Source organism: Klebsiella sp. D5A (assembly GCF_001620885.1).
GTDB classification, from domain to species: Bacteria; Pseudomonadota; Gammaproteobacteria; order Enterobacterales; family Enterobacteriaceae; genus Klebsiella; species Klebsiella variicola.
Window position 1 is genome coordinate 1 of the sequence record NZ_LOAR01000012.1, and the last position, 57,167, is coordinate 57,167.

Annotated in this window: 52 protein-coding genes and 3 pseudogenes (1 of these 55 running past the window's edge); 18 read left to right on the forward strand and 37 right to left on the reverse strand. The window is 59.5% G+C overall.

The features are described 5' to 3' along the window. From AS136_RS17585 to tssK, 8 genes and pseudogenes are all read right to left on the reverse strand, one after another. On the reverse strand, positions 1-661 hold a 661-nt coding region (locus tag AS136_RS17585), incomplete at its 3' end, for a formylglycine-generating enzyme family protein (RefSeq protein WP_063266883.1). 21 nt (positions 662-682) lie between these two features. Next, a pseudogene (locus AS136_RS29375) lies at positions 683-760 on the reverse strand (hypothetical protein); the annotation flags it as partial. Between the two features lie 251 nt (positions 761-1,011). Continuing rightward, a pseudogene (locus tag AS136_RS17590) lies at positions 1,012-2,041 on the reverse strand (hypothetical protein). A 921-nt stretch (positions 2,042-2,962) separates the two neighbouring features. Next, complete coding sequence (locus tag AS136_RS17595; protein ID WP_063266884.1) at positions 2,963-5,449, reverse strand: DUF2345 domain-containing protein; 2,487 nt, start codon at positions 5,447-5,449, stop codon at positions 2,963-2,965. Between the two features lie 149 nt (positions 5,450-5,598). Continuing rightward, positions 5,599-5,723 (reverse strand): annotated as a pseudogene (locus AS136_RS28755) (hypothetical protein). A 181-nt stretch (positions 5,724-5,904) separates the two neighbouring features. Further along, positions 5,905-7,602: an OmpA family protein gene (locus tag AS136_RS17605; protein ID WP_063266886.1), complete on the reverse strand. Its 1,698-nt coding sequence runs from the start codon at positions 7,600-7,602 to the stop codon at positions 5,905-5,907. Between the two features lie 3 nt (positions 7,603-7,605). Then, positions 7,606-8,259 carry a type VI secretion system protein TssL, short form gene (gene tssL, locus AS136_RS17610; RefSeq protein WP_012541320.1) on the reverse strand — a complete coding sequence of 218 codons (654 nt, stop codon included), beginning with the start codon at positions 8,257-8,259 and terminating at the stop codon, positions 7,606-7,608. Continuing rightward, positions 8,256-9,596 carry a type VI secretion system baseplate subunit TssK gene (gene tssK, locus AS136_RS17615; protein WP_016161345.1) on the reverse strand — a complete coding sequence of 447 codons (1,341 nt, stop codon included), beginning with the start codon at positions 9,594-9,596 and terminating at the stop codon, positions 8,256-8,258. The genes tssL and tssK overlap by 4 nt, the downstream gene beginning before the upstream one ends. 629 nt (positions 9,597-10,225) lie before the next feature. Here tssK and AS136_RS17620 point away from each other — a divergent pair. After that, positions 10,226-10,555, forward strand: a complete 330-nt coding sequence (locus tag AS136_RS17620) for a gamma-glutamylcyclotransferase family protein (protein ID WP_012541317.1) — start codon at positions 10,226-10,228, stop codon at positions 10,553-10,555. A gap of 56 nt (positions 10,556-10,611) precedes the next feature. On the opposite strand, the gene AS136_RS17625 is transcribed toward AS136_RS17620, so the two are convergent. From AS136_RS17625 to dgoR, 6 genes are all read right to left on the reverse strand, one after another. Further along, positions 10,612-11,559 (reverse strand): 2-hydroxyacid dehydrogenase, encoded by a 948-nt coding sequence (locus AS136_RS17625; protein ID WP_008804356.1) that lies wholly within the window; start codon positions 11,557-11,559, stop codon positions 10,612-10,614. After that, positions 11,556-12,869 carry an MFS transporter gene (locus tag AS136_RS17630; RefSeq protein ID WP_012541315.1) on the reverse strand — a complete coding sequence of 438 codons (1,314 nt, stop codon included), beginning with the start codon at positions 12,867-12,869 and terminating at the stop codon, positions 11,556-11,558. Before AS136_RS17630 ends, AS136_RS17625 begins: the two co-directional genes overlap by 4 nt. 94 nt (positions 12,870-12,963) lie before the next feature. After that, positions 12,964-14,112: a galactonate dehydratase gene (dgoD, locus tag AS136_RS17635; RefSeq protein WP_023322864.1), complete on the reverse strand. Its 1,149-nt coding sequence runs from the start codon at positions 14,110-14,112 to the stop codon at positions 12,964-12,966. Further along, positions 14,109-14,726, reverse strand: a complete 618-nt coding sequence (locus tag AS136_RS17640) for a 2-dehydro-3-deoxy-6-phosphogalactonate aldolase (protein WP_012967806.1) — start codon at positions 14,724-14,726, stop codon at positions 14,109-14,111. Before AS136_RS17640 ends, dgoD begins: the two co-directional genes overlap by 4 nt. Continuing rightward, positions 14,671-15,588 (reverse strand): 2-dehydro-3-deoxygalactonokinase, encoded by a 918-nt coding sequence (locus AS136_RS17645; RefSeq protein ID WP_012541312.1) that lies wholly within the window; start codon positions 15,586-15,588, stop codon positions 14,671-14,673. The genes AS136_RS17640 and AS136_RS17645 overlap by 56 nt, the downstream gene beginning before the upstream one ends. After that, on the reverse strand, positions 15,585-16,274 hold the full coding sequence (dgoR, locus tag AS136_RS17650) for a D-galactonate utilization transcriptional regulator DgoR (RefSeq protein WP_022066201.1): 690 nt from the start codon (positions 16,272-16,274) through the stop codon (positions 15,585-15,587). The genes AS136_RS17645 and dgoR overlap by 4 nt, the downstream gene beginning before the upstream one ends. 368 nt (positions 16,275-16,642) lie before the next feature. On the opposite strand from dgoR, the gene AS136_RS17655 reads away from it, so the two are divergent. After that, the gene (locus AS136_RS17655) at positions 16,643-17,182 is read left to right on the forward strand and encodes a DUF2058 domain-containing protein (RefSeq protein WP_012967804.1); all 540 of its coding nucleotides are present in this window, start codon (positions 16,643-16,645) and stop codon (positions 17,180-17,182) included. Positions 17,183-17,207: 25 nt separating this feature from the next. On the opposite strand, the gene AS136_RS17660 is transcribed toward AS136_RS17655, so the two are convergent. Then, positions 17,208-17,906, reverse strand: a complete 699-nt coding sequence (locus AS136_RS17660) for an RluA family pseudouridine synthase (RefSeq protein WP_023322865.1) — start codon at positions 17,904-17,906, stop codon at positions 17,208-17,210. 190 nt (positions 17,907-18,096) lie between these two features. Here AS136_RS17660 and AS136_RS17665 point away from each other — a divergent pair, with 190 nt between their 5' ends. Both AS136_RS17665 and psrA read left to right on the forward strand, forming a co-directional pair. Then, the gene (locus AS136_RS17665; RefSeq protein ID WP_012541308.1) at positions 18,097-18,579 is read left to right on the forward strand and encodes a cold-shock protein; all 483 of its coding nucleotides are present in this window, start codon (positions 18,097-18,099) and stop codon (positions 18,577-18,579) included. Between the two features lie 112 nt (positions 18,580-18,691). Continuing rightward, positions 18,692-19,591 carry an L-proline-binding transcription factor PsrA gene (gene psrA / locus AS136_RS17670; protein WP_008804348.1) on the forward strand — a complete coding sequence of 300 codons (900 nt, stop codon included), beginning with the start codon at positions 18,692-18,694 and terminating at the stop codon, positions 19,589-19,591. Here the strand turns inward: psrA and AS136_RS17675 are convergent. The 3 genes from AS136_RS17675 to AS136_RS17685 all read right to left on the reverse strand — a co-directional run bounded on the left by AS136_RS17675 (position 19,566) and on the right by AS136_RS17685 (position 22,920). After that, on the reverse strand, positions 19,566-20,375 hold the full coding sequence (locus AS136_RS17675) for a substrate-binding domain-containing protein (protein WP_008804347.1): 810 nt from the start codon (positions 20,373-20,375) through the stop codon (positions 19,566-19,568). The two genes, psrA and AS136_RS17675, sit on opposite strands and share 26 nt — an antisense overlap. A gap of 11 nt (positions 20,376-20,386) precedes the next feature. Continuing rightward, positions 20,387-21,682, reverse strand: a complete 1,296-nt coding sequence (gene tcuC / locus AS136_RS17680) for an MFS transporter (RefSeq protein ID WP_032432118.1) — start codon at positions 21,680-21,682, stop codon at positions 20,387-20,389. A 305-nt stretch (positions 21,683-21,987) separates the two neighbouring features. Next, positions 21,988-22,920, reverse strand: coding sequence for a LysR family transcriptional regulator (locus AS136_RS17685; RefSeq protein ID WP_022066199.1), 933 nt, complete (start codon positions 22,918-22,920; stop codon positions 21,988-21,990). Between the two features lie 98 nt (positions 22,921-23,018). Here AS136_RS17685 and AS136_RS17690 point away from each other — a divergent pair, with 98 nt between their 5' ends. Then, a complete protein-coding gene (locus tag AS136_RS17690) occupies positions 23,019-23,495 on the forward strand; it encodes a GNAT family N-acetyltransferase (protein ID WP_008804344.1) in 477 nt (158 codons plus the stop codon). A gap of 49 nt (positions 23,496-23,544) precedes the next feature. Here AS136_RS17690 and pckA read toward each other — a convergent pair whose 3' ends face one another. After that, the gene (gene pckA / locus AS136_RS17695; RefSeq protein ID WP_012967799.1) at positions 23,545-25,188 is read right to left on the reverse strand and encodes a phosphoenolpyruvate carboxykinase (ATP); all 1,644 of its coding nucleotides are present in this window, start codon (positions 25,186-25,188) and stop codon (positions 23,545-23,547) included. A 283-nt stretch (positions 25,189-25,471) separates the two neighbouring features. Here pckA and AS136_RS17700 point away from each other — a divergent pair, with 283 nt between their 5' ends. After that, positions 25,472-26,365, forward strand: a complete 894-nt coding sequence (locus AS136_RS17700) for a LysR substrate-binding domain-containing protein (protein WP_008804342.1) — start codon at positions 25,472-25,474, stop codon at positions 26,363-26,365. A 5-nt stretch (positions 26,366-26,370) separates the two neighbouring features. On the opposite strand, the gene AS136_RS17705 is transcribed toward AS136_RS17700, so the two are convergent. From AS136_RS17705 to AS136_RS17725, 5 genes are all read right to left on the reverse strand, one after another. Continuing rightward, positions 26,371-27,090: an ABC transporter ATP-binding protein gene (locus AS136_RS17705; protein WP_008804341.1), complete on the reverse strand. Its 720-nt coding sequence runs from the start codon at positions 27,088-27,090 to the stop codon at positions 26,371-26,373. Beyond that, positions 27,087-27,962, reverse strand: a complete 876-nt coding sequence (locus AS136_RS17710; protein ID WP_008804340.1) for an ABC transporter ATP-binding protein — start codon at positions 27,960-27,962, stop codon at positions 27,087-27,089. The genes AS136_RS17705 and AS136_RS17710 overlap by 4 nt, the downstream gene beginning before the upstream one ends. Next, entirely contained in the window at positions 27,959-29,245 is a 1,287-nt protein-coding gene (livM, locus tag AS136_RS17715) for a high-affinity branched-chain amino acid ABC transporter permease LivM (RefSeq protein ID WP_023322866.1), read from the reverse strand. The genes AS136_RS17710 and livM overlap by 4 nt, the downstream gene beginning before the upstream one ends. 9 nt (positions 29,246-29,254) lie before the next feature. Beyond that, positions 29,255-30,169, reverse strand: a complete 915-nt coding sequence (locus AS136_RS17720; RefSeq protein WP_008804338.1) for an ABC transporter permease subunit — start codon at positions 30,167-30,169, stop codon at positions 29,255-29,257. 109 nt (positions 30,170-30,278) lie between these two features. Next, complete coding sequence (locus AS136_RS17725; RefSeq protein ID WP_162493310.1) at positions 30,279-31,337, reverse strand: branched-chain amino acid ABC transporter substrate-binding protein; 1,059 nt, start codon at positions 31,335-31,337, stop codon at positions 30,279-30,281. A gap of 289 nt (positions 31,338-31,626) precedes the next feature. On the opposite strand from AS136_RS17725, the gene AS136_RS28760 reads away from it, so the two are divergent. Further along, a complete protein-coding gene (locus AS136_RS28760) occupies positions 31,627-31,773 on the forward strand; it encodes a hypothetical protein (RefSeq protein ID WP_004225356.1) in 147 nt (48 codons plus the stop codon). Between the two features lie 51 nt (positions 31,774-31,824). Here the strand turns inward: AS136_RS28760 and pflB are convergent, their stop codons facing one another. The 5 genes from pflB to tdcA form a co-directional block, all read right to left on the reverse strand. Continuing rightward, entirely contained in the window at positions 31,825-34,119 is a 2,295-nt protein-coding gene (gene pflB, locus AS136_RS17730) for a formate C-acetyltransferase (protein ID WP_063266897.1), read from the reverse strand. 28 nt (positions 34,120-34,147) lie between these two features. Next, positions 34,148-35,356: a propionate kinase gene (gene tdcD / locus AS136_RS17735; protein ID WP_023322869.1), complete on the reverse strand. Its 1,209-nt coding sequence runs from the start codon at positions 35,354-35,356 to the stop codon at positions 34,148-34,150. Positions 35,357-35,383: 27 nt separating this feature from the next. Continuing rightward, positions 35,384-36,715, reverse strand: a complete 1,332-nt coding sequence (tdcC, locus tag AS136_RS17740; protein ID WP_004200322.1) for a threonine/serine transporter TdcC — start codon at positions 36,713-36,715, stop codon at positions 35,384-35,386. 25 nt (positions 36,716-36,740) lie between these two features. After that, positions 36,741-37,730 (reverse strand): bifunctional threonine ammonia-lyase/L-serine ammonia-lyase TdcB, encoded by a 990-nt coding sequence (gene tdcB, locus AS136_RS17745; protein WP_002910762.1) that lies wholly within the window; start codon positions 37,728-37,730, stop codon positions 36,741-36,743. Positions 37,731-37,823: 93 nt separating this feature from the next. Further along, complete coding sequence (gene tdcA / locus AS136_RS17750; protein ID WP_008804334.1) at positions 37,824-38,762, reverse strand: transcriptional regulator TdcA; 939 nt, start codon at positions 38,760-38,762, stop codon at positions 37,824-37,826. Positions 38,763-38,938: 176 nt separating this feature from the next. On the opposite strand from tdcA, the gene AS136_RS28765 reads away from it, so the two are divergent. The 6 genes from AS136_RS28765 to AS136_RS17775 all read left to right on the forward strand — a co-directional run bounded on the left by AS136_RS28765 (position 38,939) and on the right by AS136_RS17775 (position 44,233). Then, positions 38,939-39,082, forward strand: a complete 144-nt coding sequence (locus AS136_RS28765) for a hypothetical protein (RefSeq protein ID WP_055323237.1) — start codon at positions 38,939-38,941, stop codon at positions 39,080-39,082. Between the two features lie 437 nt (positions 39,083-39,519). Further along, the gene (locus AS136_RS17755) at positions 39,520-40,608 is read left to right on the forward strand and encodes an ATP-binding cassette domain-containing protein (RefSeq protein WP_023322870.1); all 1,089 of its coding nucleotides are present in this window, start codon (positions 39,520-39,522) and stop codon (positions 40,606-40,608) included. Further along, complete coding sequence (locus tag AS136_RS17760) at positions 40,601-41,230, forward strand: ABC transporter permease (RefSeq protein WP_023322871.1); 630 nt, start codon at positions 40,601-40,603, stop codon at positions 41,228-41,230. Before AS136_RS17755 ends, AS136_RS17760 begins: the two co-directional genes overlap by 8 nt. Then, positions 41,230-41,898 carry an ABC transporter permease gene (locus AS136_RS17765; RefSeq protein WP_004203269.1) on the forward strand — a complete coding sequence of 223 codons (669 nt, stop codon included), beginning with the start codon at positions 41,230-41,232 and terminating at the stop codon, positions 41,896-41,898. Before AS136_RS17760 ends, AS136_RS17765 begins: the two co-directional genes overlap by 1 nt. Positions 41,899-41,958: 60 nt before the next feature. Beyond that, positions 41,959-42,858, forward strand: coding sequence for an ABC transporter substrate-binding protein (locus tag AS136_RS17770; RefSeq protein ID WP_012541295.1), 900 nt, complete (start codon positions 41,959-41,961; stop codon positions 42,856-42,858). A gap of 58 nt (positions 42,859-42,916) precedes the next feature. After that, on the forward strand, positions 42,917-44,233 hold the full coding sequence (locus AS136_RS17775; RefSeq protein ID WP_224285883.1) for an NtaA/DmoA family FMN-dependent monooxygenase: 1,317 nt from the start codon (positions 42,917-42,919) through the stop codon (positions 44,231-44,233). Positions 44,234-44,280: 47 nt separating this feature from the next. Here the strand turns inward: AS136_RS17775 and AS136_RS17780 are convergent, their stop codons facing one another. The 3 genes from AS136_RS17780 to AS136_RS17790 all read right to left on the reverse strand — a co-directional run bounded on the left by AS136_RS17780 (position 44,281) and on the right by AS136_RS17790 (position 47,343). Further along, complete coding sequence (locus AS136_RS17780) at positions 44,281-45,081, reverse strand: phosphate/phosphite/phosphonate ABC transporter substrate-binding protein (protein ID WP_023322873.1); 801 nt, start codon at positions 45,079-45,081, stop codon at positions 44,281-44,283. Beyond that, entirely contained in the window at positions 45,074-46,060 is a 987-nt protein-coding gene (locus tag AS136_RS17785) for a fatty acid desaturase (protein ID WP_008804327.1), read from the reverse strand. The genes AS136_RS17780 and AS136_RS17785 overlap by 8 nt, the downstream gene beginning before the upstream one ends. A gap of 74 nt (positions 46,061-46,134) precedes the next feature. Further along, positions 46,135-47,343, reverse strand: a complete 1,209-nt coding sequence (locus AS136_RS17790) for an ROK family transcriptional regulator (RefSeq protein ID WP_008804326.1) — start codon at positions 47,341-47,343, stop codon at positions 46,135-46,137. Positions 47,344-47,557: 214 nt separating this feature from the next. Between AS136_RS17790 and AS136_RS17795 the strand changes: the two genes are divergently transcribed. From AS136_RS17795 to AS136_RS17815, 5 genes are read left to right on the forward strand one after another with little or no spacing between them, the layout of a single operon-like run. Next, positions 47,558-48,802 carry an extracellular solute-binding protein gene (locus AS136_RS17795; protein ID WP_023322874.1) on the forward strand — a complete coding sequence of 415 codons (1,245 nt, stop codon included), beginning with the start codon at positions 47,558-47,560 and terminating at the stop codon, positions 48,800-48,802. A 9-nt stretch (positions 48,803-48,811) separates the two neighbouring features. Further along, entirely contained in the window at positions 48,812-49,720 is a 909-nt protein-coding gene (locus AS136_RS17800) for a carbohydrate ABC transporter permease (protein WP_023322875.1), read from the forward strand. Next, a complete protein-coding gene (locus AS136_RS17805) occupies positions 49,710-50,549 on the forward strand; it encodes a carbohydrate ABC transporter permease (RefSeq protein WP_032738925.1) in 840 nt (279 codons plus the stop codon). The genes AS136_RS17800 and AS136_RS17805 overlap by 11 nt, the downstream gene beginning before the upstream one ends. A 2-nt stretch (positions 50,550-50,551) precedes the next feature. Next, positions 50,552-51,514, forward strand: coding sequence for a carbohydrate kinase family protein (locus AS136_RS17810; RefSeq protein ID WP_012541288.1), 963 nt, complete (start codon positions 50,552-50,554; stop codon positions 51,512-51,514). Continuing rightward, on the forward strand, positions 51,501-52,586 hold the full coding sequence (locus tag AS136_RS17815; RefSeq protein WP_008804321.1) for an ABC transporter ATP-binding protein: 1,086 nt from the start codon (positions 51,501-51,503) through the stop codon (positions 52,584-52,586). Before AS136_RS17810 ends, AS136_RS17815 begins: the two co-directional genes overlap by 14 nt. A 61-nt stretch (positions 52,587-52,647) precedes the next feature. On the opposite strand, the gene AS136_RS17820 is transcribed toward AS136_RS17815, so the two are convergent. From AS136_RS17820 to AS136_RS17840, 5 genes are all read right to left on the reverse strand, one after another. Then, positions 52,648-53,394, reverse strand: coding sequence for a proteasome-type protease (locus AS136_RS17820; RefSeq protein ID WP_008804320.1), 747 nt, complete (start codon positions 53,392-53,394; stop codon positions 52,648-52,650). 16 nt (positions 53,395-53,410) lie between these two features. Continuing rightward, positions 53,411-54,226 carry a transglutaminase family protein gene (locus AS136_RS17825; protein WP_008804319.1) on the reverse strand — a complete coding sequence of 272 codons (816 nt, stop codon included), beginning with the start codon at positions 54,224-54,226 and terminating at the stop codon, positions 53,411-53,413. Continuing rightward, on the reverse strand, positions 54,223-55,152 hold the full coding sequence (locus AS136_RS17830; protein WP_002910835.1) for an alpha-E domain-containing protein: 930 nt from the start codon (positions 55,150-55,152) through the stop codon (positions 54,223-54,225). Before AS136_RS17830 ends, AS136_RS17825 begins: the two co-directional genes overlap by 4 nt. Next, the gene (locus tag AS136_RS17835; RefSeq protein WP_004180417.1) at positions 55,146-56,585 is read right to left on the reverse strand and encodes a circularly permuted type 2 ATP-grasp protein; all 1,440 of its coding nucleotides are present in this window, start codon (positions 56,583-56,585) and stop codon (positions 55,146-55,148) included. Before AS136_RS17835 ends, AS136_RS17830 begins: the two co-directional genes overlap by 7 nt. Positions 56,586-56,767: 182 nt before the next feature. Further along, positions 56,768-57,167 carry the final stretch of an alpha/beta hydrolase gene (locus AS136_RS17840; protein ID WP_023322876.1) on the reverse strand. Its footprint extends 515 nt past the window's final position, so 400 of the gene's 915 nt are visible here — the last part of the coding sequence; its start codon lies off the right edge, out of view; the stop codon is at positions 56,768-56,770.

Sequence of the window (57,167 nt, forward strand, 5' to 3'; positions counted from 1 at the left end):
TCCATTCTGAGCCACTAAGTCCCATATCATACAGACCCAGGGGGTTTGGGGGATATTTCCCCACTGGATAAATAGGAATACCTGCTCCATCAGTATATTCACTCAGCTCATCCTGGCTGGGGATGTTTTTACCGGGCAGGAACTCACCATTATTCGTTGCAAACGGAATGTATTGCCCTCTGGATCTTGCTGCATATTCCCATTGCGCCTCTGTTGGTAAATCAAATTTTTTACCAGACTCCTTACCTAACCACTGACAATAGTCTTTTGCCTGTTGCCAGGTGATGCCAACAGAATAATCACTTTTTTGCAATGATGGGTAATCTTTTAGCAGAATATTAATGGGTGGTTTTTTTACTCCTGTTATCTGCAGATATTTATTATAATCATCATTGGTGACTTTGTATTTTGATATTGAAAAATCGCTTAATACAACCTTATGTAATACCTTGTCATCCTGGTTTATGCTGAAAGGCAGTTTTTCACCGACTAACGGTCCAAAATCGCCCATTAAAAACTCACCGCCCTGAACGGGAATCATGTTAGAGAGCGACTTACCCACAAGCTCTTTAGCCGCTTTTTCACTCCTGGCAGCATTTCCCTGATCGCACCCGACCAGTAAGCATACAGTAACTGAAATAGCTATAATGTTATTTTCCATTTCAATGCCTCAGTAATTTAATCAAGCAATCATTGTATTAGTTGGATGCTGCTCGTCAACCATGGCAAGATATTCTGACATCAGGATATCCGGAATAGGTCTAAATGGTTCATCCGGGCCAACGGAAACCGGAAGGTTATTATGCAATAAGGTGAGCTTTTCGCCATAATTGGTATAGAAAAACAATTTTCGTTCTCCAATGCCTAAAAACTTAATCACATCTTTTTCATTCAGTTCTTTACTGCCTTTCTTCTCCCCTGGCGACAACGTCAAATGCTGCATGATATTGTTATAATCTGCCTGACTTTGTACCCACTTCAATGCCATAAACACCGCTTGTTTTCGTCTCTTTAAAGGACCGAGCTTCCAGCTGTTAACGGAAAAAAAATCATTATTCTGATTTCGTGGATCAAGCCAGTCCGCCCAGTTCTGATCAATTAATGTGGCAATCACTGCCCCTTTTGTTTCCGGAGGGGTATATTTAAGCTGATCAGGATTAGACAAAATACTGTCCATCAAATTAACGCGTTTGTTTTCATCCTTAAGGTCTGCTCTAATTTGTTGCAATATTACGACCATATTCTTAAGCATGGCCTCACCCACCTGTATCCCTTGCGCCGCCATAATAATAGGAATTGCACATAAAGATCGAAAGGCATCCACTGCCATCATCTGCTCAAGCTTCTGATAATCCACATTTCTCAGCATATAAAGAAAGCTCTTCATAAAAGCCGCAAAGCTGCTGCCATCAACTTCAAAACCGACTTCCCCTTTGGCTCCCACTCCCCAACATAAAGCCGCTTTACAGTAAATACGAAAACGTCCCTGAATATAGGTGATATAAAAAACCCCACTTCCCCCAGCGCCTGCCTGCACCGTCATCCCTGCTTCCAGTTTGGCTATCGCGGCAAACTTCTTCTCTTTACTGACAATGGGTTTGTTATCATTCTCAACACCTTTAGCTACTGGCGTATCATCAGGATGCGGGTCAAACCACTCAATGGCACCACTGATATTACCTCCCGCCTGAGCACCAACAAAAACACCAATTTCACCTCCCCCCTGTGCTTCAGGTATTGTTGAGGTCTTTAAATTCACCTGCTGCTGTCCTGGTAACGGTGGGGCATTCAGGGTTGCAGGACGGCCTTTAATGCCATAGCCCTTTCCCTTTTCTCCACTCCAGTCTACTGTCACCCCTAATTCAATTGCAGCACTGGCACCAACGCTACCTGACAATACCAGTTTCATGGCAAAACGCAGTGCTCCCATATTACAGACACCATCCGGTGTCTGTGGAGTCACTTTTTTCGCCGGAAATAAAAGGCTGACACCTAACCTGTCCGGCAGGTACAGGGCCGTTTCGGCCTTCGCCTCCCCCAGTGCAAAACTGGCATGACCTTCTATTTTGCCCTCCAGTTTTTTTTCTGATGGATTATATTCCGCTGATGCACCCGCTCCATGGCTGTAGCGCATCAGTTGAGCCTGCGCGCTGATATCAACATACTGGTGATAAACAGATTCGTCGACTTTACCATCCCCCTTTGGCCAGGTCAGAGATTTGTTCATTTCCTCTGCCCAGTGACTGACAATAACATTCGTATCGTCAACAAGATCGAATTTCAGTGAAACAGGTACGTTACTTAGTTGTTTTTTTAGTTCCGCTGTATCTATTTTTCCCTGACGTATGGTTTTATTAACCTGATTACCATTCGCATCCTGAGAAACAATAGTTTTGTTTTTATATTTTATGAAACTGGCTTCACCACTTTCTTTATCAACTTCGCTGAGCTTATATGTTCGCCACTGGTGTTTTATTTTATCCGAACGCACATAAGTTTTCTTGAATCCTTTCACTGTGTTATTTTTAAGCGGAATAAGTTCCATTATACCAATGGCAGTATCTTTCATTTTATCATTAAGCAATTCCCCCTCCGGAGGATTCGCTGTTAGTGACATAAGCTCTTTCCGCAAAGCCTGATTTGCTTTGTTTAAGGCTTCATAGGCTTTAGTGATTTCACTTTCAAATTTTCTTGCTGGCACTCTGCCTGCCTGAGTGATTGCTTCAAAATTAATATCATCAAGATTTTTTTGCGCCTGTTTCTGAGTTTCAAGCAAGCCAGACAGAAAATCATGCTCCTGTTCGATAATTTTAGTATCTGAAGCCTCCAGAAAAAGCAATGTTGCGCTACCTGGGTGAAAATAACATTCTGGGCCATATTTTCCTTTTACAACCGTTCCCGTCCCTTGTACCGATGTTTTACTTTTCTCTTCTCCGGTAGCCATATGCTATTCCTTCATTCTTTAAAGTAATTCTATATGCAGGGCATCAGGCAGGGCAGTATAAACTGCAACAGTTTTACCTTCCGCATCGGTCCTGCCTTCAAATACTTTACCTTCACCGGTTGTTATCCTGTACCGGGTAAAAGGTAAAATCTCCCCGGACTCTTCATCTTTTGCAGTAAAAAACTCACTGAAACCGACGGGAAGCTCAGGTTTGTTTGCATCATAATCAGCTGCGCCCATTTTCTGCACATTGGCCGATTTCAGCAGAATATTCCCCGGGCAGCCCAGCTCGATATTGCCACCACTTAGCCTGATATACGCTCCCGCACAGTTCACCACCAGTTCCTCCGCCGCCGTGATTTCCACTCGCCCTTCCACGCTGGTCACGGTGATATCCTTTTTCGCCGTCGCCTCCAGCGCATCATCCTGCGCCTGGATTTCCATCTTTCCCTTCGCCGCAAACAGCTTCATCCCCGCCTTTCGCGCCAGCAGGCTGACGGCTTCTCCCGCCGCCACCGTAAAACGTTTCAGCGCACTGATGTCCGTATTCTGCTGTGACACAATCCCCACGCTGGCGCTACCCGAAGACAACCGTACCGCCTGCGGACTGCTGATGCTCACGCCCTGCGGCGCATTCAGCACTATCCCCGGCTGCGCCAGCTCTTTCAGCGCATCGTTCAGCGTCTGCTGGTTGCCGGTATCCGATGGCAGGGCCTGAGCCGATTCCGCTGCCGACGCCAGGCTTTTCGCAATACCCAGGGCATTTTCAAGCTGCGCAATCGCCTCCTCCATTGCCAGCATCCTGTCGCCTGCCGAAGGCTGTTTATCCACACTGATAAACACTCCCGCACCGCCCCGGATGCTCACCCATTTATCCGTACGCAGTTCCGCCCCCTCGCCCCGCAACTCCCTCTGCGCATTCACGTTATGCCCCAGGTTCAGCTGCGTCTTGCCGCCGTACTCGGTGCTGAGCTTGATATGCTCCTCGCCGCGCTTATCCTCCATTCGCAGCTTATTATTGGCCGGAGTACGAATCACATTGCGGGTGCTGTTTTTCTCCGTCACAGGGTCGACATGCCGCGAGTCGTGCAGCGCATGCGCAATATACGGCCGGTCAGGATCGCCTTCGTGGAAAGCAATCGCCACCTCCGTGCCCTGGATCAGCGGGAAGTGAAAGCCGTACACGTCGCCGCTGTAGGGTTTGGCGAGACGCACCGGCATGCTTTCCTGACCCTGCCCTTTCTCCTCTCTGTCAGCGTCAAATTTCACCCGGTACAGGCCGGACGCATCCTGCCAGGCGTAGATATCATTCGCCTTCGCGCTGGTCACCCGCGCCGTCATGGCGCCAGTCACCTTCGGGCGCGGCAGCAGCGGCGGACGCCAGCACAATGTTTCGCTGTAGGGCACCGCCAGCAGGGTCACCCGCAGCGCCTCCCGGCGGCTGGCGGTAAAACCGGTGCCGGTGATTAACAGCGGATCCTGCACGGGCGCAGGCAGGGTCGATGGGAGGCTGTCGGTAACGGTCAGCACCTGGGCCGGCGCCAGCCAGGCTGCAGTACTGCTCGCGGTAATAAGCGTCTGGTGAGCCAGAAAACGCTCATGGTCGAGGCGGGCATAGAAGTTGGCGGTCTCCGTCTGCGGGTCGATTTTATCGCCACGCTCCCAGTGGCGAAGCTTATAGTGGTATACCTCACCGTAAGTGATGCCTTCACCATTTCCCCGGGTCATATCCGCTGTTGCCGACTGGAGAACGCTCTGCGCATCGCGGGGGTTATAATCCCGGGTAGTGACGTTCGCCTCTACGACGTTGTGGGTGATGTTCAGACCCCATATCGATTCCGCACCGCTGTCGCTCATCCCGGACGGGCTGTTTACAGGGAGTGTTTTATCGAACATCAGCGCCCGCTGCGCGTCGGCGAAGTGGACCACTTCGCTCTGGGCCTCTTCCTGCAGGGTGAAGAAATAAAATATCCCCACCTCTGCCAGCAGGCGCTGGATAAACGCCAGGTCGCTCTCCTGATACTGATTAATTTGCTCACGCCGCGAATAGTGTTGCTTGAGATTAAACTCATACTCCCAGTCATGCAGGTGATGTTCCTGCAATACCTGCTCCACCACCTCCGGTACCGATTTGTTGACGAAAAAACGGTGGCTGCGAAACTGTTTATCCAGCAGGAAGAGAAACGGCTGGAGGGTTATCTGATAGGTCGACTGATCTTCAGAACGATTGACGCGCCGGAAGGTGGTAATCACACCATGGACGCGTTTGCAGTCCGCCAGCTGCTGCAGTGCGCCGCCGCCCATTGTCAGCATGGCGGGTTTGCTCAGGAGCTGTGCGGCATCGATGTTTTTCTCTGCGCTGGTAAACGTAATGGTGTAATAATAAAGTTCACTCAGCTTTTCTGCACCACTGAATTCTTCCACATCCAGCGATGCGGTACATGAAGGAATATCCAGCTGGTAACGGTTAAGGGTGGTGCCGGTAATCATTGAAAAGGTATCCATTATATTCCTGTTTTACTCCGCAGTAATGACCACCAAAAATCAATTAACAGGATGCACTGTTTAATTTTTTTAATGATAATCATCTCATTCATCATAAATATATTTATGTGCATATCGATATCTCAGATACCCCACCAGGAATTTCATAACTAAAAGGAAACCCCAGAGATATTTATATTCACTGACTGAGAAATAAAAAAAGCAGCCAGAAACCGGAACCTTCAACGTTTATCGCCGCCAGCATTTCTCTGGCACTGTCCTTAGCGCTATCCATGCTGAGCGCCTTTATCCCCTCTTTCCTGCGCTTCATCCCCGCAGAGGCCCCGCTTTGCCGACAAGATTGACTGGCTGCAGGCACGCTACCGCCCATCGCTGTTTCCTGTTTATCAGGAACCCGTAGCGCACAGGGTCAGGCAGGCAGATTGTTATTCAACGTCCGCGATCGGGTTCGCGGGTTACTTGGTTTCGTTTTTTAAGGCGTCAGCCCCGGCTCCTGACGTATTAGCCGTGCCCGGCGTCAGACAGGCGTCCTTCTGCGGGACCAGACTGATCTCCACCCGGCGATTTTGCGCCCGCCCGTCTGGCGTCTCGTTGCTGGCGACAGGACGACTTGCGCCGTAGCCCTGCACCGCAAAACAACTCTCCGGCACATCGCCGGTATCGCGCATCCAGTCGCGGACCGCCTCGGCACGCTTCAGGGAGAGTTGTTGATTGGATTTATCGTTGCCGATGCTGTCGGTATGGCCTGCCACCACTATCAGCCAGCCGGGTTTGGCCTTAATGCCCAGCAGCGAGTTCACCAGCAGCTTTGTCGAACCCGGTTTCAGCGTCGATTTGCCGGTATCGAACAGCGCCATGCTATCGAGGCGGATCGTCTGCGGCCCCTGCACAACCTGCTTAATGACCGGACGCGGCGGCGGGGGCGGCGCCCAGTCATTGATAGCGGCTTCCACGAAGGGGATCAGCCGCATCCCCTGATACAGCCCCAGCCGGTAACGCAACGGCTCTCCCCGGCGCAGCCAGTCATCCAGCTGGCGGCTGTCGGTACGCAGACGCTGCTGCGCCTGCAGCTTCGGCGTCGGCGGCGTGCCGCTGAGGCGGTGATACACCGCCAGATGATCGCCGACGCTGCGCACCAGGCGCTGGTTGTTGATAAAGGAAGCCAGCATCGCCAGCGCCAGAAAGAGGAAGCCCACGCCAGCGGCAAGACCGGCATCGCGCATCCGGCGGCTGACCCCGTGGCGGTGCGGCAGTGACGACAGCAGAAGATCCGGCAGCGGGTGAGGACCTGGCGCCGCGGCGTTGCCCGGGGAGAGCGTGGTGATCCCGGCGATTTGCTGTTGCCAGAGGTTATTTGCCGCCGCTACCACCGGTGTCAGGCAGATGCCCGCGGCACACAGGTTCAGCGGAGGAAGTTCCGCCTGCCGGGCGCGGAATGGCCGGAAAAGAGCGTTTTCGGCCAAGGTCAGAATGCTCTCCAGCCACAGCGTCTGATGCAGGCGTGAGGCAGGGCTGCCCTCCCGCTGCCACTCGGCAACCGACTGGGGCGCTTGCCCCTTCTGCTGCACCTGGAGACCAGGCCTCTCCGGCGTGACGGTAAACCAGCGGCTTTCCCCTGCCTGGCCGCCAGGCGGCGTCACCCAGAACACGCTCCACACCGGCGGCAGACCGTTTAGCCAGGTTCGGCACTGAACGATACTCCGTCGCCAGTCGCGCAGCGACTGCGCCAGTTGCTCCCCGGAGGGGTGGTGCTCCGGTACCACCGCCAGCAGCACGGAAACCTGCGATACCAGCGCCGGACGCGCCGCCGCCAGGTACTGCGTCAGCAGCGGCAACTGCTCCGCGCTGTCTCCCCGTAGATACCAGCCGTGACGGGTTTCGCAGTGCGCCGAACGCCCGGGAAACAGACCGTCGGTATCCCCGCAGACCAGAACCACCGCCCCCTGAAAATCCTCGGGCGGCAGGACGATTTCCGATCGCTGACGGCTGACTGCCCGGCGACGCTGACGCCAGAGCGCCGCGCCGCCCGCCAGCAGGATGCACAGACTGAAGATCACCTGGTTGCCGATGGACAGCGGCCAGAAGCCCAGCACCAGCCACAGGGCCAGGATGACGGTCAGTAGCGTAAGCAGACGACGGGCGTTATCACGCATCTCTTATCCCTGCCCTGCTATCTTCGCCACCATCTGTGACAGCACGGCGGAGAAGGTCAACCACAGCGCGGCCAGCGCCACAATGCCAACCGCCCAGCCGCACCAGTACATCCGCCGTCCGCTGCGCAGCCGGGAGGCACGAACCACCACCGGCGCCTCCTGGGTCAGGCTGAACGGCGGGACCCGCGCGCCAAGCGCATGCGCCACGTCCTCACGCCGTTCGTCATCCTGGGCGCGGTACTGCCCGACAAACCCCAGTTGCAAAGTACGATAGAAACAAGTCAGCACTGCCGCATCCGCCGTGGGCTCTCGCAGCAGCTGGCGGATCCGTTCCCAGAGCTCTTCCCCGGCGTTGAGAGTGCTGAAAAAACGCGCCTGCAGCGGATCCTTGCGCCACCTGCGGTAGCCATCATCCTGACTGGCGCGGTTGAGGACGCTCTCATCGAGCAGCGCGCAGTAGGCATAGAGCATCTGCTCAGCGCTGGTGTCACTGATTCCTGCCGCCGTCAGCGCCTCGCGCGCCTCGGTCACCCATCGACAGGCCTGACGATAGAGCGCCTCGCCATCGGTCACCGGCTGGCCGCAGCGTAACTGGCTGACCATCAGCCAGCCCGGGTAAAAAGTTTTGTTGATCAGATCGCTTTCAGAGGTATTCATGAGCGCAGTACCGCAAAGAGTTCAAGTTTCACGTCGCCAAGCGATTCCGGGGTATAGAAGGTGCAGTTGCCGGCCTCCAGCATCGCGCGGGCGGCATCGGTGGAGAGATCCAGAGCGAAATATTGGTTTTCCAGACGTAGCGGAATGGCCGCCGGCACGTGGCTCAGCGGTTTGATCGCGATGCCGCTGAGGGCAATGTTGACGACCTCGGCGACATCATCATGGCTACCCGCCTTACAGAGCTGCGGAAAGCGGCTCTGTAGCTGGTGAGGGGGGAGTGAAGAGCGCACCGACAGATAAAAATCCGCCCCCTCGCGCAGTCGCGCATCGTGTAGCCTGCCCCGCCAGATCTCCCGGTCGGCGCCCTGCTCCAGAGCGATGGCGATCACCCTTGAGGGCAGGCTGACTTCGAGCAGCGTATCCAGCAGGGCAAACAGCGGCGGGAATACCTGCTCCGGCGAGGCATGCCGGTAGCGGGGGATAGCTTCCAGATGATGTTCAAGGGAGAAGGTCATCAGACTGCCGGCCAGCCTGGTCAGTTCGCGATAGAGCAGCTCCGGATGGCGCGAAGGGTCCTGATGCAGCTCGCTGAGCACCGGCTCGGCGCTGTTCAGCGCGTTGAGCAGCCAGAACAGGGAAACATCCGCCACGGCAAAATCAGCCATCCGCGCATTGCTTTCACGGCGCATGGCCATCAGGCGTCTGCGTCGGGCCTGCAGGCGATGTAACAGCTCACCCAGCTCGCTGACCAGCGTCGGGCTTGCCGCCAGCGACAGCAGCGGCGGGATGAATTCCGGGTCAACGATCCACTGCCCCTGGGCATCGCGCACCAGACGCGCTACCGGGCAGGTAAGGAAGGCCGCATTTTCCTCGGTGGAGAGACGCAGCGTCAGCGCGTGCCGCAGAACGGCCAGCTCGCTGCGTTCATGGCCGGCCAGCTCCTGCACGGTCACCTGCTCGGCGCGCCAGCGGCGCGGGCGGGCGCTCTCCTGGCCGTCATCAAGATTGCCGCCGCTGGCGCTGAGCAGCGGCAGAGCAAGCACAACCTCCACGCTGTCCAGCATCACGCCCGAGACATCACGGACCGGTGGCAGAGTATCCGCCAGCTCGGTGTCAATCAGCGTTCCGTCGGCGAAACGCACGATCAGCCGGGTGGCGTTGAGCCGGGAAAGGGTGAGCGCGCTGGCGTCAAACTCCGCGCGCAATACCCCCCACGGGTGGGCGAGCGCCATGCGGGAGACCGTATCGGCGACGTGCGCATCCCAGCGAGCCTGTTGCTGAAACTGCTGCGGGACCAGAAAAGCCCCGTCGCGCCATAATGGGCGGAAAATCTTCATTGCACCTCCTGTGCCTTTCGCTTTCATCTGTTTGCAGACAGGACCAAATGCCGCGGCGGATATCCTTCATCCGCCGTACGTTCGCCTCAGCCTCTGCCTTTGCTCTGGCCTGTTCATCACTAGCGGTTTTTCTCCCGAACGTCGTTCGGCTCGATTTATTGCCTGCCGCTTCAGGGAAAGGAAATATCAACTCTGCCCGCGAGGGTTTAGAAGTCAGATGGTATTCTTTGTACAAGGGAGGTTTATCATAAAGCGAAAAAGCCAGGGGAGGTAACGCCTGGCCCTAAATAATATCTGAATTCAACCTACGGCTGCTTTTATGGCTCTTGTTTAATCCATTGAGAAGGAATATTCCATAAGCTATCGTTTTATTATTTCCCCATTGAATGTTAATTAGCGAATTAGTCTCTCCGTCAGGCTTATTTATATTGATCTTAAATATAAATAATAAAAATATCATCGCAATCGATATACCTTCATTAGCGCCGAGGCCAAAGCGTTCCCCAGCATCAGAGAGATGCCCGGAGGAGTGCCCCGCCCCACCCGGCCATTGCCAGGCGCTGAATTACGCCGTATTTTGGTTTTCCGCTCCGCTGTGGGCGGGTATCAGGGCGAACGAGAGAGAGAAAATGAAACCGCTATTTGTCTATGGGACGCTCTGTCCCGGTCGCAGCAATGCGCACATTCTGGAGGCGATCGGGGGCGAGTGGCGTCCCGGCTACGTCACCGGCACCTTTTACGCGCGCGGCTGGGGCGCAGCCGCCGATTTTCCGGGTATCGTCCTCGACGCTCACGGCCCGCGGGTCAACGGCTATCTGTTCCTGTCCGATCGGCTGGCGGCGCACTGGCCCATGCTGGACGACTTTGAGGAGGGGTACGATCGGGTGCCGGTGGAGGTGACCACCGACGATGGACAGCAGGTCAGCGCCTGGATTTATCAGCTTCAGCCCCGGGAGTAATCCCCGCCGCGAACGCGCTGTACAATACAGCAGCCCAGCGCGTTCCGGCTTTGCGGTCAGTCCGCCAGGCTTTCCGCCACTGGAGTCACCAGCGCCTTCTTCTCAGCCCAGCAGGCGACGTTATCGAGCACCAGTTGCGCCATCGCCGCGCGGGTGCTCCAGGTGGCGCTGGCCATATGCGGTGTGACGACCACATTACTGCGCTGCAGCAGCCCGGCCGGTACCGCCGGTTCATGGCTGAAGACATCCAGCCCCGCCCCGGCGATAATCCCGCTCTCCAGCGCGGCAACCAGCGCGGGCTCATCAATCACGCTGCCGCGCGAGATATTGATGAGGATCCCTTTCTCCCCCAGCGCCGCCAGCACCGGCTGGTTAATGAGCCCCTGGTTTGCCGCCGTTCCCGGCGTGCAGATAACCAGAAAATCACTCTCCGCGGCCAGGGTCAGCAGATCTTCCCGCCAGGCATAATTTAGCGCCGGGAGACGCTTGCGGTCATGATAAGCAATCTGCATGGCGAACCCCTCGCAGCGCCGGGCGATGGCCTGGCCGATGCGCCCCATGCCCACGATGCCGACCCGCGAACCGGAGACTTTTTGCGTCCACGGAAAACCGCCCGCCGCCCACTCGCCCGCTTCGATAAACTTGTGGGCGGCGACGATCTGCCGCGAGGTCGCCAGCATCAGGCCCAGCGCCAGATCCGCCACATCGTCGGTTAACACCCCCGGCGTATGGCTGACCCGCACCTGGTGCTCTGCAGCCGCCTGCACATCCACGCCATCGTAGCCGACGCCAAAGACGGCGATCAGCTCCAGCGCAGGCAGGCTGGCGATCAGCTCTCGCGTCACGGTGGCTTCGCCGTTGGTGATGAGCACGGTAAAGGTGCCGGCCAGCGCGCGAAAGTCGGCGTCAGTGAGTGCGGTCAGCTCCACGAGGTGATAGCGTCGCGCCAGTTCCGCAGTCAGGGCATCCGGGAGCGAAGCCTGTTTTAACACGTTCAGTTTCATAGCTTATCTTCTTTCAGAGTGTGGAAGGCGGAGGGTTTCTGGCCGCTCCGGGAGACGATGATGCCGATAATCCCGCCAAGGGCCAGCGCCACGGCGACGATCAGCAGTCCGGAGTGATAGCTGTTGGTCAGGTCCTTAATCTTCCCGAGCAGCGGCGGCAAGCCTAAGCCGACAAAATTGGCGATGGTGTTGATAAATGCAATGGAGGCCGCGGCCGCCACGCCCGCCAGCTTCTCGGTGGTCACCGCCCAGAACACCGGCGTTAGCGCGAAATTAAAGCCCACGGTGAGCACCAGCAGCAGATAGGCAACCAGCAGATTGCCGGCATAGATGGCGACAGCCAGCGAGAGACCGGCCAGAATCAGCGGCAGCCCCATATGCCACGCCCGCTCGCCGGTCAGATCCGAATGACGGCCATTGAGGTACATAAACAGGCAGGCGAAAATAAACGGCACCGCGGACAGCAGACTAATAACCACATCGCTCTGCTCGCTGGCCATACTTTTGAGGATCAGCGGTAAGAAAAGCGTGATGCCGATGGAGCCGAACGCCTGCAGAAACCAGACCAGACTCAGCAGGAGTACCACTTTATTTTTCAGCGCACTGAGCCAGGAGGCGTGTTGATTAACTACCGCGCCGCGGTTATCAGCGGCAATCTGCGCCGTCAGCCAGCCTTTCTCCGCCTCAGAGAGCCAGGCCGCCTTTTGCGGGCTGGAAGGTAGCAGCCAGAGCACCAGCGCCCCCAGCACGATGGCGGGAACCCCTTCAATGGCGAACAGCCAGCGCCAGCCGGCAACATCGGCGATGCCATGCATATTTAAAATCAGCCCCGAGACGGGCAGCCCGATGATCGACGCCAGCACCGATCCCATATAAAAGAACGACATCGCCCGCGCCCGGTTGCGCTTCGGAAACCAGCAGGAGATATAGTAAATAATCCCTGGGGTGAATCCCGCCTCCGCCATGCCGAGTAAAAAACGCATAATATAGAGCTGGGTCGGCGTCTGGACGAACGCCATGCCGGCGCTCACCATTCCCCAGGTGATCATTATTCTGGCGATCCAGATCCGCGCCCCCACCCGGGTCATTATCAGGTTGCTGGGAATTTCGAAAATAATATAGGAAATATAAAACATGCCGACCCCAAGGCCGTACATGCTGGCCGTTAATCCCAGATCGGCGTTCATTTGCAGCGCGGCAATGGAAATATTGGTTTTATCAAGATTGGCGACAAAATAGCAGATAATAATAAAGGGGATGATTTTGCTGTTCAGCTTTTTTAATGTAGAAGTACAGAGTTCAATGCTCATAATAATAACCCCATGACTTTGCCTCGGGCAGGGGAAGACCGCCCGCGCCAGGCAAAGATTGATATTAAGAATCGCAGCAGGTATTAACCGGGGACTACCACTCGGCGACCACGCCATCGGCAAGGCGCCAGACGGGGTTCCGCCAGTCAGGAGCGCGTCGGCTCATCTCAATCACTTTCTCTTCGTCGATATCGACCCCCAGCCCCGGCTTCATTAACGGCTTAAAGTACCCCCCCTCCATATTGAAATCGGCTTTGTTTTTCACGAAGTCGAGTAACTCGGCGCCCTGGTTATAGTGGATCCCCATGCTCTGCTCCTGGAAGACAGCGTTGTAGGAAACAAAGTCCACGTGCAGACAGGCGGCCAGCGCGATGGGCCCTAACGGGCAGTGCGGAGCCAGCGACACGTCCGCCGCTTCCGCCATACCGGCGATTTTGAAGCATTCGGTGATGCCGCCAGCGTGAGAGAGATCGGGCTGCAAAATAGCCAGGCCGCCGGCCTCCAGCACCCGCTTGAACTCAAAGCGCGAGAACATGCGCTCGCCGGCGGCCAGCGGGATCGCGGTTTGCGCCGCCAGCCGCGGGTAGTACTCCGCCTGCTCGGCCAGCACCGGCTCTTCGATAAACAGCGGCCGATAGGGTTCCAGCTCTTTAATCAGCAGTTTCGCCATCGGCGCGCTGACGCGGCCATGAAAATCGAGGCCAAATTCAATGTCGTTGCCAAATGCTTCGCGGATTTGCGCCACCGTGTTCACCGCCGCATCCACCGTGCGCGAACTGTCAATCATCCCCATTTCCTGACAGCCGTTGAGTTTGAAGGTATCAAACCCCATCCCGCGCAGCGTCTTAATCCCGGCAATGACCTCGGCAGGCCTGTCTCCTCCTACCCAGCTGTAGGCTTTGATTTTATCGCGCACCAGGCCGCCCAGCAGCTGCCAGACCGGCGCATTTAACGCCTTCCCTTTGATGTCCCACAGCGCCTGGTCAATACCGGCGATCGCGCTCATCAGGATCGGTCCGCCGCGATAAAAGCCGGCGCGGTACATGACCTGCCACAGATCGTTGATCCGCGCCGGATCCTGGCCAATCAGATAGTCCCCCAGCTCATGTACCGCCGCCTCCACGGTGCGCGCCCGGCCTTCGACGATCGGCTCGCCCCAGCCGACTATCCCCTCGTCGGTTTCAATCTTGAGGAACATCCAGCGCGGGGGTAAACGCCAGGTGGTCAGTTTGGTTATTTTCATTTCACAGCCTCTTGATACGCCCTAACAAATGCGGCGGCCTGCTCTGCGGTCCGCGCTACCGGCTGACCGGCGCGATAGAGATCGCTGCCCAGCCCCGCGCCCGCACAACCGGCCTCGATCCATTGCGCCAGGTTTTCCGGCGTGACGCCGCCGACGGCAAATACCGGCACCGACGCGGGCAAAACCGCTTTCAGCGCCCTGATGTAGTCGGGGCCAAACGCCGAAGAGGGAAAAATCTTCAGCGCCTGCGCCCCGGCTTCCAGCGCGGTAAACGCCTCGCTTGCCGTCGCGCAGCCGGCGCAGACGGTCATCCCGTGCCCAACGGCCCGGCGGATCACCGCCGGCTGCACATTGGGGGTCACCACCAGCCGCGCCCCCAGCTGCGCCAGCCGATCGACCTGCGCTTCCTGCAGCACCGTTCCGGCGCCAATCAGCGCCTGCGCGCCGTAGGCCCCGACCACGGCCGGGATGCTCTGCTGCCATTGCGGTGAATTGAGCGGGATCTCCACGGTGTCGAACCCGGCGGCGATCGCCGCGCCGACGTGCGCCAGTGCCTCGTCAGGGGTGATGCCGCGCAGAATAGCGATCAGCGGAAGTGAGGTTTGCCACTGCATGTACGATGCTCCTTATACCAGCCAGAAAGGCATCGTCGCCCGACACTGTCGTCACCTGGCGGCCCAACAGCTGAAATGCCTGCTGATAGCGCGCGGAGAGGGACGGGCCGGCAACGATCGCGATAGCCTGTTCGTCGGCAATGAAGGCGCGCATGCTGGCCACCTCCGCGCCAATTAACAGGCCGGATAGATACTCGCTCACCTGCTCCCGGGCCAGCGCCCCCAACAGGTGCGCGGCGCGGGTCTCAAAAAGCTGTGGCAACACCGCGGGCGCGGCCAGGCCGCGCGCCAGCCCGGCGTGAAACGCCGCCGGCGCAGCCTGCTGCTCGGGTAATCCCGCGCCGATCAGGGAGTGCGTCAGCAGCAGATGGTGCAGTTCGCCGGTCATCACCGTGCGAAAGTCCTCAATCCGCCGGCCGTCGGTTTTGACCCATTTGCAATGGGTGCCGGGCATGACGTACACCGCCGCAGGGGCCAGCAGGCGTGCGCCGAGGAGCTGTGTCTCTTCGCCGCGCATGACGTTGTGGTGGTCTTCGCGGGAAGTGCAAAGCCCGGGGACAATCCAGATCCCTTCATCTACGGCGGTCAACTGGTTGCCAATGGCCGTGAAATCGGCGGGAAGCGGTAAATAGGGCGCGTTCTTCCAGCCCACGTTGCTGCCTACCATTCCCGCCATGACCACCGGGGTACGCCCCTCGCGCCAGCCATGGATTTGTGTCGCTAACACCGCTGCCGGCGATTGACCGTTCAGGCGGGCGATCCCCGCCGCCGACTGCCGGCTGTCGAGGCAGCGTTCGCCCTCAAACAGCCAGGCGCGAAAATTGGTCGATCCCCAGTCAACAGCGATGTAGCGAGATGTCATGTGATTTCCTTCAGTCTTCGTGTCGAGCTGGCGATCATGGTGAGCGCCGCCTGCTCTGCCGCGTTGCTGTCCTGATGGCGAATCGCATCGAACAGCGCTTTATGTTCCTGGAGCGTTTGCGGCATGTTGGCCTCATCCCCCATCCAGGTCCGTTCAAATATCGCGCGCTGCAGCGAGCTAATCGCCACGCTGAGCTGCTGCAGCACCGGGTTATGCACTGACGCCAGCACCGCTTCGTGATAGCGAATGTCGGCTTCATTAAAGGCATCGCGCTGCTGGTTGTTGGCGATCATGTCATTCAGCGCCGCCTCAATCTGCGCCAGATCGCTGGAGGTGGCCCGCTCTGCCGCCCAGCGGGCGATCGCCGGCTCCACCAGATTACGCACTTCGCTCATCGCCGCGATGAGCCCCGGGTCTTCATCCTGTTCCAGCGCCCATTGCAATACGTCGCTGTCGAGGAAATTCCACTGGCTGCGCGGCGCGACGAAGGCGCCGCGATAGCGTTTCATCTCAATCAAGCGCTTCGCCTCCAGCGAGCGAAAGACTTCGCGGATGATGTTGCGGGAGGTGGCAAACTCCTCGCACAGGTCAGCCTCCGCCGGCAGCGCCGCGCCGGGAAGATATTTGCCGCTCACAATCTGGCGGCCCAGGGTCACCATCAGCCGATCGGTTTTAGTCAGGTTCATAGCGTGTCCTTAACGGGGTTATGCCCGGTTACTTTACTCCGTTCAGCGCGTTTCCACCCAGTCTGGTAGTACAAACGTGAACCTGTTCATCCTTGCCTGTGACACATAGTAGTACTATTAATAAAAATTGTACTACAATCAAGATCACAAAAAAGACAATCCATCACAAAAAAGGATCGTCGACATGCCAAAAATGGTGGCGATGATCCTTCGCCGGGGACGGGAAAGATGGGCCTGCGAGGCTGGGTTAACGCGGCTTAGGCGGGGGGCTGTCAGGCTAATCGGGGTAACGAACAGTGGGTAGTCTGGCGTCGTTTCGGCCAATGCAGGTATACTTGGCAGATGTTTCCTCAGTTTCAGACACGCAGATGACAAAACTCACCTTACAAGAGCAGATGCTCAAAGCCGGCCTGGTCAGCAGCAAAAAAATGGCTAAAGTCCAGAGGACGGCAAAAAAATCCCGCGTTCAGGCCCGTGAGGCCCGGGAAGCGGTGGAAGAAAATAAAAAAGCTCAGCTGGAGCGCGATAAGCAGCTCAGCGAGCAGCAAAAGCAGGCGGTGCTGGCGAAAGAGTATAAAGCCCAGGTGAAGCAGCTGATCGAGATGAACCGCATTACGGTCGCCCGGGGCGATATCGGCTTTAACTTCACCGATAATAATCTGATCAAAAAAATCATGGTCGACAAGACCACCCAGACCCAGCTGATTAACGGCCGTCTGGCGATTGCCCGCCTGGCGGTGGATAACAAGCCCGAAGGTGAATACGCGATTATTCCGGCGGTGGTGGCCGAGAAAATCGCCCAGCGCGACGCCAGCAGCATCGTGTTGCACAGCGCCCTGAGTCAGGATGAGCAGGATGAAGACGATCCGTACGCCGACTTTAAGGTGCCCGACGATCTGATGTGGTAACCCCGGGCTTTCTCGCTGCGGGCGATCAGAACGGGCTCGCCTGCTGGATATGCATCGGCTCATGGCTGACGGGGTGGACAAAGCGCAGTTCGCTGGCGTGCAGCATCAGCCGCGGAGCCTGTTCCGTGCCGGGCAGCTCCCGGCCACCGTACAAATCGCAGCCAAGGATCGGATAGCCCAGCAGCTGGCAGTGGATGCGCAGCTGATGGGTGCGCCCGGTCTCCGGGGTGAGCGCCACCCGGGTTAACGCCAGCGCCCTCTCCCCATCCCGTGACTGATACAGGCGGTCAATGACCCGATAGCGCGAACGCGCCGGTTTGCCGTGCCGGGCGCAGAGCGACATGCGCGGGAAACGGGCCGGATCTTTGGCGATTGCCGCCTCCACGATCCCCTCGTCTTCCGCCAGGTGGCCGCACAGCAGCGCCGTATAGACCTTTGCCACCGTGCGCTGGCTGAACTGCTGACACAGCAAGGCGTTAACGTCTTTGTTGCGGGCCACCACCATCAGACCGGAGGTACCGAAGTCCAGGCGGTGCACCAGGGTGCAGCCCGGAAAGCGCTGAACCAGCCGGTGATGCACGGAGTCAAGGTTGCGCGGATCTTTGCCCGACAGGCTCAGCAGCCCGGCGGGTTTATTGATCAACAGCAGGTGTTCGTCCTGATACAAGAGGGTGATCTGTTCGCGGCACGGCGGCGCGACAAAGGTATCGATAATGGTGGACATCAGGCGGCCCGAAGAAGGAGTGGCTGGCGATAGTACCCCATTTTGGCCGCCGGCACGATGCTGGCGCACAATCCGCCCTCGCGGCGGCGTCATTTATCACCCACACTTATCGCAAAGGCATGGCCTGCACAGGCAATGTGCTTTACACTGCGCGCTGCAAAATTTGTGTTAACCAACGAGTAATACGGTAATGGCGATGAACGGAACAATCACAACGTGGTTTAAAGATAAAGGTTTTGGATTTATCAAAGATGAAAACGGCGAAAATCGTTATTTTCACGTGATTAAGGTCGCCAATCCTGATCTTATCAAGAAAGACGCGGCGGTGACTTTCGAACCTACCACCAACAATAAAGGGCTGTCGGCCTACGCGGTGAAGGTCATTCCGGAGAGCAAATATATCTATATTGCCGGCGAGCGGCTGAAGCTGACCTCCATTAAATCCTATGTGGTGTACCATGAGGAGGAGCCGGTCGAGACCCGCGTCGATAAAGAAAACGCGGTGCTGTCGGTCGGGCTGCTGATGAACAGCATCCGGCCAAAATCCACAGTGCAGCCGGGAGAGATGCGTTCGGTGAAAAAGCTGGCGATCACCACCTTTCAGGGGACAACCCTGATCTTCTCGGAAGACGAAATCGATATCGATGCCACGGTAAAACTGCTTAAGGTGTAAGCCCCGGCGCGCGGTTTCCCGCGCGCCCGAAGACCTGCCCGATAGACTACCCGCCATCGCCCCTCGCCGGACGGGGCGATGGCGCCAGACAGCCGATAAGGATGCCGCCGCCATGCCCGTAAATTTTGACTTCAACGATCTCTACGCCTTTCGCGCCCTGATGGAATATGGCAGTTTTCGGCTGGCCGCTGAATCCATCTGCCTGTCGCAGTCGGCCCTTAGCCGACGCATCGAAAAGCTGGAGACGGCGCTGGGCAACCGGCTGTTCGAACGTACCACCCGGCGGGTGACCCTCACGCTGTATGGGCAAAATTTTGCCGAACGTTCGGAGCAACTGCTGGCCCATGTCGAGACGGTGCTGGCGGATATCAGCCAGGTCAGCAAGGCGCGCACCGGGCTGGTGACGGTGGCGACGGTGCCCTCCGCCGCCTACTACTTTATGCCGGAAATCATTCGCAGCTTTCAGGCACGTTATCCCCAGGTGCGCATCCGGTTGATTGACAGCAGCGTCGGGAATGTGATCGAGGCCGTCAGCAGCGGACAGGCTGACTTTGGCCTCTGTTTTGCCAAAAACCTGCCAGCCAGTCTCGAATTCACGCCTCTTGCCGACGACCGCTATGTGGCCGCCTGTCGGTACGATCATCCGCTGGCGCGCAAGACGCACCTCAGCTGGCAGGCGTATTTTGAACAGGATTATATTGGCCTGGATCGGGTCTCGGGCAACCGGACGCTGCTCGACCGGGAGCTGGCGCATCTGACGCCGGCGCGGCCAAGTATCTGCGAAACCCGCCACGTCACCACGATGCTGGGGATGGTGGAAGCGGGCATCGGCATTGCCGCCGTGCCCGCGATGTCGATGCCCGCCGGGGAGCATTCCGTTCTCCGCGCTGTGCCGCTCACTGACCCGGTGGTCACGCGCACGGTAGGCCTGATCCGCCTCAGCGGCCGTATTCAGTCCTACGTGGCGGCAGAGCTGGAGAAGCTGATTATTGAACAGTATCCTTCTGGCTGACCGGCGTGGTGGCGGCCACGCTTCGCATGCCGGTGGCGTGGATGGTCTCCTGCGCCGCCGGTGAGGCCAGATACGCCAGCAGCGCCTTGCCTTCCTGCGGGTGGTCGGCGCTGATAGTCACCGCCCCGGCAAAGCGGGTGATGTACTGCAGGTTATCCGGCAGTTCGCCAACGAAGGTCACGCCGGGTACCGGCAGCAGTTCGCTCACCTGCTGAAAACCGATCGCATACCGTCCCTTCGCCACTTCCGAGGCTACCGGAATGCGCTCCACCATCTGCGCTTTGCTCTGCATCGCGTCATCAATGCCCAGGGTGTGGAACAGCGTCGAGCTAACATAGCGTCCGCTGGCGCTGTCGGAGTACGCGACCGACGGCGCCGCCAGCAGCGTCGCCCGCAGCTGGTCTGCGCTATGGATAGCCGGCAGCGGCGCCCCCGCCTTCACCACCACGCCGATCGGCGAGTCGGCCAGCTCCCGACGCGAACCCGGTTGCGTACGGCCCGCTTTTTCGAGGCTGGTTAGCGCATCCCCGACCATAATCACCACGTCCGCGTGTTCGCCCCGCGCCAGGCGGTTAGGGATCGCCTGCGGCGTTTTCCCCATCGACGGGCCGGGGATCACCACGAGGTGGTTGCCAGTTTGTTTTTCCCACGCCGGGGCCAGCTTTTCCAGCGCCGCTTTGAAGCCGCCGGAGATCATCACGGTGACCTCTGCGGCCAGCGCGCTGCCGCCGGTGGCGGCCAGCAGCAGCGTGGCCAGCAGTGTTCCTGTCGTTTTACGCATCATCTTCTCCCTGATTAACGTGCCGTCTGCAGCGCAACGGCGCTACGGCGATAGAGGTAGCAGGTGGCCAGCAGGCCGCAGATGGCGGCAAAGCTCATCCAGTAGCCGGGAGACGCTTTATCACCGGTATACTCGATCAGCGCCGTGGAAATCACCGGCGTGAAGCCGCCAAATACCGCGGTCGCCAGGCTGTAGGCCAGCGAGAAACCTGCCACGCGCACTTCGGCAGGCATAATTTCGGTCAGCGCCGGGATCATCGCCCCGTTGTACATGCCGTAGATAAACGACAGCCACAGCAGCACGCTCAGCATCATCAAAAAGCTCGGCGCGTTCGCCAGCAGGGTCAGTGCAGGCCAGGCGGTAGCCAGCGCCAGCAGGGTCATGGCAATCAGCACCGGCCGGCGGCCAAAGCGGTCAGACAGCGCCCCGCCCACCGGCAGCCAGAAGAAGTTGGAAATCGCCACCAGCAGCGTAACCAGCAGGCTGTCAGAGGCGCTGAGCATCAGCACCTTTTTACCAAAGGTCGGCGCATAGACGGTGATCAGATAGAACGCGGTGGTGGTCATCGCCACCATCATCATCCCGGCGATAACCACCTGCCAGTTCGCCAGCAGCGTGGCGAACACCTGGCGCATCGCCAGATGATGGCGGCGGGCGGTAAACTCCTGGGTCTCCTCCAGCTTACGGCGCAGGATGAAAATGAACGGAACGATCAGGCAGCCGAAGACGAACGGAATGCGCCAGCCCCAGTCGCTGATGGCGCTCTGCTCCAGCACCGCGTTGAGGGCAAAGCCCATCGCGGCCGCCACCATAATGGCAACCTGCTGACTACCCGACTGCCAGCTGGTGTAAAAGCCTTTGCGGCCCGGCGTGGCGATCTCGGCCAGATAGACCGACACCCCGCCCAGCTCGGCGCCAGCGGAAAAGCCCTGCAGCAGACGGCCGATCAGCACCAGCAGCGGTGCCCACAGGCCAATGGTCTGGTAAGAGGGGATCAGCACGATCAGAAAGGTGCCGGTGGCCATGATCGACAGGGTGACGATCAGCCCCTTGCGCCGCCCCACCTTGTCGATGTAGGCGCCAAGCACGATAGCGCCGATGGGGCGCATCAAAAAGCCGGCGCCAAAGACCGCGAAGGTCATCATCAGCGAGGCGAATTCACTGCTCGCCGGAAAAAAGGTATGTGCGATGTAGGTGGCATAAAACCCGAACAGGAAAAAGTCGAACTGTTCGAGAAAGTTACCGGACGTGACGCGCAGGATGGCGCCGATCCGGTCACGGGTACTCATCAGTGAGGTTGTTGAATGCATGCAGGTCTCCAGTTTGTTATCCACGCGTTGTCGCGCGCCTGTTGCTGAAGACTGAAACAGAACCGGGAACGAAATAAGCGTAATAAACGCATCCATTAATGCATTTTACGCATGAATAACATTTAACTAATTAACATTACTTTTGCATACAATCATTTAACACATACCGTGCTAACCACGCTGCGGGTGACGGCGAAAAAGTCAGTTTTCCGTTTTGTGACCGAGGCCAGGGTACGTCGCCGTGGGTTGACGGCATAAAAACCCTGGCCTGGGGTGAGGATACACGCTGCCGGCCGCAAAGCGCGTCAGGAAGCGGAAGCGGCGGACTCCCCCACCAGCGTCTGCAACAGAGCGATCAGCCAGCGGGTAGCTTCGCGTTTCCCGCTGCGTTGGTGGGCGTAAATCTTGACGTCAAACGGCGGAACCGGAAACGGCAGCGGGAAAATGGTCAGCCGGGCGGCGCGGGCCATCGTCTCCGCCGCTCGCCGGGGCAGCGCCATCAACAGGTCGCTCTGCTCAATAATGAAGGGCGCGCTCAGCATCGAGGGGGTTTTCATCGCCACCTGCCGCGAATAGCCCTGCCGCTCCAGCTCACGGTCCAGCACCCCCTGCTGCTCATTCCACGGGGTCACCACCAGATGACGGGCAGCAAGGTAGGCGTCCAGGGTCAGCGCCGTCCGGTCGGCCTGGCTGATGACCACATATTCGTCCCGCAGCCAGTTAATCTCCTCAAGATCGGGATGGGCTGGCTCGTCAGGGGTATTGAACCCGAGGGCCAGGTCGACCTCGCCCGCCAGCAGCTCGGTCAGCGCCGGGCTGTGGGGCAGATAACGGAGTTCAAACCGCAGCCCGGGCGCCTCACGCTGCAGGTGGTGCATCAGCGTCGGAAAGACGCAGAACGCGGTGAAATCGGTGATCGCAATCTGCATGCAGTCGGTGCTGGCGGCCGGCACAAACGCCGCCGGCGGCGTCAGCTCCTGGTTGAGAAACTTCAGCGCCGAAGCAATAGAGGGCGCCAGCTGGCTGGCATAGACGCTGGGGCACATCCGGTGCCCTTCGCGATAGAACAGCGGATCGTTGAGGGCGCTGCGCAGCCGGGAAAGCGCATGGCTCAGCGCCGAGGTGCTCATTGCCAGCTCTTCCGCCGCCAGGCGCACCGAGCGGGAGCGATAGACCGCGTCAAAGACTGGCAGCAGGTTGAGGTCAATCCGGCGCAGGACAGGATGCATAATATTCATCGTTTGCTGATTTCATTGCACTTAATTCTTTTCACAATACCGCTTATCCTCAGGGTCAGCAATTTTGCTCTCTTTTGACTATTGATACAGGACGCCCCATGAGCATCACGATCCGCCAGGCCACCCCGGACGACGCCACCGCTATTTACGACATGATTTATGAACTCGCGGTCTACGAGAAAGCCCCTGAAGAGGTGGTGACGACGGCAGAGGAGATCAGAGAGACGCTGTTTGCCAGCGGCAGCAAAACCGAAGCGCTGATCTGCGAGGTGGCGGGCAAAGCGGTGGGCTACGCGGTGTTCTTCACCAGCTATTCCACCTGGCTTGGACGCAATGGTATCTATATGGAGGATCTGTACGTGACCCCCGACTATCGCGGGATCGGCGCCGGAAAAGCGCTGCTGAAAACCATCGCGCAATATGCTGTACAGCGTCAGTGCGGGCGTCTGGAGTGGAGCGTGCTCGACTGGAACCAGCCGGCGATTGATTTCTATCTGAGCATTGGCGCGCAGCCGCAGGATGAGTGGGTGCGTTATCGCCTCACGGGCGATGCGCTGCGGGCCTTTGCGGAGTAAAGCGGCTCGCCAGCAGGTCGGCGCCTAGCGTCGACCTGCTGGCCGCGGATCAGGCTTCGACCGCGCTATTCTGCAGCTGCGGACCGGCCAGCGCCAGACGCGCGCCCGCTTCGGTATCGCTGTACTGCTTAAAGTTATCCATAAACAGCTGAGCCAGACTCTCGGCCTTCTCCTGCCACTTATCCGCTGAGCTCCAGCCATTACGCGGATCCAGCACCGCGCTGTCTACCCCTGGAATGCTCTGCGGGATCGCAAGACCGAACACCGGGATGGTCTCATCGCGCAGCGGGCCGGTAGTGCCGTTGAGGATCGCGCTAATGATGCTGCGGGTATCGCGCAGCGACAGGCGTTTGCCCTCGCCGTTCCAGCCGGTGTTGACCAGCCAGGCTTCCGCACCGGATTCCGCCATCTTCGCCGCCAGGACGCTGGCGTACTGGGTTGGGTGAAGCAGCAGGAACGCCGCGCCATAGCAGGCGGAGAAGGTCGGCGTCGGCTGGGTAATGCCGCGCTCGGTACCCGCCAGCTTCGAGGTGAAACCCGACAGGAAATGGTACTGCATCTGCTCGGTGGTCAGACGGGAGACCGGCGGCAGGACGCCAAACGCATCGGCGGCAAGGAAAATCACCTTCGACGGATGGCCCGCGCGGGATACCGGCTTGACGATATTGTCGATATGCGACAGCGGATAGGAGACGCGGGTGTTTTCGGTTTTGCTGCCGTCGGCATAATCCACGCTACCGTCGGCGCGCACCACCACGTTTTCCAGCAGCGCATTGCGGCGGATGGCGCCATAAATCTCCGGCTCCGCCTGCGGGTCGAGATTGATGGTCTTGGCGTAGCAGCCGCCTTCAAAGTTAAACACGCCGTCATCGTCCCAGCCGTGCTCGTCATCGCCAATCAGCTGACGATGCGGATCGGTCGACAGGGTGGTTTTACCGGTACCGGAGAGGCCGAAGAACAGCGCCACATCCCCTGCTTCGCCACGGTTGGCCGAGCAGTGCATCGACGCGATGCCTTTCTGCGGCAGCAGGTAGTTCATGACCGAGAACAGCCCTTTCTTCATTTCGCCGCCGTACCAGGTGCCGCCGATGAGCTGAATACGCTCGCTGAGATTAAAGGCGACGAAGTTCTCGGAGTTCATCCCCTGCGCCTGCCAGTTGGCATTGGTGCAGCCCGCGCCGTTGAGCACCACGAAGTCTGGCGTAAAGCTGGCCAGCTCGTCGGCGCTCGGCACGATAAACATGTTTTTGACAAAGTGAGCCTGCCACGCCACCTCGGTGACGAAGCGTACGCCAAGGCGGGTATCCGGGCTGGCGCCACACCAGGCGTCGATGACATACAGTTTTTTACCGCTCAGTTGGCCCGCGACCAGGCTTTTCAGGCTGCGCCACACGTCTGGCGATAACGGTTTGTTGTCATTGCGGCCGAGGCCGGAGTCTGCCCACCAGACGGTGTCGCGAGTCTGTTCGTCGCGGACGATGTATTTATCGCGCGGTGAACGGCCGGTGAAGATCCCGGTATCAACAGCTACGGCGCCAGAGTCGGTCATCACGCCGCGGGCCGCGCCGGTCAGCTCAGGAGCGGTTTCATGTGCAATAAGCAAATCGTAATCAGGGTTGTAAAAGAATTCGCCGCTTGCATTAATCCCCAGCTCCTGCAGAGCCATTTTAACTGATTCAATTTGTTGTGACATGGAACTCCTGACAAACTATTTAAGGTAAGAGGCCTGGGTTATTCATTGCTTTCGTCATCGTCGCCGGCGATTTAATAAGATAAGTCCTGGACAATAAAATAAAGCAATAAATAACCGTGAGTCGCGATTTCATATCGTGCTCATGTAGGGTCGCCGATATGCATTCATAAATCTCAACTTTCCAAAAAATGTTAACACCTGTCGATAATTATGTTAATTGCATAGTTTCTATGCGCTATGCTAAAATTGCATAGCCTTTATTGCGTTTTTGAGGACTGGATCGGTGTTGGCAAATCTGGAAGTTAAATGGCTGTATGATGTGATTGCCCTTGAGGAGTCGCGCAGCTTTACACTGGCGGCCAAAGCCCGCAACATCTCTCAGTCCTCGTTCAGTCGACGCATCCAGTCGCTGGAGGCCTCCCTCGGATTCAGCATCTTCGATCGTAGCGCCAACCCCCTGCAATTGACCAACCGCGGGAAAATTTTTGTCGGCTATGCGCGAAATATGCTCGATGACATGGATTTTCAGATCAGTCGTATTAAGGGTTTAAATAACACGACCCAGAAAATAAGAATCGACGCGGCCCCTTCGCTGTCGGTGTTATTACTGCCGGAAATCATCGCCGGTTACACCGACCGTAAAAATAAGACTTTTCATGTTGAATCGATTAACGTCAACGACGCCGTATTTAACCTGAAAGAGGGAAAAAGCGATTTTATCCTCTCCTTCTATAATGAAGAATTAATGAACTATCCGTTTATTAATCATAAAATTTTTGATTCTTACCTGCACCTGGTCTCCCCCTGCGACGAACATGGCCGCCCGCTGTTTCATTTACATCGCGGCGTGCTGCCGCTGATGAAATACGCCAACGACAGCTATATGGGGCGCCAGGTGAACCAGGTGATCGACCGCACGCCGGAGATCACCTTCTCCCTCACCTTCGTCTCTTCCATGAGCGAGTTGCTCAAGCGCATGATCCTCAATGGCGATGGCGTGGGCTGGCTGCCGCAATACTCTATTCAGCGCGAGCTGGACGAAGGCCGACTGACCATCCTCGATGACCGCCTGTCGCTGCCGATCGGCGCCTGGCTCTACCGCTCCGGCTCGCGGCTTAACCAGGCCGCCGAACGTTTCTGGCAGCACATTAAAACCCGTAACGAACCGCGGGAATAACCCCCTCAGCCGCTGATCCCCAGATATGCCTTACGCACCTCCGGGTCGTTGAGCAGCGCCTGGCCGCTGCCGCTCAGGCGGATCTGGCCGTTCACCATCACATAGGCGCGGTCCGACAGGTTAAGGGCATGGCGGGCATTCTGCTCCACCAGAAACAGCGTCATCCCCTGGGCCGTCAGCTCGCGCAGGATCTGAAAAATCTGCTTCACCACCAGCGGCGCCAGCCCCAGGCTTGGCTCATCCAGCAGCAGCAGGCGCGGTCGGCTCATCAGCGCCCGGGCGATGGCCAGCATCTGCTGCTCGCCGCCGGAGAGGGTCATCGCCCGCTGTCCCCGCCGTTCTTCCAGCCGGGGGAACAGCTGATACATCCGCGCCTTGTCTTCGGCCTGATAGCGGTTGCCAATGGCAATGGTCCCCATCAGCAGGTTCTCCTCGACGGTCATATCGGGAAAGATGCGCCGCCCTTCCGGGGCCTGGGCGATGCCGTTACTGGCGATAAAGTGGGTCGATTTCCGGCTGATCGCCTCCCCGCGATAGAAAATCTCCCCGCCGGCAATGCGCGGCTGGCCGAAGACCGACATCAGCAGCGTTGATTTACCGGCGCCGTTGGCGCCGATCAGCGCCACCGTCTCTCCCTCGTTGACGGTGAGGGAGACCTGCTTCAGGGCCTGGATCGGCCCGTAGAAGACATCCACCTCATTAAAGGCAAGCAATGGCTGGCTCATCGGCGCGTCTCCTCTTCCTCAGCGCCAAGATAGGCGGCAATCACGCTGGCGTTAGCCTGGATCGCCTGCGGCACGCCGCGGGCGATGACGTCCCCGTGATCGAGGACGATGATATGATCCGAAATCTCCATCACCATCCCCATATCATGCTCGATCAGTAGCACCGTGATGCCGTGCTGCTGGCGCAGAAAGCGAATAATCCGGCTCAGCGCCTGGGTTTCCACCGGGTTGAGGCCGGCGGCCGGCTCGTCCAGACAGATCATCTCCGGGCGGGTACACATGGCGCGGGCGATCTCCAGCCGCCGCTGCTGTCCATAGGAGAGGGTCCCCGCCAGACGGTTGGCGCAGTCCACCATCTCCACCACCTCCAGCCAGTAAAAAGCGCGATCCAGCGCCTGACTCTCCGCCTGCCGATACCCACGAGTATTGAGGATCCCGGCCAGCAGATGGCGGTTAACCTGGGTATGCTGGGCCACCAGCAGGTTCTCAATCACCGACATCTCGCGGAATAAACGTATATTCTGGAAGGTGCGCGCCAGGCCAGCGCGGTTCACCAGATGGGTGCCACCGAACATCTTGTAATAGATCCGCCGCCCCAGCTGCGCCGGGTGGAGAAAATCGTCCGGGTGAAGCTTCTGCCCCAGCACCTGAATGACATCGGTAACCTTTTCCCGCGCCCGCAGCACGATGCTCCCCCCCGTCGCCCGGTAAAAACCGGTCAGGCAGTTAAACACCGTGGTCTTGCCCGCGCCGTTGGGGCCGATCAGGGCGGTGATCGACCCCCGCTCCACCTCCAGATTGACATCATTCAGCGCTTTGATGCCGCCGAAATGCATCATCAGATGCTCAACGCGTAAGATGCTGTCGGTCATGGCGCGACTCCTTTTCGCAACGCAACCCCGCTGCGGCTGGTGCGCACCAGGCCGCGCGGCCGCCAGATCATCATCACCACCATCAGCACGCCGAACAGCAGCACCCGATATTCGTCAAAACCGCGCAGCAGCTCCGGGGTGACCGTCAGGACAAACGCCGCCAGCACTACCCCCAGGGTGGAGCCCATTCCCCCCAGCACCACAATCGCCAGGATCAGCGCCGACTCAAAAAAGGTGAACGACGTCGGGTTAACAAACCCCTGATAGCTGGCGAAGAACACCCCGGCGATGCCGGCGGTCGACGCGCCGAGCATAAACGCCGAGAGCTTCACCAGCACGTGGTTGAGCCCCATCGCCCGACAGGCGATCTCATCCTCGCGCAGCGCCTCCCAGGCGCGGCCGATGGGCATCCGCGTCAGACGATGTTTCACCAGCAGCACCAGCATCACCACCAGGCACAGCACGGCGTAGAGAAAGATGAATTTCAGGTTGGGGTTGTAGCTGACGTGGAAAAACTCATGGATAGGGATGCCGCCATCCCTGGCCCGGCGGGTAAACTCGAGGCCAAACAGCGTGGGCGACGGCACCGGTACGCCGTTGGGCCCCCCGGTGAAGCTCACCCAGTTGTTAAGCACCAGGCGAATGATTTCGCCAAAGCCGAGGGTGACGATGGCCAGGTAGTCGCCATGCATGCGCAGCACCGGAAAGCCCAGCAACGCCCCGGCGAGGGCCGCCATCACCGCCCCCAGCGGCAGCATCGCCCAGAAGCCGAGGCCCAGGTACTGGTAGCCCAGCGCCAGGCCGTAGGCGCCGATGGCGTAAAACGCCACATAGCCCAGATCGAGCAGACCCGCGAGGCCCACCACAATATTCAACCCCAGGCCAAGCAGAACGTAGATCAGCCCAAGAATGGCCACGGTCAGCAGATATTTTGTGGCGAGAAACGGAAAGACAATGGCCAGCCCCACCAGCAGCGGTATTATCCAGCGCAGCCGCGAGCGGTAGCCCGGCGGCCGGACGTACACCCCGTCATCCGCCCCCTCAAAGCGGGCAATAAAGGCTTTTCCCCGACGGCTCTGCAGCAGCAGGCTGAGCGCCAGCCTGCCGGCCATCACCACCGCCACGAGGATCGCCACCCGCGCGGGCGCGAGGGTAAAACCATACCCTTTGAGCACCACGCCGACGATCGGGCCAAAGACAATTAACGCGCAAAGACCGGCCAGCACGCTGTCGATCAGCGCGCTTTTGATATCCCGCGCAGGCTGGCGCGTAAATTCACCCATAAAGCCTCCTTAGACCTTGGCCACCAGCGGACGTCCCAGCAGCCCCTGCGGGCGAAAAATCAGGATCGCCACCAGCAGCGCAAAGGAAAAGACATCTTTGTAATCCGAATTCACCAGCCCGGCGAACTGGGCTTCGGCCACCCCGAGCAGCAGTCCGCCTAGCATCGCGCCAGGCAGCGAGCCGATCCCGCCCAGCACCGCGGCGGTGAAGGCTTTGATGCCGATAATAAATCCGATATAGAAGTCGAAGGTGCCGTAGTTCATGGTCACCAGCACGCCGGCCAGACCGGCCATCGCCGCGCCGATGACAAACACCAGGGAGATCACCCGGTCGGTATTGATGCCAAGGATCGCCGCCATACGCCGGTCCTGCTGGGTAGCGCGACAGATGCGCCCCAGCCGGGTGTACTGGATAATCCAGGTCAGGGTCAGCATCCCCACCAGCGCCGCGACGAGAATAAACACCTTGGTCCAGGTGATCTGCACCACCCCATCGCCCACCGTCATGCGCAGCGCGCCGCTGAGCAGCGTCGGGATCCCCTGCTGGTTCGGCCCCTGGCTCAGCTGGACATAGTTCTGCAGGATCAGCGACATTCCGATAGCCGAGATCAGCGGCGCCAGCCGCGTCGAGTTGCGCAGCGGCCGGTAGGCGATGCGCTCGATCGCCCAGCCATATACGCCAGTGACCACGATGGTGAACACCAGGGTGGCGAAAATCAGCAGCGGAAAGGAGTGGATCCCGAAGAAAGAGAGCAGCGCCAGGCCGATGGCGCACAGATAGGCGGAGACCATATACACCTCGCCGTGGGCGAAGTTGATCATGCCGATGATCCCATACACCATGGTGTAGCCGATGGCGATTAAGCCGTACACTGCGCCCAGCGTCAGCCCATTGATCAGTTGTTGCAGAAAAAACGCCGTCATAGCCCCTCCAGCCGCCAGGCAGACGGCCGCCGGGTTCCGTTCCCGGTCGACCGCCGCCGTGTGACGATTCGCAAGTCAAAAGGACAGAGCGTCCTCAGGTCGTGGCCGATCAGAGCTGATGATATTTGCCCTTGTCGTCCCACTGATAGACCACGTAGTCGGACACCTTGAGGTCGCCTTTGCCATCCCAGGCTTTCTTGCCCATTACCGTCTCGACATCGTGGCTCTTCAGCCAGTCGCTGGCTTTGGCGTTATCGGTACCCACGGCGTTCCAGGCCGCGGCAATAGCCTGAATGGAGGCGTAGGCGTAGAGGGTATAGCCTTCTGGTTCAAAGCCGCTGGCGCGGAACTTCTCGATCACCGCTTTGCCTTCCGGGAGAGTGCGTGGATCCTGACCAAAGGTCATCAGCACGCCGTTGGTGAACTGCGGCCCGCCGGCGGCCGTCACCAGCTCCTCGGTGACGATACAGTCGCCGGAGAAGAATTTGGCCTGCACCCCCTGCTCGCGCATCTGACGCACCAGCGGGCCCGCTTCCGGATGACAGCCGCCAAAGTAGACCACGTCCGGCTTGAGGGCGCCGATCTTGGTCACCAGGGCGTTAAAGTCTTTTTCACCGCGGGAGAGGCCTTCGTACAACACTTCTTTGGTGCCCCGCTTCGCCAGCGCCGCGCGGGTGGCATCGGCCAGCCCCTGACCATAGGTGTCTTTATCGTGGATGACGGCAATTTTCTTCGCCTTCAGCACGTCCAGCATATAGTTGGCGGCAATCGCCCCCTGCTGATCGTCACGACCACACATGCGGAAAAGGTCCTTCATGCCGCGCTCGGTGATCTGCGGGTTGGTCGAGCCGGGGGTAATGGTCAGGATCCCGGCTTCGTCATATACCTCGGAGGCCGGCATCGTTGAGGAAGAGCAAAAGTGCCCCACCACGGCGGAGACTTTCGCTTCGTCCACCAGCCGGTTGGCCACCGCCACCGCCTGCTTCGGTTCGCACGCGTCATCCCCCTGCACCAGCACAATCTTTTCGCCTTTGATACCGCCGGCGGCATTGATATCGGCCACCGCCTGTGAAGCCCCCTTCCAGTACTGGGCGCCGTAGGTGGCGTTGGGTCCGGTAAAGGGCCCGGCGACGCCGATCTTCACGTCTGCCTGGGCGTAAAAGGCCATGCTCATACAACCTGCTATCACAACATGAAGCGTCATTGTTTTCAGTTTCAAAGACATTCGGATATTCCTCAGCGATGTAAAGCCTGGCGTCATGGAATGACGCAGAAAATATCACTTACCGTGTGGTGCCGACGTTGGCGCAGCGCCAGGACGGCCAGGGTGGAAGAAGCAAAAATCCCGCCAGGTAGAGAGGTCGCGCCGGAGCGCGGACGCCCCGGTCAGTGCGCACGCGACGGCAACCCGTGCCGCATCCGGCAAGGGCGCATTCCCTTTCAGGTCAGGAGATCGGTTGCCATCACGTGGCGAGCCGGACAACGCGGTATCCGTACCGGCCCGTGAGCTAAACATAGATGCAGTTAGCGGTCGCTGCGCGCCAGCGTGGTGCAAAAATGCGAATATGATCAACAGTGGTGATTATTTTGTTGCGGTAATGTGAAGATGATAACAGGAGAGCCCGTTAAAGGCTCTCCTGTGGCCTGGCGGCCGCTCAGAGTTGACTGGTGAACGTTCGGGAGATCACATCCTGCTGCTGCTCGCGGGTCAGCGCGTTAAAGCGGACCGCATAGCCGGAGACGCGGATCGTCAGATTCGGATACTGCTCCGGGAGTTCTATCGCATCGAGCAGCTTTTCCCGGTTCAGCACATTGACGTTAAGATGCTGTCCCCCCTCCACCGTCTCCTCGTGGTGGAAGTAGCCGTCCAGCAGCCCCACCAGGTTGTTTTCCTGCGCCGACGGGGCTTTGCCGAGAGCCGCCGGCACGATGGAGAAGGTATACGAGATGCCATCTTTGGCGTAGGTAAACGGCAGTTTCGCCACCGAAGTCAGCGACGCCACCGCCCCTTTGCGGTCGCGGCCATGCATCGGATTGGCCCCCGGGGCGAACGGCGTCCCCGCCCGACGTCCGTCCGGCGTGTTGCCGGTTTTCTGCCCGTACACCACGTTGGAGGTGATGGTCAGGATCGACTGGGTCGGCACCGCCTGACGCCAGGTGGGGAGCGCCTGAATTTTGCGCATAAAGCGCTCCACCAGGTCGCAGGCGATGGCATCGACCCGATCGTCGTTGTTGCCGTACTGCGGATAGTCGCCTTCAATGACAAAGTCCACCGCCAGCCCGTGGTGATCGCGCACCGGCTTCACCCGGGCGTACTTTATCGCCGACAGCGAATCCGCCGCCACCGACAGGCCGGCGATGCCGCAGGCCATCGTGCGGTAGACGTCGCGGTCGTGCAGGGCCATCAGCGCCGCCTCGTAGCTGTACTTATCATGCATACAATGGATGATGTTCAGCGCGCTGATGTACTGCACCGCCAGCCAGTCCATAAAGTGGTCGAGGCTCGCCATCACGGTGTCATAGTCCAGCACCTCATCACGCAGAGGGTCGGTTTTCGGCCCCACCTGGATCTTCAGTTTCTCATCCACCCCGCCGTTAATCGCGTAGAGCAGCGTTTTGGCGAGATTGGCGCGGGCGCCGAAGAACTGCATCTGCTTGCCGATCACCATCGGGCTAACGCAGCAGGCGATGGCGTAGTCGTCGCTGTGAAAATCGCTGCGCATCAGATCGTCGTTCTCATACTGCAGCGACGAGGTGGCGATAGAGACCCGGGCGGCATATTTTTTAAACGCCACCGGCAGCGCCTGCGACCAGAGCACGGTCAGGTTGGGCTCCGGCGCCGGCCCCATGGTGTGCAGGGTATGCAGGTAACGGAAGGTGGTTTTACTGACCAGGGTGCGGCCATCCAGCCCCATACCGCCCAGCACCTCCGTCGCCCAGATGGGATCCCCGGAGAACAGCGTGTCAAATTCCGGGGTGCGCAGGAAACGCACCATGCGGATCTTCATGATGAAGTGGTCAATGAGCTCCTGGGCCTGCTGTTCATTGAGCCGACCCGCCCGCAGATCGCGTTCGATATAGATGTCGAGGAAGGTGGCCGTGCGCCCCAGCGACATGGCACCGCCGTTCTGCGACTTCACCGCCGCCAGGTAGGCGAAGTACAGCCACTGCACCGCCTCCCGGACAGTGCGCGCCGGGTGGGCGATATCGCAGCCGTAGCGGGCCGCCATCTCCTGCATCTGCTGCAGCGCGCGCCGCTGTTCGGCCAGCTCTTCGCGCAGGCGCAGGGTGGCCTCCAGCGCCTCGCCGCGCTCAAGGGCTGGCTGCAGGTCGGCAAACTGCAGCTCACGTTCGCGAACCAGATAGCGGATGCCGTACAGCGCGACGCGGCGGTAATCGCCGATGATCCGTCCGCGGCCATAGCCGTCCGGCAGCCCGGTCAGCACCCCCGACTTGCGACAGCGCAGCATATCCGGGGAATAGACGTCAAATACCCCCTGATTGTGGGTCTTGCGCAGCGCCGTAAACTGATACTCAAAGGCGGGATCCATTTCGCGGCCATAGGCCTCGAAGGCGCTTTTGATCATATTGATGCCGCCAAAAGGATGCAGGGCGCGCTTCAGCGGCTGGTCCGTTTGCAGGCCGACGATCTTTTCCAGCGGCTGGTTGATATAGCCCGCCGCGTGGGCGGTGATGGAGGTGGCGACATTGGTGTCGAAATCCACCGGCGCATGGGTGGCGTTCTCGACGCGGATCCCGGCCATCACCTGCTCCCAGAGGGCGGTGGTCGCTGGCGTCGCGTCGGCGAGGAAAGACTCATCGCCCTCGTAAGGGGTGTAGTTATGCTGAATAAAGTCGCGGACGTCGATCTGCGTTTGCCACGCCGTACCGCGAAAGCCCTGCCAGGCGTCGGCGTATTGTGCGTCGTGGGTGTCGATATCTACTTTCATGAACATCGTCTCTCTACAGAATAAAAAGTCAGGCCAGCGCCGCCGCCGTGTGGATCCGCCCTAAGCGGATCGCATCGAGGGCAATCATGCGCTCTTCATTGGTAGGTATAACCGCGCAGCGCACCCGGCTGGCGTCGGCGGAGATCAGGCGTTCGCCGACCGAATTCGGCTGTTGGTTGCGGGCGACGTCCATCTCAAGGCCAAAGACTGCCAGCCGCTCGCTCACCAGCCGACGGATTAGCACCGAGTTCTCGCCAATCCCGCCGGTGAAAATAATGCCGTCGAGACGCTGCAGCGCCGCGGCGTGACCGGCAATATGACGGGCGATGCGATGGACAAAGGTTTTAATTGCCAGGCGGGCGCGGGCATGGCCCTCATGCCACGCCTGCTCCAGCACCCGCAGGTCGGAGGAAAGGCCGGAGATCCCCAGCAGGCCGGAGGCGGTGTTGGCCACCCGCTCCAGGTCGCTGAGGGTCTGCCGGGTCTCCCCGGCAATCCACGCCATGGCGCCGAAGTCGACATCGCCGCTGCGGGTGCCCATCATCAGCCCCTCCAGCGGCGTCATTCCCATCGAGGTGTCCACGCTGCGGCCGTTGCGCACCGCGCAGATCGAGGCGCCATTGCCCAGGTGGGCGATCACCAGACCGCTCTCCTGCTCCGGCAACCCGAGCAGCGCCAGGGCGCGCCGGGACACATAGCGGTGCGAGGTACCGTGGAAACCGTAGCGGCGTACCCCGAGGTTCTGGTAATACTCCCACGGCAGACCATAGAGAAAAGCTTCCGGGGCCAGGGTCTGGTGAAAGCTGGTATCAAAGACCGCCACCTGCATCACGTGCGGGAACAGCCGCTGCGCCGAGGCGATGCCGCTGAGACTGGCGTAGTTATGCAGCGGGGCCAGGGATGATACCTGGCGAATGTTATTGATAACCTCCTCGCTAATAATGACCGACTCGGTGAAGAGGTCGCCGCCGTGGGCGACGCGGTGGCCAATCAGGGCCACGCTGTCGATAAGGTCGCGTTGGGCTAATGCTCCGGCAATCGCCTGCAGGGCGCCTTCATAGCCGCGCTGCGCCAGCGCCACCGGCTCGCCGCCGTTGAGCGAGAGAAACGCCCGTTCCGCGTTGATGCCCTCGGCCACGCCGTTCAGCAGGCAGTCGCAGCTGGCGGCGTCCAGGACGGAAAATTTGATCGACGACGAGCCGCAGTTGATCACCAGTACTACCGGAAATTCAGTCATGTTGTACTCCGCGTGGCCTGAGCCGGATTAGAACAGTTTGTAAACGATGTTGAGGATGGTCAGCAGACCAATGGCGGTCACAAAGAGGTTATCGAGACGTCCACGGTATTTGGCCAGCGAAGGCGCTTTACGAATGGCGTACATCGGCAGCAGGCACAGCAGCGAGGCGATAATCGGCGCGCCCATGGCCTCAATCAGGTCGAGGATATTGGGGTTGGCATACGCCACCACCCAGGTCGAGCCCATGATGAACACCATGCTCAGGGTATTGAGCTTGCCGCTGGAGACCCGGGTTTTATCCCCTTTATAGCCGAAGCGCAGGATCAGACCGTTCAGCCCCTCGAGGGTGCCGAGATAGTGGCCGAAGAACGATTTGAAGATGGCCACCAGGGCGATGATCGACGCGCCATACTCCAGCAGGGTGGCAAACGTGGATTTGGTGCCCGACATCGAGGCAAAGTGGTTCGCCAGATAGGATAGCACCGGGATATTCTGCGCCTTGGCGTCCGCCATGTTCTGCGGCGAGAGGGTAAACAGGCAGCTGAAGGCGAAGAACATCACCACCGCCACCATCAGCATGCTGGCCCGGGAGATGATCTGTGAGCATTTGCGTTCGGTATACTCCCGGCCAAACTGCGCTTCATACTCTTCGCGTTTGGAGACCACAAACGAGGAGACGATCGGCGAGAAGTTAAAGGAGAACACCATGATGGAGATGCCCAGCCATACCGTCACCAGAATGCCGTCGTGACCGGTTAAGGCGATATCGCTGAGGTTGACCTGGTCAATCACCGCGCTATTCCAGTAAGGGATCAGGGACAGGGAGATCACCACCAGGCTGGCGATAAACGGCCACACCAGATAGCTCATCACCTTGACCATCAGGTCTTTACCAAACCAGATGACAAACGCCATCAGCAGCAGCAGGAGCAGCGCCACCACCCCGCGGTTGAGGGCCGGCATCTGCAGCTGGTTCTCCCAGAAGGTCATAAAGGTATTGGTGATCGTGACGCCATAAATCCACAGCAGCGGGCAAATGGCGAAGAAGTACAGAAAGGTGATCACCACCCCGCCGGTTTTGCCAAAATGCTCTTCCACCGTTTCGGTGATATTGCCGGAGGGGTTAGCCCCCGACAGGCATAGCCGGGCCAGCGCCCGATGGCAATAAAAGGCGATGGGATAGGCCAGCACCAGCATCACCAGGATCGGGATCAGCCCGCCGAAGCCAGCGCGAATAGGGAAAAACAGCACCCCGGCGCCGATAGCGGTGCCAAACAGGCCCAGGGTCCAGGTGGTGTCAGATTTACGCCAGGACGAAAGGCTTGTCTGGCTGGATGCAATGCTCTCAGTCGTACTCATATCCTGTCCTCACTTATGTATTGAATTAAGCGTCAACAAAACCCGTAATTTGCGATACCCGCGAGAGATCGATATTGCCCCCGGAAATCAGGCTGACCGTTTTGCGGTTCTGGATATAGCTGTCTAATTTGCCGCTTAATAACGCGGCGCAGGCCAACGCCCCGGCCCCTTCGGTGATCACTTTATTGCGCTGAATTAAGGCGACCATGCTCTGGCGAATGTCGTCCTCACTGACCAGGACGATGTCATCCACCAGCTGGCGGGCGATTTCATAAGTCAGTTTCCCTGGCCGGGCGACATCGCAGCCATCGGCTAAAGTGCCGGCGTGGCGATGGCTGGTGATCTCCCCGGCGTACCAGGAGGCGGCCATGCCGTGAACATTCTCCGACTGAACGCCGATAATACGGATCGTCGGGTTAATGGATTTAATCGCAATCGCGATGCCGGCAATTAAACCACCGCCGCCAATCGGCACGATGACATTATCCACGTCATACAGATCTTCTAATATTTCGAGACCGATGGTGCCCTGCCCGGCAATAACCTGCGGGTCGTCATAGGGGGGAATAAAAATACGGCCCTCAAGTTCAACAATATCGCTGGCTTTGGCGAGGGTATCGTTAAAGTTATCGCCATGCAGGACTACCTCTGCCGAATAATCGCAGGTGGCGGCGACTTTCGATTTCGGCGCCCCTTTCGGCATCACCACTTTCCCGTCAATGCCGAGCATGGCGCAGGAGAGCGAGACCCCCTGCGCATGGTTGCCCGCCGAACAGGCCACCACCCCTTTGCGTTTTTCCGCCGCGGTTAAACCGCAGAGCTTATTAAACGCGCCGCGAATTTTAAATGATCCCGTGCGCTGCATATTTTCGAATTTAAGGAATATTTCCCCCTGGCAGCGTTCGCTAAAATAATTCGAGCGGGGCATGCCCGTTTTATATATTTTTCCCGCCAGGCGTTGCTTCGCCTCGAGAATATCGTCAATGGATACCGGAAGATCGTAGGTAATATGCATGATGGCCTCTGTATCTTAATATAAAGTCAATGACCGGGCGTCATCCTGCTGATAACAGCGAGGACGTGTGTTGGGTTATTTAATCAATATCAGTCAGGCAATTTCTATTGGCTGCCAGTGGCGGTTTCCCTGCCCCGAAGAGTACTGTTTCGCCATCTCCACCAGCGACGCCGCCGCGGTTTTAAGCCGGTAATTCTTCGACCATACCGCCGCATAGCGCGCCACCGGCAAGGCCTCTTTAATGGGGATGGTGACAAACTGGCTCGAGCCGAACGGCGTGGTCATGTCGCAGGGGATCACCGTCAGAAAATCGGCATTGAGTACCAGGTTATAGATCGTCACCACCGAATCGGTATTGACGATATTTTCGCGGCGGATGCCGCTGCGCTGCAGGGTGGCCAGCAGTTCGCTGTAATAGCCCATATTGGTCTCCGGCAGCACCCACTGCTCATGCTGGAGCGAGGCCAGACGGACGGTGCCGTTGCCGATCCGCGCCCGGTTCGCCACCAGCACAAACTCAGACTCAAACAGCGGCTCGACGTGCAGGTCCTGCAGTTTCATCTCATCGCTCAGCGTCCCGATGGCGAAGTCGAGACGCCCGTCGCGGATCGCCGGTAAAAAAGCGGAGAGCTGCGCTTCATACATCGATACCCGCGCCTTCGGGAAGGTCATTTTAAACTGATGCACCATCTCCGACATAAAGGTAAACCCGACCAGCGAAGGGAAACCAAAGGAGACATCCACCACCGCGCTGTTGGTCAGAGCATTCATTTCATTGACCATATTTTTCATTTCACGGGTGATCGCTTCTGACCAGTTGAGAAATACCTGCCCGGCCTCGGTGAGCGAGACGCCGGTATTTCGCCGGACGATTAATTCGCTGCCAAAATAACTTTCCATGTCACCAATGATTTTACTGACCGCCGGCTGAGTGAGTCCTAACGCTTTTGCTCCGGCCCCGATTGACCCACTGCGGATCACTTCCTGGAAAACCACCAGATGCTGTGTTTTAGGCAGAGAAAAAGTATTCATCGCGTCTCACTTTCATTCCTTTGTTGACGGCGGAAAGTGTAACAAATCGCGATCACCGGGTTATGTGAGAGCTCTCACAAAGGCTCCGCCGCGGCGGATAAGCAGGAGCCACGAGTCAGAATAAGTAAATTAAAATCAACATATTACAAGCATCATAAACGCTATTTGCGCGCCTTTTGCCGTGGCCGAATGCGGGGATAAAAATAATTGATGGCGATAACATCGACAGCGAAATGGCGATAAAAAATACGCCTTTTGTACGTTATTCGACCCGCGTTATCAGGGTGAGAAGAAAGCCGAAAATTAAATTAATGCTGTAAACAATAAAAAGCAGACGTAATAAACGCCGTTATTTAACGACAAGCCGGTCGGGCATCACATTTTATCCCCGGCGGTTGGGCAAAATGCGCGGTCATTATTTACACGATAGAAACATTAAATTCACAATTTTTCTTTTGGGTTGCGATAGGCAGCGCTGTTTTTTCCGCCATATCGCAGGCGGTCATACTTTGATTAAAATCAACCCTGGTAATTTATCTTTTACGGCGGCCAATGGAGAGTCATTTGTGTTGCCGATCACAAATCCATAAAACAACGGCCAGGCCTCTCTTCCATAGCAACTGATTAACCAGCTTTTCACTATGCAAATGCAAATAACGTATTTGCCCTCCCCGCAGGCGCTCTGTAGTTTGAGCCAGGATCCCGGCGCCACTTTATCCGGGTCAGGACTTTATTATTCAGAGTGTTAAATTCCGCCATGATAAAATTAGCGCATCTTTTTAAAACCTATCCAGGCAGCGCCCAGCCGGCCATTCGCGACCTCAGTCTGGATATTGATCATGGCGAATTCTGCACCTTCGTCGGCCCGAGCGGCTGCGGAAAAACGACTATCCTGCGGATGATTAACCAGCTGGATATTCCCGACAGCGGCGACGTCTATATTCAGGGGGTCCGCCTCGCTGACGCTGATATTATCCAGATCCGCCGCCAGATCGGCTTCGTGATGCAAAGCGCTGCGCTCTTTCCCCATCGTACCGTGGCGCAAAATATCGCGACCGTGCCGCGGCTGGCGGGCTGGAGCAAAGCGCGGATCCGCGCGCGGATTGACGAACTGGTGGCGCTGATGTCGCTCGATAGTCATCTGCTGCATCGCTATCCGCATCAGCTCTCCGGCGGCCAGCAGGGGCGTGTGGCCATCGCCCGCGCTATCGCCGCCGATCCGCCCATTTTACTGATGGATGAGCCCTTCGCCGCCATCGACCCGGTGGTCCGCGAACGCCTCCAGGATGAGCTCTTGCTCCTGCAGCAGCGGCTGCAGAAAACCATTGTATTAGTGACCCACGATATCAATGAAGCGATCCGTCTCGGCGATAAAATCGCCATTTTCCAGGAAGGCGGCGTGCTGGCGCAGTTTGATACACCCGACCGTATTCTGGCCCACCCGGCGAGCGAGTTCGTGCGCCGCTTTATCGGCCCGGAGCCCAATCTGAAGCGGCTGGGCATGATACAGGTCGGCCAGCTGCCGCGTCACGATGTCCCCCTGCTCGACGAAGCGCTGACGCCGATCGCCAGTACCCATCCACCGCTGGCCAGCCCGCTGCGTCTGGTGCTTGACCGCCAGCGACGCCCGCTGCACTGGTTCGATCCGCAGCGGGGCCTCACCCTGCCGGTGGAGCGCCCACTCGCCAGCAGCCACAGCCTGCGTTTTGCCTACAGCGCGCTGCTCGACGTGGCGACCGGCGTGCTGGTGCATGTGGATGACGAAGGCCAATACCAGGGGGCGGTATCCCACACCCTGCTGCAGCAGGTGCTCGACGGCGCGGTGGGGGTGCGATCTCATGATTGACTGGAGCTGGGTTATCGATAACCACGCGATGATCGGCGATCTGCTCTGGCAGCATGCGCGGATGGTCCTGCTGGCCCTGCTGTTCGGCTCCCTGCTCACCGGCGGCCTGTTAGCGGTGACCTTACGCTGGCCCGCGACGGCGCAGCCGCTCATCACCCTGTGCGGTGTGCTCTTTACCATTCCCTCGCTGGCGCTGTTTATTTTATTGCTGCCGTTTACCGGGCTGTCGCTGACCACCTCGCTGATTGGCCTGACGCTGTACTCGCTGCTGATCCTGCTGCGCAACGTGCTGGCCGGCATGGAGAAGCTGCCGCAGGCGGCGCTGGAGTCCGCGCGGGCGCTCGGCTATACCCGCGGGTTCCGCTTCTTCGATATCGAGCTGTGGCTGCTACTGCCCTCTCTGTTTGCCGGGCTGCGCATTGCCTCGGTGACGCTGGTCGGCCTGGTCACCGTCACTGCGCTGATCGGCCAGGGCGGGCTGGGGCAGCTACTGCTGGCGGGTTTTAATCAGGACTTTCTGACGCCGATAGTCGTTAGCCTGGTCCTGAGCCTGCTCCTGTCGCTGGTCTTTGACGGGCTGATTGCCCGTCTTGGCGACTGGCTAACGCCGTGGACCGAATGATGACTCTGCTTCTCGCCACCTTTCACTGGCTAACCCAACCGGAGCACTGGCTGGGCGACGAGGGCATCTTGCTGCGCCTCGGCCAACACCTTTATTACGTGCTGGTCAGTATGGCCGTGGCCTGCGCCATTGCCCTGCCGCTCGGCATCGCGCTGGGCTACTGGCGCAAAGGGGCCTTTGTGGTGATCAACCTGTTTAATCTCGGCCGCGCCATTCCGTCGTTAGGGCTGATTTTATTATGCATCATCGTTTTTGGCTTTAACGATATCCCGGTGCTGGCGGCGCTTATCGCGCTCTCGATTCCGCCCATCCTCACTAACACCTGGGTGGGGATTTATCACGCCGACCGCCCGCTGTGCGATGCGGCCATCGCGCTGGGCATGACCCCCTGGCAAAGCCTGTGGCAGGTGCGGATCCCGCTGGCGGCGCCGCTGATCCTCGCCGGGGTGCGCACGGCGCTGGTTCAGCTTATCGCCACGGCGGTGGTCGCGGCCTATGCCGGTCTGGGTGGGCTGGGACGATTTCTGATTGACGGCCTCGGGCAGCGGGATATCCCGCAGGTGATCGGCGGCTCGCTGGTGGTTTCCCTGCTGGCGATAGGCGGTGAACTGCTTTTCGCCCGCTGCGCCGGCCGCCTGGTTCATCGCCGTATTGCCGCGCCTTATTAGCGTGAAACTGACATGACCCCAGCGCCTGGGGCTGATTAACCTGAAAATAAAAGAGGTATTATGAAGCAATTATTTGGCAAGGCCGTCACCGCCCGTCGATTTCGTCTCTCGCTGCTGGCCGCCGGGCTCTTCAGCCTGAGCGTTAGCACCTTTGCCGCCAGCGTCACGGTGGGCGGGGCCAATTTTACCGAAAGCTCCATTCTCGCCAACATCTACGCCAGCGCGTTAAAGAAAAATCATATCGAGGCCAACACCCGTCTCAACCTTGGCAACCGGGAAATTATTATTCCGGCGCTGCAGAGCGGTGAGATCGATATCGTTCCGGAATATCTTGGCGCCCTGCTCAATTTCTATAACGGCAAGACCGAGGCCACCAGCCAGCAGGCCGTTAGCGCTGAGCTGGCCCAGGCCCTGCCCGCCGATTTCACCCTGTTGAACCCGGCCCCGGCCACCTCGATCACCGCCTGGGCGGTACGTGCCGAGACCGCGGAGAAATACCATCTGCGCACCCTCTCCGACCTGAAGCCCGTCGCCCCGCAGTTGGTGATCGGCGGACCACCGGAGCTGGCGGTACGCGCCCTGGGCCTGCCGGGGCTGAAGCGCGTCTATGGACTTGAGTTCAAAGCGGTGAAATCGCTGGACATGGGCGGGCCGCTGACCCGGCTGGCGCTCAATTCGGGCAAAATCGACGTCGCGACGGTCGTCTCCACCCAGGGCAACCTGGCGAAGGAGAAATGGGTGGTCCTCGAGGATGATAAACATGAACAACCGAGTCAGAACGTGGTGCCGCTGGTGCGCAAAGCCAGTCTGACGCCGGAGATCAGCGCCGTGCTCAATGAGGTTTCCGGCAAGCTGGACAATGCCACGCTGATTGCCCTCAACCAGCAGGTGGATCTCCAGCATAAAGATCCGGCAGCCGTCGCCGAGCAATGGGTTAATGCCAACCTCACCCAACACTGACCGTCACCCCGCCACGGATGGCGTTCAGCCGCGAGTCCACGCTATGTCTACCCGACACATGATCCTGAACCTGTTCTTTTATAACCCGCAGGGGGATTACCGTTTCTCCTGGCGTCACCCTGACGCACCAGAAGCGGAAATATTTACCCTCAACTATTACGCCAGTCTGGCGCGCAAGGCCGAAGCGGCGACCCTCGACGCTATCTTTGTCGCCGACCATATCGCGGTGTGGGATACGGTGCCCAGCGGCCTGACCCACTATGCCAACGCCCGGCTTGAACCCCTGACGCTGCTCTCCTCCCTCGCCGCGGTGACGGAGCATATCGGCCTGATGGCCACCGCGTCGACCTCCTATAACGAACCCTATAACCTGGCGCGCTACTTTGCCTCGTTGGATTTCCTCAGCAATGGCCGGGCCAGCTGGAATGTGGTGACGTCGTGGCTGGAAGAAGAGGCGGCAAACTTCGGTCTGGAGCAGCTTCCCCGCCACGGCACCCGCTACCAGCGGGCCAGTGAATTCATCGACGTGGTCACTCGCCTGTGGGATTCCTGGGAAGATGGCGCGGCGATCTTCGATAAAGCGCACGGATTATTCGCCGATGCCGGCAAGGTGCATCACCTCGACTATCAGGGCGAGTACTTTCGCGTGCGCGGCCCGCTCAACGTCCCTCGCCCGCCGCAGGGCCATCCGCTGCTGGTGCAGGCCGGCTCTTCAGAGGCGGGAAAAGCGCTGGCCGCCGCCTGGTCTGATATGCACTTCGTGTTTATTCACTCGATCGCCGAAGGGCTGGCCTATCGCGAAGAGATGAACCAGCGGCTGCGCCAGCACGGGCGCGATCCGGCCCATTTCAAAATTATCGCCGGGGTCCTGCCGGTGGTGGTGAACTCCAGCGAGGAAAAGGCGGCCCGCCAGCAGCTTAACGAGCAGCTGATGAGCGACCAGATGGCTATCGACCTGCTCTCCTCTTATCTTCGGATGGATCTCAGCACCCTGCCACGGGACCAACCCCTGCCGCCGCTCCCCGATGAAGAGAGCTTTGATGGCATCCGCACGGCGCTGAAGCTTATCCGCCAGTACGATCCGCGGCTCACCCTGCTGGAGTTGGGGAAATTGTTATTACAGAGTTCCGATAGCTGGCTGCTGCTGGGCAGCGCCGAGGAGATTGCCGCCGCCTTAACGGAGACCTGGCAGGCGGGCGCCGCCGATGGGTTCAACCTGATGTTCCCGCTGCTGCCGGGAGACTTTGACCGCTTTGTTGACCAGGTGGTGCCGATTCTGCAGCGTAACGGCGTCATGCGCGATCGCTACCCGCCCGGCACCCTGCGTGAAAAGCTCGGTCTGCCCGCGGTGGAAAACCGCTTCACCGCGCCGTAGCCCGACGTGGCCCGCCCCGGCACAGACCGCTGGCCGGGGCATTTTACCTATAGCTGGCTGACTCCCAGCGCCGCGGCCTCATCCCGCCACGCCAGCAGCGGCGCATAGGCCTCCCGCGGCATATCGCTATAGCCGCAGATCAGCAAGGCATCGCACAGGGGACGATAGCGCGCATCGCTCACTAACTGCTGGAGCGCCTCGCGCAGGCTATTCAGCGTCGCCGCCGGAGTGGCGCCGGCGGTGATCAGCGGCAGCCCTGGCGCGGCCGGGCTCCAGCCGATCGCCACCAGGCCTGCCAGGACCTGCGGCTGATGGCGCTGCAGCAGCGCGTAGGTCACGCAGTCGATGGCGGCGATATCGGCGTTTTCCTGCTGCAGCTCGCGCAGCGACTGCCGATGGCTGCCGCTGAACACCACCGCCGAAAAAAATCGCCCCTCCCGGGAGAGCGGCGCGACCATTTTACGCAGCACGTTGTAGCCGGACTGCGAGTGCTCGGCATTGCACGCGGCCCGACGGCCAAAAAAGTCCCCCAGCATCCGATGACTATCCGCTTCGCGGGCCACCAACAGGCTGCGGTAGCGGCGCCCTTCACAACCGGGCGCGGCGTAGTGGAAACAGCCCACCGTCTGCACCTCCGGCAGCTGGGTCACCAGCGGGTAGCCGCAGGTCTGGCTCAGCAACAGCGTCGGCTGGCGCCAGTGGTCCAGCAGATCCTCGGGGTCAGCCGTCGGAGGATCTCCCGTCACGGTCACGCCGCGTTCGGCCAGCAGCGACTGCACCGCCTGCCACAGGGCCTGGGTCTGTTGACGGTGGATGGCATACATCGGAAAGGTCATGCGTTCAGCCATGTTCTCCTCCCGCTTGCGCCTGCTCGCCAAAGCCCGGATGGGCGTTCACCGCCACCGCCCGGCGGCCAAAATGGCGTCGCCACTCGCCGTACCCACGCACCAGGAACCCCTGATTACGCTGCAGATAAGCCGTCTGGCGATGCAGATACAGCTGACGTAAAGCGTACCAGGGGACCCCTGGCAGGTCATGATGCACCGCATGGTAGTTGAGATTGAGGAACAGCACCCGCCAGGGGAGCCCGGCCTCGTTGATCACCGAGCGGGCCAGCGGGTCATCCGCGGCGCGGTGTTCGAGAAAAGAGCGCACTTTGGTCAGGGCCAGCGCCGGGTAGCTCACCGCCAGCACAAACCACAGTGGGGAAAAACCCTGCGCCGCCATCCAGGTCAGCAGGCCCGTCAGCAGCAACAGATGCAGACTCCACATGGCGATAGCGCGGCGGTCGCCCTCGCGGAAAGCCCGCAGCGCGCGGTTCAGGGTGTGAATAATATCCATCAGCGGCGCCAGCAGCAGACGCCCCCAGAAGGTGTTGCGCAGGTGGATAAGACGGCGCTGCCAGGCTGAGAAGCGCTGCCAGCTTTCCGCCGTCACATAGTACGATTCGGGGTCGTCCTCGGGGTGCGTCAGCAGATGGTTGCGATGGTGCGCCAGGTGGCTGTCGCGGTAGATGCCATAGGGATACCAGACCGCCAGCGGCAGCGTCCCCAACAGCTGGTTAAACCATGCCAGCCGGGTGGGATGCCCATGGATAAGCTCGTGCTGTAAGGACATATACCAGGTGGTAAACCAGATCAGCAGCAGCGTGGCCGGCATCAAACCCAGCGTCTGCCAGCCCGCCACGCAGGCAAACCAGCCGCCGTAAACCGTCACAATCAGCAGCCATGTCGGCAGCTCGCTGCGCCACAGCCAGCTGCGCGCCAGCTGGCGGATCAGGATGCGCTGTTGATCATCCACATAGACAGCCGTCTTCTTTTCCGTCACTTCCGATACCTTGCCGTGTTGCCTCATTCCCTCCGAAGATGTGAGATAACACGTTAAATAACAAAGTATTTAATTTACTTAGCTTTGCCAAAAAGCGCGTTTGTATTCACCGCTTTCATCAACACCTGAAACTGCGGATTAAATTCATCAAAGATTGGCAGCGCAGCGGCGCCCAGCGCGGCGGTATCGGTGCCGGTCATCCCCATTTTGACACGCTGCGCCGGCAGGTAACGCCCGCGCACAGACTGATACAGCGGCGGCAGCCGCGCCAGCACTTTCTCCAGCAAGGGGGCGGGCATCATACCGCCCACCACCACCGTCTCGGCATCGAAGACGCACTCCAGCAAATTGATCGCCTGACGCAACGGCGCCAGGATGCTGGTGATCCACTGGTCGAAAAGCGCAGCGTCCACCGACAGCAGATCTTCCGGCAGCGCGCGATAGGGGTCGAGGCCGCAAAACTCATAGGCCGCCTGCAGCGAAACATAGCGCTCAAGGCATCCCTCATTCCCGCAATAGCAAGGGCGACCGTTCGGCGCGACCACAATATGCCCGACCTCACCGGCGTTATGGGCATGGCCGGTATACACATGACCATCGGTAAAAATACCGGCGCCCAGACCGGTGCCAATATAGAGATAGACAAAAGAGTTGAGCTGCCGCGCCACGCCGTGAAAGCGTTCGCCAATGGCGGCCACCGTGGCGTCGTTTTCGAGAGTCACCGGCAGGCCGCTGAGTCGCCCGAGCTCCGCCGCTACATCGACCCCTTCCCAGCCGTTGAGCGTCGTGGGCCCCGTCGACGAGATCCCTTCCACGCCAAAGGGCCCCGGCATCACGACCCCCATCCCCAGCACCCGCGACCAGTCCAGCGTCGGCAGCGCACGGATCTCATTCAGCACCTCAGCGAGGCGGGCAAAGGTCGCACCAGGCTGGGGCTTTTGCACCAGAATGAGTCGGCGAAAATGGACCTCGCCGGCCAGATCCACCAGCACCACAATCAGCGTCTGATGATCAAGATGGATGCCAATTGACCAGGCGCTGGCGGGATTGAGGCTCACCGGCACCGCTGGCTGTCCACGGCCGCTGGCGCGCCGCGGTTGGTGGCTGGTCAGGAGATCCATCTGCTCCAGCTCCGCCACAATATTCGACACGGTCTGCGGGGTCAGCGCGGTCAGCCGCGCCAGCTCGGCGCGGGTCAGCTCGCCATGTAAACGCACCGCCTCAATGATCACCCGGCGGTTATGCACCCGGGCATGTTCAAGGTTTGTACCTGATGTTTTCATCGTTTCCCTTCCAGGCTGGACTGGTGAAATTTTAGCCGGCATCACAGATCTGACAACGACCCGCGCAGGCGGGTCTTCGCGATGGCATACCCTTTGCTACGCTTAGTGCTGGGGCCCCTCGGGAGATGTCGCCGATATTGTCGCCCTGATTAAATCAATCAAATTGATTTAATAAATCATAACCCCTTTCAGTACAGCACAGCGGAGAGCAAAGATGAAATACCACAGCGCACTACGGGTCAACGCCTGTCTGCTGGCGATGCTCGTTATCAGCGGGAGCGTCAGCGCAGCGACCCAGATTAATGCCCTGTTCATGACCCAGGCGGCCTATAGCGAAAACGACATTCGCGCGATGACCAGTGACTTCGAAAAGCAACACCCTGACGTGAAGGTCAATCTCGAATTCGTCCCCTATGAAGCGCTGCACGACAAGATCGTCGCCGCCCGCGGCGCAGGGGGTAACGGCTACGACGTGGTGCTGTTCGACGCGATCTGGCCGGCGGAGTTTAGCCGCTTCGATCTGCTGCAGGATGTCTCCTCACGGATTGCCGCCGACGAGCGCGAGAAGATTTTCCCCGGGGCGATGAATACCGTGGTGTATCAAGGCAAAACCCTCGGCATGCCGTGGATCCTCGACACCAAATATCTGTATTACAACAAAGCCATGCTGGACAAAGCGGGGATCAAAACGCCGCCTGCCAGCTGGCAGCAGGTAATGGACGACGCCAAAGTGCTTAAGGACAAAGGGATTGTTAAATATCCTCTGGTCTGGAGCTGGTCGCAAGCGGAAGCGCTGGTCTGCGATTACACCACCCTCGTCTCCGGCTTCGGCGGGAGCTTCTACCAGAACGGTAAGCTCGATTTTTCGACGCCCGCCTCGCTGAAAGCGGTCACGCTGATGAAAACCTCGCTCGATCAGGGGCTGAGCAACCCGGCATCACGTGAATATCTTGAGGAGGATGTGCGTAAGGCTTTCTCCAATGGCGACGCCGCCTTTGCGCTCAACTGGACCTATATGTACAACATGGCCAACGATCCGAAACAGAGTAAAGTCGCAGGTGATGTTGGCATTGTCCCCGCCCCAGGCGATACCCTGGATAAACCCGGCGCCGTCAACGGTTCTATGGGGCTGGGCATCGCCAAAGCCAGTCAGCATCCGGAAGAGGCCTGGCAGTATATTCACTATCTGACCTCCCAGCCGGTACAGGACAAGTATGCCAAACTGAGCTTGCCGGTGTGGAAAGCCTCGTACCAGGATCCTGCCGTTGCCAAAGGCCAGGAGAGCCTGATCGCCGCCGCCGACAAGTCGTTGAACGTGATGCTCTCTCGTCCCGAAACGGCAGATTACTCGCGCCTGTCAAACACCCTGCAACAGCAGCTTCAGTCGGTACTGCAGGGTAAAGCCACGCCCGACGTCGCCCTCAAGGCGGTCGACACCAGCGCGGCCCGTCTGCGTTAAGGAGGCATGATGCTGAGTCTGCAACGACGCGAGCATCGTCAGGCATGGGTGCTGTTAGCGCCCATGCTTATCGCGATGTTTATCCTCACCGCATGGCCGCTGGCGCGCACACTGTGGCTGAGTTTTACCGATACCGCGCTGGCGGGAAGCGGCGAGGTGACCCACTACGTCTGGCTGGATAATTATCTTTATGCCCTGACCGACCCGGACTTTCGCGCGGCCTTCGCGCGAACGCTCTATTTCACCGTGGTCTCGGTGGCGATTGAGGGGGCGATCGGCGTACTGGTGGCACTGTTGTTGAATCAGCGTTTTGTCGGGCGAAATGTCCTGCGGGTGCTGGTGATCCTGCCGTGGGCGTTGCCGACTATCGTCAACGCCATGATGTGGCGGCTTAACTTTAATCCCGACTACGGCAGCGTTAATGCTCTGCTCAGCCAGCTGGGGCTGATTGACAGCTATCGCAGCTGGCTGGGCTCGCCGGATTCTGCGCTGCACACGGTGATGCTGGCGGATATCTGGAAAAACTACCCGCTGGTCACCCTGCTGGTGCTGGCCGCCCTGCAGTCTGTTCCCGACGATCTGTACGAGGCGGCGCGGCTCGACGGCGCCTCGGCCTGGCGGCGTTTTCGCGCCATTACCTTTCCGGCCATTGTGGGTCCCCTTGGCGTCGCGCTGGTGCTACGCACCATCGATGCCTTCAAAGTGTTCGACATTATCTATGTTATGACCCGCGGCGGCCCGCTCGACAGTACCAAAACGTTGAGCTTTTTTGTCTATCAGGAGTCCTTCAGCTACCTGCGCGCCGGCAGCGGCGCGGCCTACGCCATGCTGATGAGCCTGATGTGCGCCGTGCTGATAGCCCTGTATCTGTTTTTGCTGCTGCGTCAGCGGCGCCGGAGTGTTGATGATGAAGCGTAAAGGGTACATCGTACTGCGTTACCTGGCGGCGCTGGCGGTGGCGATCTCGATCCTCGCCCCGATGCTGTGGCTGTTTTTGATGAGCGTCAGCACCACCGCGGACCTCACCCGCGTCCCGCTGGAGTGGCTCCCGCGGCAGTGGGACTTCAGCCGCTATGGCCATCTGCTGTCGCTGGCCCCTGGCGAACCCGGGGCGCTGTTTCTTCCCGCGCTGGGCAACAGCCTGCTGGTGGCCGCCGGGGCGACGCTGGTGTCGTTGTTGCTGGCGATCCCCGCCGCCTTCAGCTTTTCGCGTTATCCCGGCCGCGACGGCTGGCTGTACGCCGGCCTCGGCATCTATATGGTGCCGCCCGTGGCCTTTGTGCTGCCGCTCTATTTTATTCTTGAACACTTTGGCCTGCTCAACACCCGCAGCGGGCTGGTGCTGGTCTACTGCTCGCTGATCGTGCCGTTTCTGACGTGGATGGTCAAAAACCAGTTCGATACCCTGCCGCAGGATATCGAACAGGCGGCCCGGCTTGACGGTCTGCGCATCTGGCAGGTCCTGCTGCGCATCACTCTACCGCTGGCGAAACCGATGCTTGGCGCCGCCGCGCTGTTCGGCTGGCTGCTGGCGTGGGACGAGTTTTTCTATGCGCTACTGTTCACCAGCAACCTCGCCGCCCAAACGCTGCCGGTGACCATCGCCGGCTTCACCGCCGGCCGCGCCACCGATGACGGGCTGGTGGCGGCGGTCGGCATACTGGCCTCAGTCCCTCCGCTGTTGATTGCTATCTGGCTGCAAAAAACGCTGGTCAGCGGCCTCACTAACGGGGGAAGTAAAGGATAACTATGGATAACACCAGGACACCTGTGCTCTATATCGTGGGCAATTACAATATTGACTTAGTGATGGGAACCCTGACCCACTGGCCTGCTCAGGGGACTGAGATGATGCTCGAGCACAGCGCGCTGCGGCCCGGCGGCTCTGCCGGCAACTGCGCGCTGGCCGCCGCCGCCATGCAGCTTCCGCACTGCGCGGTCGGCTGCCAGGGCGACGACGCGTTTACTCCGTGGCTGGCGGCACAGTTTCCCGGCGGCAGCGCACGCTGGCCGCAGTATCCCTGTGAAACTTCGCTGACGGTGGCGATCACCCATCCCAACAAAGAGCGCTCCTTCCTCAGCAACCACGGACATATTACCCGCCTGACCGCCGGGGATGTGTTGAGCCAGCTGCCGGCCGCCGCTGGCGAGGGCGATATCGTGTTGCTCTGCGGTACCTTTCTCTGTACCGGGCTGCTATCCGACTATCCGCAGCTGCTCGCCACGCTCCGCCAGCGCGGTTTTACCCTTGCCGTCGATACCGGCTGGCCGCCTCAGGGCTGGAGCGACCCGCTGCGTCATGAGGTCGACCGCTGGCTGGGCGACTGCGACTGGCTGTTGCTCAACGACGTTGAAACCCTGCAGCTGGCCGGCCACCCGACCCTCGCCGAAGCCGCCGCAGCCCTGGCGGCACGGCTCAGCGGCCGCGGCGGGTGCGTGGTAAAGCGCGGCGCCGACGGCGCGGACTGCTGGACGACCGACGGCCATCACCATGCGCCGACCCGGCCAGTCACCGTGATCGATACCATCGGCGCTGGCGACAGCTTTAACGCAGGATTCCTTGCCGCGCTGCTGAGCGGTAAACCTGCGGCAGCCGCGCTGCGCTGGGGAAATACCGTCGCCGCGCAGGCGATCGGCACCTCCCCGCGCCGCTATCCCGACTGGCATACCCTGCAACATCACCTTGAGGAGGCCACCGATGGCCAGTGTTGAACTGATCGATGTCGCCAAGCGCTACGGCAAACAGACGGTGCTCCAGCCGCTGGACCTCACCATCCCCGATGGCAGCTTTACCGTACTGGTGGGCCCTTCCGGCTGCGGCAAGTCGACCCTGCTGCGCCTGCTGGCCGGTCTCGAAACGCTTTCCGGCGGCACCATTCTGATGAACAAGCGGCCGGTCAACGATCTGGATCCGGCCGACCGCGATGTGGCGATGGTCTTTCAGAGCTACGCGCTCTACCCCCACCTGACGGTGGCGGAAAATCTCGCCTTTCATATGCAGGTCAAAAAGGTGGATAAGCAGTTACAGAAAAGCAAAGTGCAGCAGGTCGCCAGCCTGCTGGGGATTGATAAACTGCTGGCTCGCTATCCGCGAGCGCTCTCCGGCGGCCAGCGCCAGCGGGTGGCGATGGGCCGGGCCATGGTCAGAAACCCCCAGGTTTTCCTGTTCGATGAGCCGCTGTCGAACCTTGACGCCCAGCTGCGGATGGAGCTGCGCGCGGAGATCAAATCCCTTCACCAGCGCATCAATACCACCATGATCTATGTCACCCATGACCAGGTGGAGGCGATGACCCTGGCCGATCAGATTGTGGTGATGCGCGACGGGCAGATCGTCCAGCAGGGGGCGCCGCTGGCCATTTACGACCAGCCCTGCAATACCTTCGTCGCCCGCTTTATCGGCTCCCCGCCGATGAATCTCCTGCCCGGTCAGCGCGCCGTGCGCGACGGCCAGCCCGGGGTCGCCTGCGGCGCGCTGTGGTTTCCGCTGGCCGAACGCTGGCATCAGGCCGTGGCGCAGCAGGGCGATGCCCCGCTGATTGTCGGTCTGCGCCCGCAGGATATTCTGCCGGATGCGCATGGCGCGCCGGCAACGGTAAACATCATGGAGGTGACGGGGGAATCCACCCTGCTGCATCTCGACTGGCAGGGTTTTCCGGTGCATGTGCAGGTTGCCGGCAGGGTGGCGGTCGCGGCGCAGCAGACGCTGGGGCTGACTCTCCGCCGCGAAAACCTGCATCTGTTTGATGCCGCCAGCGGCGAGCGGCTGGCGGAGACGCGCTAAGGGCGAAGGGAGCCGGTCATCATCCGTGTGGCCGGGCTCCGGGCGAGCTCGAGTTCCAGGGCTACTCCTCTTCCCGCTCCGCTGGGGTCCAGGTCGGCAGCGTCTGGAAGGTGTGCAACAGCCCTTCGGACCACGCCTTGCGGATGCGGTTGAAGTAAGGATCGCTGTCGGTGATGCGATGCTGCCCGGCACTGCTCAGGCTGCCGCTGCGGTAGAGCAGCGTATCCAGCGGCAGGCCGACGGACAGATTACTGCGCAGCGTCGAGTCAATGGAGATCAACGCGCAGCACATCGCCTGCTCCAGCGGCGTATCGATGGTCAGCACCCGATCGATGATCGGCTTGCCGTACTTGCTTTCGCCGATCTGGAAATAAGGTGTGTCGCGGGTGGCTTCAATAAAGTTGCCCTCCGGATAAATATGGAACAGACGATGGGTTTCGCCGGCGATCTGGCCGCCAAGCAGCAGGTTGCAGTTGAAGTTGGTGTTACTGCAGTTCTGCTGGTTGCTGCTGTCGCGCTGGATCACCTCCAGCAGCGTTTTACCGATCAGCATCGCGGCGTCGTAGAGGGAGGTGACCTGCATCAGATTCGGCTCCTGCTGGGTACGGATGCGCGCGCTGAGCAGGCTTATCACGCTCTGGGTGGTGGCCAGGTTGCCAGCGGATTGCAGCACCAGTACCCGTTCCCCCTCCTGATGGAAAACGTGCAGCTTTTTAAAAGTGGCAATATGGTCGACGCCCGCGTTGGTGCGGGAGTCGGAAGCAAACACCAGTCCATCCGCCAGGCACATGGCCACACAGTAGGTCATTGCGGTTTTTCCCGTATTATTGCTGCTGCGCCTGCTGGCTGTGTTCGCGCACTTCAGCGTTGGTTAACATAATCTCCCCGCCGCCGCCCAGCCGGGTGCCCCGTACCGGGCAGGCGTCGAGATAATCCAGCCCGGTCGCCAGCCGCAAATGCTGATTCAGGCGACGGGTATTATTGGTGATATCAAACGACAGCCAGCGGCCGTCGAGCCAGACTTCAGCCCAGGCGTGCATCGCCACATGCTGAGCGTTATCGCTGTAAACATAGCCGCTGACGTAGCGCGCCGGGATCTCCAGTGCGCGGCAGCAGGCCAGAAAAACATGGGTATGATCCTGGCACACTCCCTTCGCGCGGGCGAAGGCGTCGGCGGCGGAGTCCTGCACCTGGGTCGCGCCGGGGGAGTATGGCATTCTTAACAGCAGATCCGCCATCAGTTGATTCAGACTTTCTTCCGCCGCATCGGGACGATAGAGGCGCTGGGCAAACTCACGGATCGCCGTATCGGCGCGGGTTAGCGGCGTACAGCGCAGAAAAACCAGCGGCGACAGCAGCTCGGCCTCTTCATCACGCGTCTCCTCCCCTTCATCGGCGATATCGACAATCCCGCTGGCGCGGATAGTGATCTCCTTGTGCGGGTTATCCAGCGTCAGCACATGCAGCACATTGCCCCAGCCGTCGGTAGTGGTCACCGCCGCCCCGTCCGGCAGGGTCAGCGTCCAGGCGGTGATGGTCTGCCGGCCGGTACTGCGCGGCGTCAGGCGCAGATACTGGGTGGAAAACTTCACTTCTTCATCGTAGCCATAGCGGGTGAGATGATCGATGACCAGTTTCATAAGGCCTCCAGATAGGTTTGTCTGATGCTGTCGGACAGCGCGTTAATTCTCGCCAGCAGGCCGTTAAGGGTTGTCTGCAGGTCCGCCTGCGCCAGGTCGTCGCGGGTGCTGAAGCGCAGGTCAACGTTGAGCTGATGGGCCAGGCGCAGCGGTTGATAGGAGCGATCGTTGGCGATCTTCTCCAGCTCGCCGACCAGATCGGCAATGCTGGCGCGCAGCGAACGCGGAATATCGTTACGCAGGATCAGCAGCTCCATCACCGTTTCGCGACTGACTGGCTGGCGATAGAGGCTGTTGTAGGCTTCGCGGGCGCTGACCGCATTGAGCAAGGTATCCAGTCGATAGTATTCCCGCACCGGATCCGGGTCGTTGGTCAGTTGTTGATCCTTAATCAGCAGCAGCTGGGTGGTGGCGAAGGCGCGCTCTATCAGCGTGCCGATACCGATAAAGCTCAGCGCGTCGTTGCGCAGCAGCGTGCCAATCACCGCCCCGCGAAACAGATGCACCCGCTCTTTCACCCACTCGAAAAAGCCGTCGCTGCCGAGTTCGCCCAGCCCCTGCTGGCGCAGGGTTCGCAGCTCGATTCGGGTGGCGTTGATGCTCTCCCACACCTCGGCCGACAGACTGCCGCGCACCGCGTGCGCATTGTTCCACGCCATCTCCACGCAGCTGTAAATACTGCAGGGGTTGTTGCCATCGAGGGCAAAAAAGTTGAGCAGGTTGCTCATGGTAAAGCGGGCATGGCGCGCCTGAAACAGCTCGTGGGTCATCGACAAATTCAGCGGCAGCGCCAGATCCCGCGACTGCTGGCTGTGCCGGGGGATCATCGATAATTTCCAGGTCACGTCCAGTACCCGGGCGTAGCTTTCCGCCCGCTCGAGATAGCGGGCCATCCAGAACAATTCACTCGCCGTACGACTTAGCATGATGCGTCATCCTCCATCACCCAGGTATCCTTGGTTCCGCCGCCCTGCGACGAATTGACCACCAGCGACCCTTCGGTCAGCGCCACGCGGGTCAGGCCGCCGGGCACCAGCCGCATCTCCTGCCCGGACAGCACGTAGGGCCGTAAATCGATATGTCGCGGCGACAGACCTTCATCAACGAAGGTGGGGCAGGTCGACAGCGCGAGGGTGTCCTGGGCGATATAGTTGGCCGGATTGGCCAGCAGGCGCTGGCGGAAGGCCTCTCGCTCCTCTTTAGTCGAACGCGGGCCAACCAGCATGCCGTAACCCCCGGCGCCATGGACCTCCTTGACCACCATCAGCTCAAGGTTACTCAGCACATAGCGCAGGTCCTCTGCTTTCCGGCACTGCCAGGTGGGGATATTGCTGAGGATCGGCTGTTCGCCGAGGTAAAAGCGGATCATCTCCGGAACGTACGGGTAGATTGATTTGTCGTCGGCGACGCCGGTGCCGATAGCGTTGGCCAGCACCACGCCGCCGGCGCGATAGACTGACAGCAGCCCCGGTACGCCGAGCATGGAATCGGCGCGGAAGGCCAGCGGGTCGAGCCAGGCGTCGTCGATGCGGCGATAAATCACATCCACTCGCCGCGGCCCCTCGGTGGTCCGCATATACACCGCGCCGTTCTTAATGAACAGGTCGGCGCTCTCCACCAGCTCGACCCCCATCTGCTGCGCCAGGAAGCTGTGCTCAAAGTAGGCGCTGTTGAAGCGCCCCGGGGTCATCACCACGACGCAAGGGTCATCCACCAGCGAGCTTTCGCGCAGGGTCTGCAGGAGGTAGCTCGGGTAACGCTCCACTGGCGCAATGTGATGCTGCTCGAACATCTCCGGATAGAGGCGCATCATCATCTTACGGTTTTCGAGCATGTAGGAGACGCCGGACGGCGTACGCAGGTTATCCTCCAGCACGTAGTATTGACCGTCGTTATTGCGCACCATATCGACGCCGGTGATATGGGCATAGGTGTTGTTTGGCAGGTTGATGCCCTGCATGCATGGCTGATACTGCTCGTTGGCCAGCACCTGCTCGGCCGGGATCAGCCCCGCGCGCAGAATATTCTGCTCATGATAGATGTCATAGAGGAAGGCGTTGAGCGCTTTCACCCGCTGGCGAATGCCGCGGTCAATGCGCTGCCACTCCCCGGCGGGTATGATCCGCGGCACGCTATCAAACGGGATCAGCCGCTCGGTTCCCTCATCCTCGCCGTACACGTTAAAGGTGATGCCGATACGGTGAAAAAGCAGTTCCGCTTGCGCTTTTTTCTGCCGGATAGAGAATTGATCGGTGTTGCGAAACCATTGCCACCAGGCATTATAGTGCGGCCGCTGTTCACCCTGCGCGGTCAGCATCTCGTCATAATAATGCCCGTCAGGTAGCGTAATTTTAATCATGGCTATCCCCTCCGGTTGTACTCACTTTGTGGTAATCCCGGTAAGAGATAAGCATTAATTATGCCAGGTCATCTACCGCCGCGGCGTTGTGCAAATCTGTTCTGACCCGCCGTCTGATTGTGCAAAAAATCGCCAGAACAGCCGCCCGCGCCCGGCTGCGGTTGCACCGTCGTGAGGCAGCGCTACGATTTTTGCGCCATCGTGGACGCCAGCGCCTTCAGCCAGGCGGCATAGGCCGTGGGCCAGGCGGTCGTCGGCGTTCCCGGGCGCCCCATACCAAAGCCATGGCCACCGCGGGTATAGCGGAAAAGCTGCACAGGAACCTGATGCTGGCGGCAGGCGTTAGCCATCAACAGCGTATTGTGCGGATCGGAAATCGGATCGTCCTGCGCCTGTACCAGAAAACAGGGCGGTGTGGCCGTTGTCACCCAGGTTTGTACCGACCAGGCGCGGTCGGCCGCCTCGCTCGCCTGCGGCCCCACCAGCAGACGATGGGTCGCCGTATGGCTCCAGGGCGGCAGGAGCGTGATCACCGGATAGATCAGCGCGGCGCCGTCGGCGGTGGCGGGCTGGTGGTCCAGC

Bases quoted from the DNA above. Each gene is read 5' to 3' on its own strand.
- AS136_RS17595 (WP_063266884.1), bottom strand. From the start codon at position 5,449: ATGGATACCTTTTCAATGATTACCGGCACCACCCTTAACCGTTACCAG.
- AS136_RS17605 (WP_063266886.1), bottom strand. From the start codon at position 7,602: ATGCGTGATAACGCCCGTCGTCTGCTTACGCTACTGACCGTCATCCTG.
- tssL (WP_012541320.1), bottom strand. From the start codon at position 8,259: ATGAATACCTCTGAAAGCGATCTGATCAACAAAACTTTTTACCCGGGC.
- tssK (WP_016161345.1), bottom strand. From the start codon at position 9,596: ATGAAGATTTTCCGCCCATTATGGCGCGACGGGGCTTTTCTGGTCCCG.
- AS136_RS17620 (WP_012541317.1), top strand. From the start codon at position 10,226: ATGAAACCGCTATTTGTCTATGGGACGCTCTGTCCCGGTCGCAGCAAT.
- AS136_RS17625 (WP_008804356.1), bottom strand. From the start codon at position 11,559: ATGAAACTGAACGTGTTAAAACAGGCTTCGCTCCCGGATGCCCTGACT.
- AS136_RS17630 (WP_012541315.1), bottom strand. From the start codon at position 12,869: ATGAGCATTGAACTCTGTACTTCTACATTAAAAAAGCTGAACAGCAAA.
- dgoD (WP_023322864.1), bottom strand. From the start codon at position 14,112: ATGAAAATAACCAAACTGACCACCTGGCGTTTACCCCCGCGCTGGATG.
- AS136_RS17640 (WP_012967806.1), bottom strand. From the start codon at position 14,726: ATGCAGTGGCAAACCTCACTTCCGCTGATCGCTATTCTGCGCGGCATC.
- AS136_RS17645 (WP_012541312.1), bottom strand. From the start codon at position 15,588: ATGACATCTCGCTACATCGCTGTTGACTGGGGATCGACCAATTTTCGC.
- dgoR (WP_022066201.1), bottom strand. From the start codon at position 16,274: ATGAACCTGACTAAAACCGATCGGCTGATGGTGACCCTGGGCCGCCAG.
- AS136_RS17655 (WP_012967804.1), top strand. From the start codon at position 16,643: ATGACAAAACTCACCTTACAAGAGCAGATGCTCAAAGCCGGCCTGGTC.
- AS136_RS17660 (WP_023322865.1), bottom strand. From the start codon at position 17,906: ATGTCCACCATTATCGATACCTTTGTCGCGCCGCCGTGCCGCGAACAG.
- AS136_RS17665 (WP_012541308.1), top strand. From the start codon at position 18,097: ATGGCGATGAACGGAACAATCACAACGTGGTTTAAAGATAAAGGTTTT.
- psrA (WP_008804348.1), top strand. From the start codon at position 18,692: ATGCCCGTAAATTTTGACTTCAACGATCTCTACGCCTTTCGCGCCCTG.
- AS136_RS17675 (WP_008804347.1), bottom strand. From the start codon at position 20,375: ATGATGCGTAAAACGACAGGAACACTGCTGGCCACGCTGCTGCTGGCC.
- tcuC (WP_032432118.1), bottom strand. From the start codon at position 21,682: ATGCATTCAACAACCTCACTGATGAGTACCCGTGACCGGATCGGCGCC.
- AS136_RS17685 (WP_022066199.1), bottom strand. From the start codon at position 22,920: ATGAATATTATGCATCCTGTCCTGCGCCGGATTGACCTCAACCTGCTG.
- AS136_RS17690 (WP_008804344.1), top strand. From the start codon at position 23,019: ATGAGCATCACGATCCGCCAGGCCACCCCGGACGACGCCACCGCTATT.
- pckA (WP_012967799.1), bottom strand. From the start codon at position 25,188: ATGTCACAACAAATTGAATCAGTTAAAATGGCTCTGCAGGAGCTGGGG.
- AS136_RS17705 (WP_008804341.1), bottom strand. From the start codon at position 27,090: ATGAGCCAGCCATTGCTTGCCTTTAATGAGGTGGATGTCTTCTACGGG.
- AS136_RS17710 (WP_008804340.1), bottom strand. From the start codon at position 27,962: ATGACCGACAGCATCTTACGCGTTGAGCATCTGATGATGCATTTCGGC.
- livM (WP_023322866.1), bottom strand. From the start codon at position 29,245: ATGGGTGAATTTACGCGCCAGCCTGCGCGGGATATCAAAAGCGCGCTG.
- AS136_RS17720 (WP_008804338.1), bottom strand. From the start codon at position 30,169: ATGACGGCGTTTTTTCTGCAACAACTGATCAATGGGCTGACGCTGGGC.
- AS136_RS17725 (WP_162493310.1), bottom strand. From the start codon at position 31,337: ATGGCCTTTTACGCCCAGGCAGACGTGAAGATCGGCGTCGCCGGGCCC.
- pflB (WP_063266897.1), bottom strand. From the start codon at position 34,119: ATGAAAGTAGATATCGACACCCACGACGCACAATACGCCGACGCCTGG.
- tdcD (WP_023322869.1), bottom strand. From the start codon at position 35,356: ATGACTGAATTTCCGGTAGTACTGGTGATCAACTGCGGCTCGTCGTCG.
- tdcC (WP_004200322.1), bottom strand. From the start codon at position 36,715: ATGAGTACGACTGAGAGCATTGCATCCAGCCAGACAAGCCTTTCGTCC.
- tdcB (WP_002910762.1), bottom strand. From the start codon at position 37,730: ATGCATATTACCTACGATCTTCCGGTATCCATTGACGATATTCTCGAG.
- tdcA (WP_008804334.1), bottom strand. From the start codon at position 38,762: ATGAATACTTTTTCTCTGCCTAAAACACAGCATCTGGTGGTTTTCCAG.
- AS136_RS17755 (WP_023322870.1), top strand. From the start codon at position 39,520: ATGATAAAATTAGCGCATCTTTTTAAAACCTATCCAGGCAGCGCCCAG.
- AS136_RS17760 (WP_023322871.1), top strand. From the start codon at position 40,601: ATGATTGACTGGAGCTGGGTTATCGATAACCACGCGATGATCGGCGAT.
- AS136_RS17765 (WP_004203269.1), top strand. From the start codon at position 41,230: ATGACTCTGCTTCTCGCCACCTTTCACTGGCTAACCCAACCGGAGCAC.
- AS136_RS17770 (WP_012541295.1), top strand. From the start codon at position 41,959: ATGAAGCAATTATTTGGCAAGGCCGTCACCGCCCGTCGATTTCGTCTC.
- AS136_RS17775 (WP_224285883.1), top strand. From the start codon at position 42,917: ATGATCCTGAACCTGTTCTTTTATAACCCGCAGGGGGATTACCGTTTC.
- AS136_RS17780 (WP_023322873.1), bottom strand. From the start codon at position 45,081: ATGGCTGAACGCATGACCTTTCCGATGTATGCCATCCACCGTCAACAG.
- AS136_RS17790 (WP_008804326.1), bottom strand. From the start codon at position 47,343: ATGAAAACATCAGGTACAAACCTTGAACATGCCCGGGTGCATAACCGC.
- AS136_RS17795 (WP_023322874.1), top strand. From the start codon at position 47,558: ATGAAATACCACAGCGCACTACGGGTCAACGCCTGTCTGCTGGCGATG.
- AS136_RS17800 (WP_023322875.1), top strand. From the start codon at position 48,812: ATGCTGAGTCTGCAACGACGCGAGCATCGTCAGGCATGGGTGCTGTTA.
- AS136_RS17805 (WP_032738925.1), top strand. From the start codon at position 49,710: ATGAAGCGTAAAGGGTACATCGTACTGCGTTACCTGGCGGCGCTGGCG.
- AS136_RS17810 (WP_012541288.1), top strand. From the start codon at position 50,552: ATGGATAACACCAGGACACCTGTGCTCTATATCGTGGGCAATTACAAT.
- AS136_RS17815 (WP_008804321.1), top strand. From the start codon at position 51,501: ATGGCCAGTGTTGAACTGATCGATGTCGCCAAGCGCTACGGCAAACAG.
- AS136_RS17820 (WP_008804320.1), bottom strand. From the start codon at position 53,394: ATGACCTACTGTGTGGCCATGTGCCTGGCGGATGGACTGGTGTTTGCT.
- AS136_RS17825 (WP_008804319.1), bottom strand. From the start codon at position 54,226: ATGAAACTGGTCATCGATCATCTCACCCGCTATGGCTACGATGAAGAA.
- AS136_RS17830 (WP_002910835.1), bottom strand. From the start codon at position 55,152: ATGCTAAGTCGTACGGCGAGTGAATTGTTCTGGATGGCCCGCTATCTC.
- AS136_RS17835 (WP_004180417.1), bottom strand. From the start codon at position 56,585: ATGATTAAAATTACGCTACCTGACGGGCATTATTATGACGAGATGCTG.